Here is a 57,671-nt window from a genome sequence, read left to right as displayed (position 1 = left end):
TCCACGGTCGGGCTGATCGTGCACCAGATCGACGACCCCTACTTCTCCGAGATCGCCAGCGGCGTCATCGAGATCGCCGCCGAACAGGGCCTGCTCGTCCAGATCGCGCACTCCGGCCGCGACCCGGAGAACGAGCTGCGCCAGTTGCGGCACCTCATCGCCCAGCGGGTCGGCATCATCCTCATCGCCGGCTCCGGCTACGACGACCCGGCCGTCGAGGCCCAGGCCCGCGACGAGCTGGCCGGGTTCCAACGCGCCGGCGGCCGGGTGGCCGTGGTCGGGCGGCACGCGCTCGGCGTGGACGCCGTGGTCCCGGACAACGAGGCCGGCGGCCGGGCCCTCGGCGCGCACCTGCTCGCCCTCGGGCACCGGCGGATCGCGGTCGCCGCCGGCACGCCCGGCCTGACCACGGTGGCCGACCGGCTCGCCGGCGTGGTCGCCGCGCTGGCCGCCGCCGGGCACTCCCCCGACGCGCTCTCGGTGGTGCACTCCGACTTCACCCGCGACGGCGGGCGGGTGGCGGCCGAGCGGATCCTCGGCGCGTACCCGGACAGCACCGCCATCGTCGCGCTCAACGACGCGATGGCGATCGGCGTGCTCTCCGTGCTGCGGTCCCGGCGCATCCCGGTGCCGGAGCGGATCTCCGTGGTCGGCTTCGACGACGTGTCGGTCGCCGCCGACCTGGCGCCGAGCCTGACCACGGTGCGGCTGCCGATGACCGAGATGGGACGGATGGCGCTACGGCTCGCGCTGAAGCCCCGCGCGGCCCGGCCGCGCCGCCGCTCCACCGGTCACACGCTCGTCGTCCGCGACTCGACCGGCCCGGCCCCAACGCCCTGATCCCACCGGCCGGTCCGGCACGGCCGGGCGGCCCGTCGGGACGACCGCGCCGATCGGCACGGCGGCCCAGGGGGCGGGTCAGGTCGTCGGCAGCCAGGCCAGGGTGGTCAGGCCGGCCAGGGCGGTGGCCTTCAGACCGGCGTCGGAGACCGTCCAGAGCACCCCGTCGACCACCAGCGACCGGCGGATCCGCATGCCCCACTCCGCGCCGTTGGCCACCGACGGCGGATGCGCGACCGTGCCGACCTCGGTGAACCCGTCGGCGCCCACGCGCAACGCCAGCACCTCGCCGCCGGGCGCAGCCCGACCGACCTCGCCGCCGGCCCGGTCGGCGACCACGCCCGGCCGCATCACCGGGAGCACCACCAGGCGCTCCGGCGCCCACCAGAGGAACGCGTGCGGGTCGAACTCCGCGTCCGACCAGCCCTGCGCGACGTGGTGCCGGGCGATCCGGTTCGGCCGGGCCGGGTCGGCGACGTCGAACAACGACACCTGCAGGCCCTGGATCCGCCCCTGGTCGGTCGCCTCCTGCCCGACGCCGAGCAGCCGGCCGTCGCCGGCCGGGTGCAGGTACGACGAGTAGCCGTTGACCTTCAGCTCGCCGGTCACCCGGGGCCGGGTCGGGTCCCGCAGGTCCACCGGATAGAGCGGGTCGGTCTGCCGGAACGTCACCACGTAGCCGGTCGGGCCGAGGAAGCGCACCGCGTAGATCCGCTCCCCCCGGCCCAGGTCGGTGACCGCGCCGACCTCGGTGAGCCGCGCGCCGTCGGTGCGCAGCACGTGGACGCCGGAGACGGAGTCGCCCCGGCGATCCCACCTGTCGCCCGTCGTGGTGGCCACCCGCAGGTGACCGTCCCACTCGGACAGCGCGTACTGGTTGATCAGCCGACCCGGCACGGTGCCGGCGGCGACATAACGTGGCGTGCCCGCCGACACGTCGAACTGGTAGATCTCGGTGATGTCGTCAGGCCGGCCCGACGGCCGGGCCGGGAACCGCCAGCGGTTGTCGTTGGTGAGGTAGAGACGCGGGCCGCTGCTGTAGACGGTGTCCCCGTCCGCCGCCACGGTCACCGGGTCGCCGGCGCCGAGCGCGGTCGAGCCGAGATCGAAGCTGAGCACGGTCACCAGCGACGCGCCGGAGAACCCGGCCGGCCGGCTGAGCCGGTCGCAGCCGACCCGCCCGGAGACGGTACGCCCGTCCGCGGTGACCTGGTAGCGGGGCAGCCAGTCGTCGACCGTCGCCTTGTCGACGACGGCGCGGTTGGCGGCGATCCGCTGCGCGTCCGTGCCCTTCGCCGGCTGCGGGAACGCCAGCCGGGGCGCGGACCGGACCACCACCCGGGTCGTCGCGCCGACCTGCCGGGCGTCGACCAGACGGCCGTCGATCCGGTAGTCGCCGACAACCCTCGGCGCGCCGGCCAGGTCGACCAGGACCAGCCGGGCCTGCGGAGCGCCCGGGGCCGCCCGCCGCTTCGCCGCGGCCGGTCCGGCGACCCACCCGTCGGGCAGCAGCACCAGCGCCCGGTCGCCGTGCAGCAGCAGGTTGGCCTCGCCCCCGGCGTACCCCCGTGGTCCGGTCGACGGGTCGAGCGCCAGCCGACCGGTCAGCCGGCGGCTCGCCGGGTCCACCACGGACAGCACACCCCGGGAGACCGTGACGATCCGCCGGCCGTCGGTCTTCACCAGGTCGGGCTCGTCGACCCCGGCCTCGTGCACGGTGGTGCCGGAGAAGCTCGTCGCCGGCCCGCCCGCAGCGCCCTTCGCGGCCCCGCCGACCGCGGCGGCCCGCTCGGCCGCCGCGTACGGCGTGACGTCGCCGTCGACGCCGAGGCCCCACGGGCCCACCGCCGCCTTCGCGGCGGTGCGGAGCTGCCGCAACGCCTCGTCGCAGGAGTCGAACGCGACAAGCCGCAGTCCGGCGGCCGGCCCGCCCCGGTCCCGGGGCCCAGGCGGGGCGGGCGGTTGCGCGGTGCAGCCGGCCAGGGTCAACGCGGCGACCGTCGCCCAGCCGACGGTCCGGTATCTGCCACCAGTCATGCACCGTCAGACGTCGCCGCGCCGGGCGCGGTTCCCCCGACGGCGACTCAGCCGCCGGCCATCGCGCCGAGCACGATGAACGGCTCCTTGCCGGCGACCACCTCCTCGGGCAGCGGCGCGTCCGGCGGCTCGTTCGACAGGTCCAGCTCGCAGGCGTAGAAGCGGACGAACGCCCGGCGCTCGCCGCTGTGCCGGTCACGGATCGTGCCCAGCAGCATCGGGTACGCGGTCTCCAGCGCGTCGAGCACCTCACGCTGGGTGGGCGGCCCGGCCACCTCCACTCGGACCTCGCCGGTGACGTGCGCCAGGTTCTTCAGGTGGGCCGGCAGCACGACCCGGATCACGGCAGCACCTGGACCTCGACGGAGAGCACCGCGGGCAGGTCGCGCACGATCGGCGCCCAGTTGTCGCCGCCGTCGGCCGAGTGGTAGACCTGCCCGCCGGTGGTGCCGAAGTAGATTCCGCACTCCTCGTGCGTGTCGACCGCCATCGCGTCGCGCAGCACGTTGACGTAGCAGTGCGACTGCGGCAGCCCGTTGGTCAGCGGCTCCCACTGCTCGCCGCCGGTGCGGCTGCAATAGACGCGCAGCTTGCCCTCCGGCGGGTAGTGCAGCGAGTCGCTGGTGATCGGCACCACGTAGATCGTCTCGGGCTCGTGCGCGTGCACCGCGATCGGGAAGCCGAAGTCGGTCGGCAGGTTGCCGCTGACCTCCCGCCAGTTCGCCCCGGCGTCGTCGGTGCGCATCACGTCCCAGTGCTTCTGCATGAACAGCGTGTCCGGCCGGGACGGGTGCTGGGCCAGGCGGTGCACGCAGTGCCCGACCTCGGAATCCTGGTCGGGGATCTCCCCCGAGCGCAGCCCCTTGTTGATCGGCAGCCAGCTCGCGCCGCCGTCGTCGCTGCGGAACGCGCCCGCCGCCGAGATCGCCACGTAGATCCGGTCACGGTCGGCCGGGTCGAGGATGATCGTGTGCAGGCACATCCCACCGGCGCCGGGCTGCCAGCTCGGACCGGTCGGGTGCTGGCGCAACGCGGTCAGCTCGGACCACTTCTGGCCACCGTCGGTGGAGCGGTAGAGGGCGGCGTCCTCACCGCCCGCGTAGAGGGTGTCCACGTCGTGCCGGGACGGCTCCAGGTGCCAGATCCGCTTGAACTCCCACGGCCGGGGGGTGCCGTCGTACCAGAGGTGCTCGCCGACCTCGCCGGTGTAGGCGAAGTCGTTGCCCACCGTCGACCAGTTCCGGCCGCCGTCGTCCGAGCGCTGGATGAGCTGCCCGAACCAGCCACCGGACTGGGACGCGTAGAGCCGGTCCGGCTCGACCGGGGAGCCGGTCAGGTGGTAGACCTCCCAGCCGCCGAAGTGCGGCCCGTCGACCGTCCAGTCGGCGCGCCGGGCGTCCGACGTCAGGATGAACGCGCCCTTGCGCGTGCCGACAAGTACTCGTGTTGATGTCACGTCTCGTCCTCCGTTCGACAGTTCACCTGGTCCGACCGTGCGCCGCGCCGAAACTCATCGCTGTCGTACTCCCCGGGTACGACAATCGGCGTCCGCGCCTCCGGCGGCAAGGTCGCCGCGCCGGCCGACCGGGTTGTCGGTGGGGACCGCTAGCCTGCGCGCATGACCGGGCCCGGAGACGTCCCACAGGCCTACCTCGACCGGCTGCGGCCGGTCTGCCTCGGCCTGCCCGAGACCTACGAGGAGCCGGCCTGGGTGGGCACCCGCTGGCGGATCCGCAGGCGCACGTTCGCGCACGTGTGCACCGTCGACCCCGACCACCAGGCGGCACACGCGCGCGCCGCGGGCGCCGACGAGCCGATCTGCGTGCTGACGTTCCGCTCCCCCGGCGACGAGATCGCCGGTCTGATCGCCGCCGGCCCGCCGTTCTTCAAGCCGGGCTGGGGGGCGGACGTGGTGGGCATGGCGCTCGACGACGCGACCGACTGGGCCGAGGTGGCCGAGTTGCTGACCGAGAGCTACTGCGTGCTGGCCCCGAAGAAGCTGGCCGCCCGCGTGGACCGGCCCGGGTGAGCCGCCGGCCCGGTCAGCCGAGCTTCTTGACGAGCGTCTCGAACGCCAGGTCCGGGCGGCGCGGCAGGCCGAAGCGCTCGTCGCCGTAGGGGAACGGGCTGCGCTCGCCGGTGCGGGCGTAGCCGCGCCGCTCGTACCAGGCGATCAGGTCGTCCCGCTGGACGATCACGGTCATCCGCATCTCGCCGGCGTGCCAGGTCTCCCGGGCGTACCGCTCGGCCTCGGCGAGCAGCTCCCGGCCCAGGCCGCCGCCCTGGTGCCGGGGGTCGACCGCGAACATGCCGAAGTAGGCGTGGTCGTCGCGGCGCTCCACCTGGCAGCAGGCGACAGGCGTGCCGTCACGCTCCGCCACCAGCACCACACCCGCCGGCGCGGTCACCGCGGCGGTCACCATCTCCGGGTCGGTGCGCTGCCCGTCGAGCAGGTCCGCCTCGTGGGTCCAGCCGGACCGGGCACGCTCCCCCCGGTAGGCCGACTCGATCAGGTCGACCAGGGCGGGCACGTCGGCGGGCCGGGCGGTACGGAAGGCGGGGCTGCTCATGGCGCTCTCCACGGTCGGGGCGGCGTACCGGGTCAGCGTACGCAGGGCGGTCGCGGCGGCGGCACGGGACGGCCGGGACCGGCGGGACGTGGTTGACTGCCCGGCATGGAGGCCACCGTCGGAGCGCTCGACCTGCCGGCGACGCTCGACCTGCCGGCCGGGCCGGTGCGGGGCGGTCTGGTGGTGCTGCACGGCTCGCACGCCGACCAGCGGTCCTTCTACCTCTACCAGCACCTGGCCCGGCTGCTGCCCCCGGCCGGCGTGGCGGTGCTGCGCTACGACCGCCGTCCCCGCGTCGACGGCCACGACGTGCCGCTGGCCGACCAGGCCGAGGACGCCGCCGCCGCAGTGGCCGCGCTGCGCCGGCACGTCAGCTCGGCGCCGGTCGGGCTGTGGGGGTTCAGCCAGGGCGCCTGGGCGGCGGCGGTGACCGCCGCCGCGCACCCGGTCGACTTCCTGGTCCTGGTCGGGTGCAGCGGCGTCAGCCCGGCCGCGCAGATGCGCCACGGCACCGCCGAGCAGTTGCGCCGGCACGGCCACGGGCCGGCCGACGTGGCCGAGCTGGCCCGGCTGCGCCAGGTCGCCGAGGGTTTCCTGCGCGGCGGCGTGCCCCGCCCGGTGGCGCAGGCGGAGCTGGACGCCGCGCGGCGGCGACCGTGGTTCCCGCTGGCGTTCCTGCCCGACGAGCTGCCGGCGACGCCCGGCACGTGGGCGGACATGGACTTCGACCCGGCGCCGGTGTTCGCCCGGCTGACCGGCCCGGTGCTGCTCTGCTACGGCGAGACCGACGGGTGGGTCCCGATCGAGGAGAGCCTGGCGGTGTGGCGGCGCGCGGCACGCGGCGTCGAGCTGACCGTGGCCCGGCTGGCCGGCTGCGACCACGCGCCGACGCTCGACGGGCGCGAGGACCTGGCCGGCATCAGCCCGCACTACGAAACGGTCCTGCTCGACTGGCTCGACCGGCGGCTGCCGCCGGCCCGGTAAACGCGTCGCCGCCGGTCGACGCCGCCGCTACGCTCCCGGCCATGACCGCCGCCGAGCTGCCCACGTTCGAGTTCGCCTTCCCCGGCCCGCTGCGCGACCAACTGGTCGCCGCCGTGCTCGACGGCACCAAGACCAGCACCACCGGGCTGCTCCAGGACTACGAGATCGACGGCGAGCCGCTGCCGGCGGTCGGCACCCGGTTCGCGGTGATCGACTCCGCCGGTCGGGCGGTGGCCGTGATCGAGCTGGTCGAGGTCCGCGTCGCCCGGATCGGCGACGTCGACCTGGACCACGCCCGGGACGAGGGCGAGGGCTACGCGTCGGTCGCCGCCTGGCGCGCCGGTCACGAGGACTACTGGCACGGCGACGACTACCGGGGGTGGCTCGACGATCCGACGTTCACGATCGACGACGACACGCCGGCCGTGCTGGAGCGCTTCCGGCTCGTCGAGCGGAATTGAGGGGCAAGTCAGGGGTTGTTCGCCGGACCCCCTGAGCAATAGCGCATTCCTTGCCGGGCCGACAATTCCGCGGCTACTTTTCTCGACGTTGCGCTCACGCACCGCCGCGAAGGAGAGCACCCGTGGACCTCACCCTGACCTTTGACAACGCGTACGCGGCGCACGCCGCGGTCGTCATGTCGACAGTCGCCGAGTCGAACCCGGGCGAGAAGCTCCGGTACTGGCTGGTCGCCGCCGACGACGTGCCGGCGAGCGCCCGCACCACGCTCACCCGCATCGCCGGGCCGAATGCCACGGTGGAGTTCCTCCGGGTGGACGCCGCGCAGGTGAACCTGTCCAAGGGCAGCGACCCGCTGATGGCGTACCTGTCGCCGGCGATGTACCTGCGGCTGCTGGTCCCGGCGGCGCTGCCGGCGGACGTGCACCGGCTGCTCTACCTGGACTGCGACACGATGTGCCTGAACAGCCTGAAGCCGCTGTTCGAGGTGGACATGGGCGGGGTGCCGCTGGGCGGGGTGCGGGACCCGTTCAACCGCCGGCTGCTGGACATGGGCGGCATCCCGGGCCTGGCCGGCTACGACCACCTCGACCCGTACGCGAACTACTTCAACTCCGGCGTGCTGCTGATCGACGTGCCGCGCTGGAAGGAGTGCGAGGTGACCGAGGTGTCGCTGGACTACCTGCGCCGGCACGCGCACGAGTCCCGCTACCCGGACCAGGACGCGCTCAACTTCGCGGTGCACGGCAACTGGCTGCGGCTGCCGTACCGGTGGAACGACCTGATGGCCTGGCGGCGGGAGCCGGTGTTCGGTGGCAAGCTCACCGACTCATCGATCATCCACACCGCCGGCCCGGTGAAGCCCTGGCAGCCCGGCTTCCCGCAGGGCGCCCGGCGCGACCTCTACTGGCAGCACCGGCGGCGCAGCGGCGGCGGCCTCGGGTCGACGCTGCGCCGCTGAGCCTCGCGGGCACGACGAACGGCCCCGCCACCGGGATCGGTGGCGGGGCCGTTTCAACTCCTCGTCGGGCGACTACTGGCCGGGCACCGCCCAGCGCAGGCCGGCCGGGTCCCGGAACACCACCCCGACCGGCGGGCCGCCGTTCGGGGGTTCGAGCGTCGCGCCGGCCGCCAGCGCCCGCTGCACGAGCAGGTGCGGGTCGGCCGGGGCGAGCGGCAGCGGACCACCCGGACCGCCCGGGTCACCCGGGCCGTCGGACCACTCGCTGACCGTCAGCCGGTGGCCGTCGACCACCAGTTCGGCGTGCAGGACGCGGCCGTCCAGCAGGCACTCCCGCTGCACCGGCACCGCCTCGAAGACCGCCGCGTAGAACGCGGTCACCGTGGCCACGTCGGTCACCGTCAGGTGCGCACCGTTGCGCGGATCCCCGACGCCCATCGCGTTACCGCCTCTCGTTCACTCCGCGATACGGGTACGGCCGGTCCAGCGGAACACCGCCGGCGCGCCGTCGACGACGCCGGCCGGATCCCGCTCGAAGTGCTCGTAGCCCCCGTAGTGCCGTACCTTGATCTTGGATTCCACCGGGGACACCCGGTGGTTGCGCAGCTCGACCGGCAACGTCGCCGGCCCGCCCTCCAGCACCGCCTCGACGATGCCGGTGGCGTCCGCGCCTATCTGGTGGGCCGTCAGCGGCCAGGCGGTCCGGTCGTCATCGTTGACGAAGGACGTCGCCGTCCGGACGGCCGGGGCGGGATCGGAAGAAGCTGTCATGGCACGACCTCCGTCGTTCGTCGTTCCGCCTCGCCGTGCGCGCGCCGCGGGCGCCGCGCGCGAGCGCGGGCGGATCGCCGCCGGTTCCGCCGGGACGGAACCCGAGGCGACCTCCCGTGCGACTCGAACGTAATCCGGATCACACCGCCGAAGTACCCTTAGCCGCCCCCTACCGGGGCCTACTCCCAGCGGAACAGACGGGTGGCGAGCAGGCAGCCCAGGACGGCGGTGCCGGCCAGCACGAGCAGTTGCGACACGGCCGGGTTCTGCCCCGCCCACGCCGCGGAGAGGGTGTCCACGGTGGCGCCGAGCGGCGAGTATTCGCCGACGCGGGCCAGCACGGTGGGCATCTGGTCGCGCGGCAGCCACGCCCCGGCCAGGAACAGCAGCGGGAAGAACAGCGTCGGACCGATGGACTGCGCCGAGCGCGCCGACGGGGCGAGCGCGGCGATGAGCAGGCCGATCGCGAACAGGCAGGCCACCCCGAGCAGGAACGCCAGCACGAAGCCGGGCACGTTGGCCGGCGCCGGCTGGTCCAGCAGGAACCGTACGCCGACGGCGGTGACCACCGCGCCGGCCACGCCCATCGCCAGGTTGACCACCACCTGCGCGATGAGCAGCAACGCCGGGCTGACCGGCGTGGTGGCCAGCCGGCGCAGCACCTTGCGTTCCCGGTAGATGCCCAGCGCCATGGGCAGCGTGAACAGCGCCAGCATCCCGATCGTCAGGGAGAGCGCGATGGACGGCAGGAACGTCTGCTCGCCGTGCTGCCCGGGGGTCGCCTCCTGGGTGGCCCCGCGCTGCGGCAGGCCGAACACCAGCATCAGACCGAGTGGCAGCGCGAAGACGAAGAACAGCGAGACCGGCTCGCGCAGGAACAGCTTGGCCTCGACGGCGACGAGCTTGGACAGGGCGTTCACGATGACCTTCCGTCGAGCGCCGGCGGGGTGGCCGGGTGGCCGGTGAGGGAGACGAACGCGTCGTCCAGGGTGGGTTGGTCGACCCGGAGGCCGGAGTAGCGGATCTTGCGCTCGGTCAGCGCGGACAGCACCGCCTGGAGCACCTCCTCGGGCCCGGTGACGGTGACCTCGTCGCCGTTCCGGCGGACCGAGCTGACCTCGGGCAGCGCGGCGAGCAGGTCGTCGTCGAGGTGGTCGAGCGGGCGGAAGTGCACCCGGTGCTCGGCGTCCACCCGGGACATCAGCCCGGCCGGCGTGTCGATGGCCACCACCCGGCCGGCGTCGATGAGCGCGAGCCGGTCGCAGAGCCGCTCGGCCTCGGCCATGAAGTGGGTGACCAGCACGACCGTCACGCCCCGGTCGCGGATCCGCTCGACCAGGTCCCAGGTGTCGCGGCGGCCCTTCGGGTCCAGCCCGGTGGTCAGCTCGTCGAGGATCGCGATCTCGGGGCGACCGACGAGCGCCAGCGCCACGGACAGGCGCTGCTTCTGGCCGCCGGAGAGCTTGTGGAACGCGGTGTCGCGCTGCTCGGCCAGCCCGAGGTCGGCCAGAAGCTCGTCGATGTCGGCACGGTTGCGGTAGAAGGACCGGTAGAGGTCCAGCGCCTCGCGCACCCGCAGCTTGTCGGGGAGCTGGCTCTCCTGGAGCTGCGCGCCGACGCGCTGGCGCACCTCGGTGCGGTCGCGGATCGGGTCGAGCCCGAGCACCCGGACCGTGCCACCGTCGGCGCGGCGCAGGCCCTGCACGCACTCCACGGTGGTGGTCTTGCCGGCGCCGTTGCGACCGAGCACGCCGAAGATCTCGCCCTGCTCCACGGTGAACGAGACGTCGTCGACCGCCACCTTGTCGCCGTACCTCTTGTGCAGGTGCTCGACTTCGATGACCGGCATCTGGCGGGATCCTCCGTCGCGTGCGGGTGCCGCTCGGCGTGTCGCGGCGTCGGGTGCGGGCAGGGACGACCCACGCGGCGGGCCGACGCCGCCCATCATCCGGGCAACCGAGGCGCGGTTCAACCCATCGGCCGATGAATCGGGGGTGTACGGCCGATCGCCAGGGGTGTCGGTCGGTCACCCGGCGTGTCGCCGGGCGGCGGCGGCCGCAGGGGTGGTCCGCGCCGGGGCGGCCCGGTTACGGTCGGTGCGCCGCCGCCGGCGGCGCATCGCGAGAGGGGCGCCCGTGCCGCTGCTGAGCTGGCTCGACCGGTCCACCGACGAACGGCCGGACGCGGTCCGGGTAGACGACCGGTCGCTGTCCTGGGTGGAGCTGCGCCGCGCGGCCGCCGCGGTCGCCGACGAGCTGCAGGGGGTACGCCGGGTCGCGGTGCCCGCCACGTCGAGCCTGGAGACCGTGGTCGGCGTGGTCGGCGGGCTGCTGGCCGGCGCGGCGGTGGTGCCGGTGCCGCCGGACGCCGGGCCGGTGGAACGCGACCACGTGCTGCGCGACTCCGCCGCCGAGGTGCTGCTGGTGACGCCCGGCACCGCCGCCATCGACGGTCCCGCCGCGCCGCCGGCCCTGCCGGTCGACCTGACCCGCCGCTCGGACACCTGCCATCGGGAGCCGGACCCGGCGAGCGCCGCGCTGATCCTCTACACCAGCGGCACCACCGGCGCGCCGAAGGGCGCGGTGCTGTCCCGCCGCGCGGTCGCCGCCTGCCTGGACGGGCTCGCCGACGCCTGGGCCTGGACACCGGACGACGTGCTGGCGCACGGGCTGCCGCTGTTCCACGTGCACGGGCTGGTGCTCGGCGTGCTCGGCCCGCTGCGGGTCGGCAGCCGGCTGCGCCACGTCGGCCGACCCCGCCCCGACCGCTACGCGGCCGCCGCCGGATCGCTCTACTTCGGCGTACCCACGATCTGGTCGCGGATCGCGGCGGAGCCGGCGGCGGCGCGGGCGCTGCGCGGCGCCCGGCTGCTGGTGTCCGGCAGCGCCGCGCTCCCCGAGCCGGTCTTCACCGCGCTCGCCGACCTGACCGGCCACCGCCCGGTCGAGCGGTACGGAATGACCGAGACCCTGATCACCGTGAGCGCGCGGGCGGACCGGCCCCGGCGGGCGGGCACGGTCGGCGTGCCGCTGCCCGGCGTGCGCACCCGGGTGGTCGACGAGCGGGGCACGCCGCTGCCCGCCGACGCGGAGGCCATGGGCGAGCTCCAGGTCCGCGGGGACACGCTCTTCGACGGCTACCTGAACCGGCCGGACGCCGACGCGGCCGCCCGGAGCGCGGACGGCTGGTTCCGCACCGGTGACGTGGCGACCGTCGACCCGGACGGCGTCCACCGGATCGCCGGCCGGGCCGCCACCGACCTGATCAAGAGCGGCGGGTACCGGATCGGCGCGGGCGAGGTGGAGGACGCGCTGCTGGCGCACCCCGGGGTCCGGGAGGCGGCGGTGGTCGGCACCCCGCACCCGGATCTGGGCCAGCAGGTCACCGCGTACGTGGTCGGGGACGGGCTGGCCGAGGCCGAGCTGATCGACTTCGTGGCCCGGCAGCTCTCCGTGCACAAGCGACCGAGGCAGGTGCGGCTCGTCGACGCGCTGCCCCGCAACGCCATGGGCAAGGTGCAGAAGAGCCGGCTGTCCTAGCGGCCCGACGCGGCCGGGACGGTGACGGCGGTGAGCACCAGACCCCGCTCCACCAGGAACCGGCCGTCGAACGCGGTCAGCTCCACGCCGTCGAGCCGCGGCCCCGCCACGAGCAGCCGGGCGGTGAACGTGCCGGCCGGGTCGACGACGATGTCCGCCTCGGCGAAGTCCAGCCAGCGACCGGTCAACGGGAACCACGCCTTGTAGACCGCCTCCTTCGCGCTGAACAGCAGCCGGTCCCAGCAGACCCCGGGGTGGGCGGCACGCAACGCCGCGGTCCGGGCGCGCTCGGCGGGCAGCGCGACGGCGTCCAGCACCCCGTCGGGCAACGGGGCGTGCGGCTCGGCGTCGACGCCGACGCTGCCGAGGGTCCCGGCGCGGGCGAGGGCGGCGCCCCGGTAGCCGTCGCAGTGCGTCATGCTGCCGACGACGCCGGCCGGCCAGCCGGGCGCGCCCCGGACGCCGGGCAGGATCGGCGCGGGCGGCAGGCCCAGCCGGGTCAGCGCCCGACGGGCGCAGTGCCGGACGGTGGTGAACTCCCGCCGGCGTTTCGGCACCGAGTTCGCGACGACGTGCTCCTCGTCCGGGTGCGGGCGCAGCCCGGCCGGGTCGGTGAAGCACTCCTCCACCACCACCGCCGGCGGCAGGATCCGTTCGATCACGCCCCGGATGCTAGGGCGTGCCCGCCGTCCTGTCCGGCCCGCGGCCGACGGTCAGGGGTCGGGTACGGGGGGACGCGCGCCGCGCCGGACCAGCAGCGACTTGCGCACCCGGCCCTGCGCGCTGCACGGCAACTCGTCGACGAAGTGCACCCGGCGGGGGCGGGCCGCCGCCGAGAGCAGCCGGCCGACGTGGTCGATGAGCACCTGGGCGGTGAGCCCGGCGGCCGCGACGACGTACGCGACGACCTGCTCGCCGAGCGTGCGGTGCGGCGCGCCGACCACCGCCGCCTCGTGGACCCCGGGATAGCTGAGCAACACCTCCTCGACCTGCCGGGTCGGCACCTGCCGCCCCCCGCAGCGCACCACGCCGGTGGCGACCGGGCCGAGGATCCGGTGGCGTCCGGCCGGGTCCACGGTGGCCAGGTCGCCGGTGGAGTACCAGCCGTCGGCGGGCGGCGCCGACCCGGGCCGGTCGGTGTAGCCGCTGAACATCGTCGGGCTCCGGACGCTCAGCTCGCCGACCGCGTCGCCGTCGGCGGCCACCGGCCGGCCGGCGTGGTCCAGCACCCGGGTCTGCACGCCGGGCAGCGTGGCGCCGGGCGCGCCGGCCGGGCCGGTGAGCACGACGAGCGTCTCCGTGGTGCCGTACCCCTCCACCGGGTGGTGCGAGGTCAGCAACCGCAGCCGCTCCCCCACGGCGGGCGCCAGCGGGGCGTCGCCGGAGACCAGCATGCGCGCCCGGGACAGCCTCCGGGCCCGGGGCGCGTCACCGGCGATGCGCGCCCACTGGCGCGGCAGCGCCAGGTAGATGGTGCCGGGCGGGCCGTCGGCGGCGTGCCGGTCGAGGTGGACGAAACGGCTGCCCACCCGCAGCGCGCCGAGCAGGCCGACCACCAGCCCGTACGCCCGGAACAGCGGCGCGCCCTGGACGAGCACGTCCTCGGCGCTCCACCGCCAGGCGGCGGCGAGCAGGTCCAGATCGGCCGCGATGGCCCGGTGCGAGATGCGGACGCCGCGGGAGGGGCCCCCGACGCCGCCGGTGTAGAGGATCACCGCGTCGCTGGCCGGCAGCGGGTCCGGGTGCGTGGCCGAGGACCGGTTCCGCAGGTCGACCGGGACGAGCGGCAGGGCGGCGTCGCCTGCGGTGGGGCCGAGCAGCACGTCGACGCGGGACTCGCGCAGGATGCGGTGCCGCTCGCCCGCGTCGGCGCCGGGCGGCAGCGGCACCACCGGCACACCGGCCTGGACGGCGCCGACGATCCCGACCATGGTCTCCAGGCTCGGGGCGGCCTCGACCGCGACCGCCCGGGCGCCACGGATCCGGTCGGCGACCGCGTTCGCGCAGCCCAGCAGCGCCTCGGCGGAGAGCGTCCGGCCGGCGACGCGGAGCGCGTCGGAACGGTCCGCCCCGGACCCCCGCAGCCCGGGCAGGAGCGTCATCGAGCCGGGGCCCGGTGTCTCGGCGGTGGTTGGCAGATCACGCGCGAACCCTTCACGTCACGGGCGCGCGGCCCGTGGCCGATCCCCCGTCGTGCGGCGGATTGTCGTCCGCCGACCGTGGCGGACGGTCCAAAATTAGGCGGTTGATCGACGGCAGACAACCCCTACCCCACGTGCGCGAGGGCGGCCCCGGACGCCGTGTCACCGACCCGGAGCGGCAGGTGAGGGGCGGCGGGCGGGCCGGGGACGAAAGCGGCTCTCGTTGGTCGACCGGCGGCGCGGAGGACCCTCGGGTGGCGACGGAATCGGGTCGCCGAATCGCCGACGGACCACGCTTGCGCCATCTCGAGGAAGCGGAGAATGACGATTCCGATTTCATTCTTCCGCAGTTACCGCCGGATCTGCTTTCTGTCCCCGCACCGTTCTGCGGAACGCCGGTGACACGAATTTCTTCTTTAACAACAAGTTGCGGCAAAGGGCTTCCAGACGGACTGAAACGGGCAAGTTGGGCGAGGGGTGAAAGCGTGCCGGCGGCGAGCGGAATCGGTCGACGTCCGCCGGGTGACATTCGAGCAGAAGTGCCGGTCCCCGCGCCGGGCGCGGCGGCCGGCGACGGCGGGGCGCGGACCGGCTCCACGCCACCCGCCGACCGCCGGGGACGCCGCGCCGGGGCACGCACCGCGCGGTGACGAATGAACAGCGAGAACGCTCTCACGTGGCGGGACGCGAGCGCGGGCGACGCCCGCCGCCGGGTCCCGGCCGACCGCGGGGCACAGCGCCCGCCGGCCGGGCGGCCCTGCCGCCCACCCATTGGCGGCAAGGGTCGGAAAACGTTACCAACCGACCGATCGGACCACCTGCGTCACGTTCCGGAAGAGAAAGATGACTTTCCGCTGTCGCGGCGGCCCGAGCACCCTCAGCGCCGCCGGTGCGGAGTTGCCATGTTTGCTCATCCTTTACATCCTCAGACTTGCCGCCCAATTGCCTGGCTGACATACTCCACCCCATGAATCGGGATCGATAGAGGCGGACCGCGTCAAACCGCCCCTTGAATTGCGGGACCGCAGGTGGCGGCGTATTTTCGACGCACGAGACCAGGCGCGACGTTCCGATGAAACGCTCACGTCGTACCATCGTTGCCGGTATTCGCTAATTGGAATGGGTCAAGGATTTGTGGGTCTCTGACTGCAAGGGGTGTCACCGGAGACCACGGCGCGCGGCCCACCGACGGGCCGCGGCGGGGCGGAGGCCCACCCGATGACGATGGCCGAACGGGACCGGCATCTCGACGTCCTGACCGATCGGCTCGCCGATCTGCTCCACCCGGGCGAACCCGCCACCGGCCCCGGCCCCGGCCCGATCACGCTCATCACCGGGCCGGTCGGCGCCGGCAAGACCACGCTCCTGCAGTCCTTCGCCCGGCGGTGCGCCGAGGCCGGGGTCGCGTTCCTCGGCGCCAGCGCGTCGCGCAGCGAGCGCACGGTGCCACTGGAGGTCATCCGGCAGCTCGTCCGACGGGCCACTCTGGACGACGCCGGCCGCGACCGGGTCGGCCGGTTGCTGGACCGCGCCGTGCTGCGCTGGGGCGAGACGGCCGACGAGGAGGCGCTCGCCCTGCTGACCGCCGCGATCGGCGGCGAACTGCTGGAACTCGCCGCCCGGGCGCCCGCAGTGGTGGCGGTCGACGACCTCCAGCACGCCGACGCGCCGTCACTGCGCTGCCTCGACCACCTGGTCCGTCGGGTCGTCGGGCTGCCGGTGCTGATCGTGCTGACCGAGGCGCCGCGCACCCGGCCGTGGCATCCCACCGCGTACGCCGAACTGCTCCAGCCGGCCCGGTTGCACCGCGTCCGGCTGCCGCTGCTCTCCCCGGACGGGACGTACCGGGTCCTGGCCGACCGGTTGGGCGCGCCGGTGGCCCGGCGGATCGCCGACGAGGCGTTCCGGATCAGCGGCGGCAATCCGTTGCTGGTGCACGCGCTGGCCGACGACCACCCGGCCGGCGCCGGGACGCCGGCGCCCGGCGAGGCGTTCCGGGAGGCGGTGCTGAGCTGCCTCTACCGCTGCGAGCACCTGGTGCTCAAGACCGCCCGCGCGCTGGCGGTGACCGAGGAGCCGCTGCACGGCCCGCTCCTGCCCCACCTGGTCGACCTCCCCTCCGAGCTGAACCTGCACGCCGTCGACGCGGCCACCAGCGCCGGTCTCGTCGACGCCGACGGCCTCCGGCACCCGGCGGTACGCCGGGCGGTGCTCGACGGGATGACCGTGGAGGAACGCACCCGGCTGCACCGCGCCGCCGCCCAGGTGCTGCACGACGACGGCGCCCCGCCACCGCGGATCGCGCCGCACCTGGTCACCTCGGACGAGCTGACCGAGCCGTGGATGGTCCCGACCCTGCTCGACGCCGGCGAGCACGCGCTCGCCGAGGGCGACGTGGACACCGGCCTGCGCTACCTGCGCCGCGCCAACCGGGACTGCGCCGACGAGTGCCTGCGGGCCCGGATCCGCTCCGCCCTGGCCCGCGCCGAGTGGCGGCTGGACCCGCAGGGCGCGGTCCCCCACCTGCTCGGCGTCGCCACCGCCGTGCGCGCCGGGCACCTGAGCACCCGGCAGGCCGCCGGACCGATCCAGTATCTGCTCTGGCACGGCCAGATCGACCGGGCCGTGGACCTCATCCACCATCTCGGCGAGCGGGTCGACGGCGTCGACACGCGATCGACCGCCGACCTGACGATCATCAGGGGGTGGATGGCCACGCTCTACCCCGGAGTCGCGCTCGACGGCGCCGCCCCGGCCGGCACCCCCCGGGACCCGCTCGCCCTGGCCCGCGTCAAGCACCGGCTGCACGGCGTCCTCCTGCTCGACGCCGTGCTGGGTCGGGGCGACCTCGGCGCGCTGGAGAACGCCGAACGCACGCTCGGCACGCTCGCGCTGGACGACGAGCCGAGCATGTGGAACGCGGTCTGCGCGGTGATCGCGATGATCTACGCGGACCGGCTCGACCTGGCCGGCGAATGGTGCGAGCGGCTGGACCGGATCGCCTCCGCGCGCCGGCACCGGACGCCACGCGCCCTGCTCACCGCGGTCGCCGCCACCGTGGCGGGCCGCCGCGGCGACCTGCGCCGGGCCCGCGAACTCGCCGACTCCGCGCTCAACCGGCTGTCGCCGAAGGGGTGGGGCGTCGTCATCGGCGCGCCGCTGGCCGTCCGCCTGTGGACGCTCACCTGCCTCGAGGAGTGGGACGAGGCGGCGGCCTGCCTCCGGACGCCGGTGCCGCCGGCGCTGTTCGAGACCCCGTTCGGCCTGCACTACCTGCACGCCCGCGGCGTGCACGCCCTCGCGGCGGGCAGCCCCGAGGCGGCCCTGGCCGACTTCCAACTGTGCGGGCAGCTGATGACCTCGTGGCGGCTCGACCAGGCGGCGCTGATCCCGTGGCGTACCGAGTCGGCGCGGACGCTGCTGCGGTTGGGCCGCCGGCAGCAGGCCGAGAAGGTGATCCTGGAGGAGCTGGACCGGCTCCGCCCGACCGACCTGCGCTACCGGGGCGCCGCGCTGCGGGTGCTCGGCGCCGTCCACGAGGGACCGGAGCGGATCCGGCACCTGCGGTGCGCGGTGCGGCTCCTACGCCAGTGCGGGGACCGGATCGAGCTGGCGCGTGCCCTGGGCGACCTCGGCCAGGCCCAGCAACAGGCCGGTGATCTGCGCGAGGCGCGGAGCACGGCCCGGGCCGCGCGGGACATCGCCGAGGAGTGCGGGATCCCGTCGCTGCGCCCGACCGCCGCCGGTCGGGTCGCCACGGCCGGCCGGACCGCCGCGCCCGATCCGGACTCCGACGCCGGGATCCTGCTCACCGGCCTCAGCGACGCCGAGTCCCGGGTCGCCGCGCTGGCCGCACAGGGACACACCAACCGGGAGATCGCCGAGCGGATGTTCCTCACCGTCAGCGCCATCGAGCAGCGCCTGACCCGGATCTACCGCAAGCTCGACGTCAACTCCCGCAGCGAACTGGCCGCCCGGTTGCGGCTCGACCCCTGAGCGGGCCGGCCGGTCATCCCGTACCCCCCTGACGGTTCGTCGTGCTCGGCCACTCGGCCCGCGCGGGCCTGGCCGAAGTGTGGTTTCATCTGCTGATCGGCCGTCACCTGCCGGCCATCGAGGCGAAACCCGACCGTCATCCGGTCTGGCGACCACCCCCCTTCCGGACTACCACGCAACCCCTAACGGCCGGTCGGCACCGCAGGTTTACCGCCGAAACCGTGGGGTCCCGGGACCGTTGTCGCACGCCAGAGCCGGTGCCAGACTCGCTTGCAGCCGGAACGTCTGTCTGACGACACGCTCCGGTGGGGAGGATTCCGAGTCCACCCGGCCGGCGGCCCGGCGCGCACCACCCCTGTCCCGCGACCGGGACGGGTGCGGTGGAGGGGCCGCCCACGGCACCGGGCGGAGCGGCCTGCCGGCGACGGTGACCCCGTCGCGGCGCCGTCGACGAGAAGGGCTGACAGGACACGTGCTGGTACAGCGAGAGGAACAGCTCACCCTGCTGCGCGAGACCTTCCAGAACTGCGAACGGCAGCGGAAGGGACACGTCTCGCTCGTCACCGGTGCGGTGGGCAGCGGCAAGACGAGCGTGCTGGAGTCGTTCGGCGACTGGGCGGCCACGGCCGGCGGCCGGGTGCTCAGCGCGACCGCGTCGCGCACCGAACGCGGACTGCACCTGGGGGTGCTGGGTCAGCTCCTGCAGGGGGCACGGCTCGACCCGGAGAGCGGGGTGCGGGTGGAGAACCTGCTGCGCCACTCCCCGACCGCCCCGCCGGAGGTCGGGCGCGACGGCGGCGAGGACCCCGCCGACCAGGTGTGGGCGCCGGTGCTGCACGGCCTGTTCAGCACGCTGCTCGACCTCGCCGAGTCGGACCCGCTCGTGCTGACCGTGGACGACGTGCACCACGCCGACCCGGCGTCGCTGCACTGCCTGCTCTACGTCGCCCGCCGGCTGCGGCACACCCCGATCATGGTGGTGCTGGCCGAGGCCCGCACGTTGCGCCCGTCGCACCCGCACTTCCGGGCCGAACTGTTCAGCCAGCCCCACTTCACCCGGATCACCCTGCCGCCGCTCACCGTCGACGCGATCGCCCGGCTGGTCGACGACGACGTCGAGCCGGCGGCCCGCGAGGCCGCCGAACGCTGCCTGCGGATGACCGGCGGCAACCCGCTGCTCACCCGGGCGCTCATCGAGGAACGGCCCGGGTCGGCGACCGACGAGGAACCGACCGCGGACGCCTCCCTCGGCGACGCGTTCGACCAGGCGGTGCTCGGCTGCCTGTACCGGCACGAGCCGGGCGTGCGCCGGGTGGCGCAGGCGATGGCGGTGCTGGACCGCCCCGGCGGCCCGGCGGACCTGCTCGGCCACCTGCTCGACGTGGTGCCGGAGTCGGTCACCCCGATGGTCAGCATGCTGCGCACCACCGGCCTGCTGGACCAGGACCGGCTGCGGCACCCCCGGATCCGGCGGTCCATCCTGGCCGACATGTCCGTCGACGAACGACGCGGCCTGCACCAGCGCGCCGCCGAGGTGCTGCACGAGCACGGCGTCGAGCCGGGCGGCGTCGCCGAGCACCTGGTCGCCGCCGGCTGGGCGGAGGCCGGATGGACGGTGCCCGTGCTGCACGACGCCGCCGCCCAGGCGCTCGCCGCCGGCCGACCCGACGTGGCCGCCGGCTGCCTGCGCCTCGTCGGACGCGCCGAGGTGGACGACAACCAGCGGGTCGCCATCACCGCCATGCAGGTCCGCGCCCGCTGGCAGATCAACCCGCTGGCCGTCGCCGGTCAGCTCGACCAGCTCGTCGACACCGCCCGGACGGGCGGCTGGCCGGCGGACGCCGCCCTGTCCGCCGTGCCCTACCTGCTGTGGCAGGGACGTGCCGAGGAGGCCGACGAGGCGATCGCCGGCTGCGCCGGCGACGACGAGCAGCCCCACGCCGCCGGCCGCCGGCGGACCATGCACCTGCTGCTGGGGCTCTCCCACCCGGAGCACCTGGCCGCCGCACGGGAGGCGGCCGGCGTGCCACGGACCGCGCTGCTGGCCGGCGGTTCCTCACCCGCGCAGGCGCTGGGCCTGGTCGGCGCGGCGCTGACGCCGACCGGCGACCACGACACGGTGGCCGCCGCCGAGCACCTGTTGCACCGCCACCACTCCGACGACGGCATGCTCCCGCTGCTGACCGCGCCGCTGCTGGCGCTGCTCTGGTCCGGCCGCGCCGACCGGGTGGCCGCCTGGACCGCGGCGCTGCTGGAGCGCCCCGCCGTGCGGCACGCCCCGATCTGGCGGGCCGTGCTGCGGGCGCTGCGCGCCGAGGCGGCGCTGCGGCTGGGCGACCTGACCGTGGCCGACCAGCAGGCCCGGGCCGCGCTCGACGACCTGCCGGTGGCCGCCTGGGGAGTCGCCGCGGCGGGTCCGCTGGCCACGCTCATCGCCTGCGCCACCGAGTCCGGGCGGCACGCCGAGGCGGATCGCTGGCTGGCGCAGAGCGTGCCGGCCGGCGCCCTCCGTACGCCGCTCGGCCTGCACTACCTGGCCGCCCGGGCCCGCCACCACCTGGCGCTCGGGCGGGCCCACGCGGCCACCACCGACCTGCGCCGGTGCGGCGAACTCATGCGCGCCTGGGGCGTGGACGTGGCCGGGCTGGTGCCCTGGCGGTTGGAGCTGGCCCGGGTGCAGTTCGCGGTGGGCAACAAGGCGCACGCCACCCAACTGCTGCAGGAGCAGTTGCGGGTGCCGCACGGGGTGGACGACCGCACCCGGGGCCGGGCGCTGCGGCTGCTCGCCGGCACCACCGCGCCGGACCACCGACGCAAGCTGCTCTCCGAGGCGGTCAACCTGTTGCAGGGCTGCGGGGACCGGCTCGAACTGGTCCGGGCGCTCGGCGACACCGGGCAGACGTTGCAGCGGGCGGGCGACTCGGCGCAGGCGCGGCTGCTGGTCCGCCGCGCGTACCAACTGGCCCAGGACTGCGGCGCCTCGGTGCTGGCGCAGCGGCTGGTCCGGCGCGAGCCGGGCGGCGTGCCGACGGGCCCGCCGGCCGAGGCGCCGGAGCCGGAGGACGGGCTCAGCGAGGCCGAACGCCGGGTGGCGGCGCTCGCCGCGCAGGGCCACACCAACCGGCAGATCTCCAGCAAGCTGTTCATCACGGTGAGCACCGTGGAGCAGCACCTGACCCGGGTCTACCGCAAGCTCGACGTCAAGCGCCGCTCGGACCTGCCGGCTCGCCTGGTGGCGTTCGCCGAGCCGCTGGGCGAGGAGATCCAGACCGCCGCCTCCTGACCCGCCGTCGATGTAAGGCGGGGCCCCTTGTTAACGCCGGGTGTTAACAAGGGGCCCCGCCTTTACCGAATGCGTTAAGAAGGGGCCCTTCCTTCTAGCTCAGCAAGAGGTCGGCGGCGGCGGTCACCCCGCCGGCGCGGCGCAGGCAGTCGCGCCAGCGGGCGGCACGGTCGCGGAACGACGGCTCGCCCAGCAACCGGCGCAGCTTGCCGACGACGTCGTCGACGTCGAGCGGATCCTCGTGCTCGACCGCCAGCGCCACGCCGGCGTCGACCACCCGCACCGCGCCGTCGTAGCAGTCGAACCAGAACGGCATCACCAGCTGCGGCACCCCGAACCAGGCCGCCTCGTGGATCGCGTTCGCGGCGGCGTGGTTGAAGAAGACCCGCACGTGCGGGTGGGCCAGCACCTCCACCTGCGACGGCAACCACGACTCGATGCGCAGGTTGGCCGGCAGCTCGTCGGGCGGCGGCAGCAACCCGTGCCGGGCGGCGGGCAGCTTCCACAACACCTGGTGCTCCGGCCCGAGCCGGGCGGCCACCTCGACAAGCGCGGCCACCTGCGCGGCGGTCGGGCGCATGATGGTGCCGAAGCCGACGTAGACCACCGACTCGTGGGCGTCGAGCCAGGCACGCAGGTCGGCGCCGTCCGGGCTCGGCACGATCTCCCGGGGCACCATCGAGCCGACCATGCGCAGCTTCGCCGGCGCGGTGTCGAACGGGTACTCCAGCCCGAACACGGTGTAGGCGAGCAACGCCTCCGCCGCCTCCGCGTACTGCGAGGGGCGCAGCTCGACGTTGCTGATGCCGGCGTCCGCGCGCCGCGCGGCCGCGGCGGTGCTGCGCGCCAGCCGCTCCGGCTCGGTGAGCGTGGCCACCAGCGCGGCGCGGTAGCGGTCGTTCGCCGCCCGCTGGCTGGGGTTCATCGCCAGCGGCAGCCCGGACAACGACATCGGGTACGCGGGCGGCAGGCTGTCCTGGAGGAAGTTCGACGGTGGCACCGTGACGCTGATGACGAACGGCACCCCGCGGGTGGTGGCCGCGTCCAGGCCGAACGAGGCGAACGAGTCCACCACCGCCCGCGTCGGCCGCACCTCGTCGATGACCGCCAGGCAGCGCTCGTACAGCTCGTGCAGATGGTCGAAGTCGGTGGAGGCGTCGACGTAGCTGGCGAAGTTCACCACCCGGGAACCGGTGGACATCCGGCGGTGCGTCTCGTCGTCCCAGTGCTCCGGGCGGACCTCCACCCGGGGTGGGCCGAGCGAGACGAAGCGCACGTCACCGTCGCCGGGCAGCGCCTCGATCTCGGCCCGCCGCTCGTCGGTGCAGGCGAACCGGACCGGTCGGGCGGCCCGGCGCTTCAGCTCACCGGCCAGCGTCAGCAGCGGGTTGAACAGCCCGGCGCTGCCGGAGCTGACCAGCAGCAGCGGTCCGTCGTCGGGGTTCATCGCGGCCGACCCCTAGTCCATCGCCCGGCGCATGAAGCCGCGGATGCCGACGGCGGTGAAGACCACGAACACCCCGGCGAGCACCACCAGGTCCAGCCAGAGCGGCACCGACTGGACGCCGGGCGGCGCGACGAGCGACCGGGTGGCCTCGCTGACGTAGGTGAGCGGGTTGATCGCGCAGACGACCTGGAACCAGGGCAGCGCGTCCAGCGCCCGCAGCGGGAACTGGGTGGCGCCGGTGAACATCAGCGGGGTCAGCGTGACCGTGAACATGATCTGGATCCGGTGCGGCGGGACAAGCGTGCCGAACGTCAGGCCCAGGGCGGCGCCGACCATCGCGCCGGCGGCCAGCACGCCGATCACCGGCAGCAGCGTGGACAGCGGCCAGGTGACGCCGAGGATCAGCATGCCGACCGGGATGAGCACCAGCCCGGCGACCAGGCCCCGGATCGCCCCGAAGACGATCTTCTCGAACGCGACGAGCGGGATAGCCATCGGCGACAGCAGCCGGTCCTCGATCTCCCGGGTGAAGGAGAAGTCCATCACCATCGGCAGCGCGGTGTTCTCCAGGCCGATCAGGAACGCGTTGAGCGCGATGACGCCGGGCAGCAGCACGTTGGCGAAGTCGTCGCTGGCGTAGCCGAGGTCCTTGAGCACCTTGCCGAAGATCAACAGCATGAACAGCGGCTGGAGGAAGACCTGGGCGAGGAACCCGCCCAGCTCCCGGCTGGTGACGAACACGTCGCGCCACAGCACCGCGCGGAACGTGGTGAGCTGGTCGCGCAGGCGTACCGGCGGGGGTGCGGTGACGGCCGGCGACGCCGGCGCGACGGGGGCGGTGACGGTCACCGAAGGTCCCTTCCGGTCAGGTGGATGAAGACGTCCTCCAGGCTGGGCTGGCCGACGCTGAGGTCGCGGACCTCGCAGCCGAGGTCGGTGAGGACCTTCAACGCCATCGGCACGGCGTTGGCCGGCGCGCCGGCGGTGTAGACCCGGAACGACAGCGGGGCGTCCGGATCCTCCGGCGTCGGCATCGGGGGCATGCCGGGGAACATCGGCAGCTCCGCCGCGCCGCCCGCGCGCAGCCGTTCGACGCGTTCCACGTCCGGCACGTCGGCGAGCGTGGCCTGCACCGCCTCGACCGGCGCGCCGGGCGCGACCACGAGCGTCAGCGTGCTGCTGCCGGGCAGCGTCCGGGTCAGCGCGGTCGGCGTGTCCAGGGTGAGCAGCTTGCCGTGGTCGACGATGCCGACCCGGTCGCAGAGCTTCTCCGCCTCCTCCATGTCGTGCGTGGTCACCACGACGGTGACCCCGGACGACTTCAGGTCGGCGATCCGCTCGTGCACGAACAGCCGGGACTGCGGGTCGAGACCGGCGGACGGCTCGTCGAGGAAGAGCACCCGGGGGGCGTGCATCAACGCCCGGGCGATCATGGTGCGCTGCGCCAGGCCGCCGGAGAGGAAGTCGGTGCGGGCCTTGGCGAAGTCCTTCAGGCCCATCTGTTCCAGCAGCTCGTCGGCGCGCCGGGCACGACGGGCCCGGGACACCCGGTGGTACGCGGAGTGGAACAGCAGGTTCTGCCGGACGGTCAGCGACCGGTCCAGGTTGACCCGCTGCGGCACCACCGCGAGCAGTTGCCGGGCCACGGCCGGCGCGCGGGACACGTCCGCGCCGCAGACCAGGGCGCGACCGGAGGTGGCCCGCACCCGGGTCGTCAGCACCCCGATCGTCGTGGTCTTGCCCGCGCCGTTCGGCCCGAGCAGACCGAAGACCTCGCCCGCGGCGACCGAGAAACTCAGTCCGTCCACCGCCGGCGGCATGTCGGGCCGGTATCTCTTGACCAGCCCGTCGACCACCACTGCCTCGTCCACGTCGTCATGCTCCCGTCCTGGTTCCTGGTAAGACAGTTGTCCGCCACCGCGATAGGGGGCGTTAGGGGCAGCCAAGGGGCGGCCTCACAGCCCGCGCTCCGCGAGCCACGCGTCGACCGTGGCCGCGAGTTCCGGGCCGCGTTCGCCGACCATGGTGAAGTGGTCACCGGCCGCGTCCCGCGTCTCGTGCGGGTACGGCCACACCGACTTCCACCCGTCGGGTTCCCCGGTCCACTCCCCCAGCGGCTCGCCGGCGCGTACGAGCAGCGTCGGCGCCGCCATCGACGTGGGCGTCCAGTCGAGGAACAGCGGCAGGTAGCCGGCCCACGCGGTGGCCCGGTGGTCGTCCATCGGGGTGTACGCGCTGTCCCGCTCGACCATCCCGTCGAGCAACTGCGACGTCCAACCGCCGAGCACCTCGCTGCCGGGCGGGTAGGTGTCCATCAGCACCACCGCGGCCGGCCCCCGGCCCTGCCGCTCCAGCTCGGCGGCGAGCAGGTTGGCCACCATCGCGCCGCCGGAGTGCCCGGCCAGCACGAAGTCGCCGGACCCGACCGCGCGCAGCACGGTGTCGGCGTGCACCCGCAGCAGCGCGTCGAGGTCGGCGGGCAGTTCCTCGCCGACGCCGAAGCCGGGGTTGGGCAGCGCCCAAACGTCGCGCCGGCCGCGCAGCCCGGCGGCGACCCGGGCGTACTCGTGCGCGCCGGAGAGCAGCGACATGGTGCAGCAGCAGACCACCGGCGTGACCGGCCCGTCGGCCAGCCGCATGATGCCGGCCGGCCGGGTCAGCTCCTCCGGGCCGGTGAAGCTGGGCCGGAACTGGGCCAGCTTCACCAGCAGCTCGGCGTAGCCGGCCGCGTCGGCGCGCGCCTTGGGCTGCCGGAACAACCCGCCGAGCAGGCCGCCCGCGCCGTCCGGGGAGCCCGCGTCGGCGGGCACGTCGGTGGCCCGCCCGCCGAGGACGGCGGCGAGCAGGTGCCCGGCCAGCGCGACCGGGGTGGGGTGGTCGAAGAGCAGGGTGGCGGACAGCTCGGCGCCGGTCTCCTGACGCAGCGCGTCGCGCAGCTCCAGCGCGGTGAGCGAGTCGAAGCCCAGCTCCAGGAAGTCCCGGTCCGGCTCGACCGCGCCCGGCCCGGCGTGCCCGAGGACGGTGGCCGCGTGCGCCCGGACCAGGTCCAGCAGGATCCGCTGCCGGTCACCGGTGGGCACGGCGGCCAGCCGGTCGCGCAGCGCGGTCGCCGGGTCGGAGCCGGACCCGCCGGCCGGGCCGGCCGGTTCGGTCGCGGCGGCGTCCGGCACGCCCCGCAGCAGCGGGGCCGGGCGGACCGCGGTGAACGCGGGCACGAACGCCGGCCAGTCGACGTCCGCGACGGCGACCTCGTCGTCGCCGGCGGCGACGGCCCGGTCGAGCGCGTCGAGAGCCACGTCCGGGTCCAGCGGGCGGATGCCCCGGCGGCGCAACTGCTCCGGGTCGGTGGCCTCGCCGTGCCACGGCGCCCAGGCCAGCACCGTGGCCGGCCGGCCGGTGGCGCGGCGGCCGGCGGCGAGGGCGGCCAGGCCGGCGCCGGTCGCGGCGGTGACCGCGACGCCGCCGCTGCCCCAGGTGGCGGCCGTGGAGACGAAGACCAGGAACTCGTCGACCGGGTGGTCGGCGCAGGCGGCGTCGAGCCGGGCCACCGCGGCCAGGTGCGCGTCGACGTCGGCGGCCAGGCGGTCCGGGTCGGCCGCCGCGACCGGCTCGCCGGCCCCGCCCGCGTCGACGACGTGCAGCACGGTACGCACCGGCGTGCCGGCCGCGGCCAGCCGCGCCAGCGCGGCGGGGAGCGCCTCCGTCCCCGGCACGGTGGTCACCTCGACGCCGTCCACGGTGGTCCGCTCGACGCCGTCCGCGAGGGCCGGCTCCGCGCCGGCCACCCTGGTCCGCTCGACGTCGTCCGCGAGGGCCGGCTCCGCGCCGTCCACGGTGGTCCGCTCGACGCCGCCCGCGGTGGTCGCCGCCGGAGCGTCTACGGTGTGCGCGACGTCGGGCCGGTCGACGGCGGTGGACGCCGACGGGCCGGCCAGCAGCAGGTGGGTCGCGCCCGACTCGGCGAGCCGGCGCAGCAGGTGCGGGCGGCGCACCGGGGCGTCGCCGTGCACCAGCACCGCGCCCGCCGGCCGCCACGGCTCCACGACGCCGGCGGGCGCGCGTTCCAGCCGGCGGGCGCGCAGCCCACCGGCGCGGAGCGCGAGCTGGTCCTCGACGCCGTCCCCGGCCACCACGCGGGCGAGCCGGACGGTGTCCGGGCCGGTCGGCGCGGCGGGCAGGTCCAGCAGGCCGCCCCAGAGCCGGGGGTGTTCCAGCGCCAGCACCCGGCCGAGTCCCCAGACGGTCGCGACCGCCGGATCGGGCGCCGGGTCGCCGACGTCGACCGCTACCGCGCCGCGGGTGACGCACCACAGCGGCGCGGTCACCCCGGCGTCGGTGAGCGCCCGCACCAGCGCGACGGTCCCGGCGAGGACGTGCGCGCCTGCGGTCGCGGCGGCCAGCAGCGAGACCACCCGGACCGGGGTGACCGTGTCGAGGCGGTCGCGCAGCGCGGCGCCCGGGTCGACGCCGGACGGCACGGGCACCGGCACCGGGTCCAGGCCCTCGGCGCGTACCGCGTCGGTGACGGTGACGAGCAGGTCGCCGGGTGGACCCACGATCAGGCACGGCCCGGCCGGCGCGACGCCGGCCGGCGGCTCGACCGGGGTCCAGCCGGTCCGGTAGCGCAACCCGTCCAGGGTGGTGGTCCGGCGGCGGCGGTCGCGGTAGCCGGTGAGCGCCGGCAGCAGGTCGCCGAGCGGGCCGGCGGCGTCGTCGCCGAGGCCGAGCAGGTCGGCCAGCGCGGCCGGGTCGCCGCGCTCGGCGGTGGACCAGAACTCGCCGTCCGCCGGGTCGGCGGGACGCGGAGACAGGTCGAGGCGGATCGGGTCGGGCCAGAACCGCTCGTGCTGGAACGCGTACGTGGGCAGGTCGACCCGGGTGGCGTCGGTGCCGGCGAACAGCGCGGGCCAGCGTACGGCGGCCCCGCGCAGGTCCACGGCGGCGAGCGCGGCGAGCAGGCCGGCCGGTTCGGACAGCTCGCGCCGGGCGGCCGCCACGAACGCGGCCGGCTCGGCGTCGGGCAGGCACTCGCGGGCCAGCGCGGTCAGCGCGGCGTCCGGGCCGAGGTCCAGGAAGGTGCCGGTCCCGGCGGCGGCGAGCGTGGCCACCGCCGACGAGAAGCGCACCGTGTCGCGCACGTGCTCGACCCAGTAGCCCGGGTCGGTGGCCTGCGCGTCGGTGAGCGGCTCGCCGGTGCGGTCGGAGACCAGCGGCACGCTCGGCGGCTGCCAGGTGAGTTTCTCCGCGACCACCCGGAACTCGGCGAGCATGTCGTCCATCCGCGCCGAGTGGAACGCGTGGCCGACCCGCAACCGGCGGGTCCGGCGGCCCTGCGCGGCGAGCCGTTCGCCGGCGGCGAGCACCGCGTCCTCGTCGCCGGAGAGCACCACCGACTCGGGGCCGTTCACCGCGGCCAGCGCGACCCGCGCGTCGAGCAGCGGCGCCACCTCGGCGGCGGAGGCACGGACCGCGAGCATCGCGCCGCCGGCCGGCAGCGCCTGCATGAGCCGGGCCCGCGCGGCCACCAGCGTGGCCGCGTCCGGCAGCGACAGCACGCCGGCGACGTGCGCGGCGGCCAGCTCGCCGACGGAGTGGCCGAGCAGGTGCGCCGGGCGCAGGCCGAGCGCGGTGACCAGCCGGTACGCGGCCACCTGGTAGGCGAAGAGCGCCGGCTGGGTCCACTCGGTGCGGTCCAGCAGCGCCGCCTCGCCGGTGTCCGGCGCGGCGAACGCCACCTCGCGCAGCGGGCGGCTCAGGTGCCTGTCGAGTTCGGCGGCCACCTCGTCGAACGCGGCGGCGAAGACCGGGAACCGGCGGTGCAGCTCGGCGCCCGCCCCGGGTCGCTGGGCGCCCTGCCCGGGGAAGAGGACGGCGAGCCTGCCGGCGGCGCGGGCCACGCCGCGGACCACGCCGGGGGCGGGCCGGTCCTCCGCGACCGCCCGCAGTCCGGCGACGAGCGCGGCCGGGTCGTCGCCGGTGACCGCGGCCCGGTGCGGCAGCGCGGCCCGCGTGGTGAGCAGCGCGTACGCCACGTCGGCCGGGCGCAGGTCGGGACGGGCGGTGACGTGGTCCAGCAGCCGGCGGGCCTGCCCGGCGAGCGCCGCTCCGGAACGGGCGGACACCACCCACGGCGCCGGCGGGGCGGGCGGTCCGGCCGGCGGGGTCGGCGGGTCCTCGACCTGTTCGACGACGGCGTGGGCGTTGGTGCCGCTGACGCCGAACGCGGAGACGCCGGCCCGGCGGGGGCGGCCGGTCGCCGGCCACTGCCGGGCCTCGGTCAGCAGCTCCACCGCGCCGGCCGACCAGTCGACGTGCGGGGTGGGCCGGTCGACGTGCAGCGTGGCCGGGAGCCGGCCGTGCCGCATGGCGAGCACCATCTTGATGATCCCGGCGACGCCGGCGGCGGCCTGGGTGTGGCCGATGTTCGACTTGACGGAGCCGAGCAGCAGCGGCGTGGACCGGTCCTGCCCGTACGTGGCCAGCAGCGCCTGCGCCTCGATCGGGTCGCCCAGCGTGGTGCCGGTGCCGTGCGCCTCCACCGCGTCCACGTCGGCGGCGGTGAGCCCGGCGTTGGCCAGCGCGGCCCGGATCACCTTTCGCTGGGCGGGGCCGTTGGGCGCGGTGAGGCCGCTGCTGGCGCCGTCCTGGTTGACCGCGGTGCCCCGAACCACGGCGAGCACCGGGTGGCCGTTGCGGCGGGCGTCGGAGAGCCGCTCGACGAGCAGCATGCCGACGCCCTCGGACCAGCCGGTGCCGTCGGCGGCGGCGGCGAACGACTTGCACCGGCCGTCGGTGGACAGGCCGCGCTGCCGGGAGAACTCCACGAAGACGGTGGGGGTGGCCATCACGGACACGCCGCCGGCCAGCGCCAGCGTGCACTCCCCCAGCCGCAGCGCCTGACACGCCAGGTGCAGCGCGACGAGCGACGACGAGCAGGCGGTGTCCACGGTGACCGCCGGACCCTCCAGGCCCAGCGCGTACGCGATCCGGCCGCTGGCCACCGCCGCCGCGCTGCCGGTGCCGAGGTAGCCCTCGACGCCGCCGCCGACGCCGGTGAGCAGCGCCGCGTAGTCGCCCTGGCTGCTGGTGGCCGCGTAGACGCCGGTGGGCGCGCCGCGCAGCGCGGTGGGGTCGACGCCGGCGGACTCGAACGCCTCCCACGCGGTCTCCAGCAGCAGCCGCTGCTGCGGGTCCATGGCGAGGGCCTCACGCGGGCTGATGCCGAAGAACGCCGGGTCGAAGTCGCCGGCCTCGGGCAGGAAGCCGCCGTCGCGGACGTAGGAGGTGCCCCGGCTGGCCGGGTCGGTGTCGTAGAGCGCGTCGAGGTCCCAGCCCCGGTCGGCGGGGAACGGCGCCATCGCGTCGCGGCCGGCGTCGACCAGCTCCCAGAGCTGCTCGGGCGAGCGCACCCCGCCGGGGAGGCGGCAGCTCATCCCGATGATCGCCACCGGTTCGGTGAGCCGGTCGGCGAGCTGCTGGTTCTGCTGCTTGAGTTTCTGGTTGTCCAGCAGCGACGCGCGCAGCGCGCCGACCACCTCGTCCAGCGAGACGCTCATCGGGCCCTCCCTGCGGCCGGCCGGGTCACGAGTCGGATCCTTCGAGCGCCATCCGGACCAGCCCGGCGACATCGAGGTCGTGGATCTCGGCCGCCGGCACGTCCGGGGCCGGGCCGGTGGCCGGCGCGGCGGTGTCGTGGCCGAGCCGCAGCAGCTCGTCGAGCAGGCCGGCCTGGCGCAGCCGGTCCAGCGGGATGGCCGCGAGCACCCGCCGGACCGTCTCCTCGTCGGCGCCGCCGGCCGGTTCGCCGCCGCCGGGGAACAGCTCGTCGTCGAGGTACGCGGCCAGCCCGGCCGGGGTCGGGTAGTCGAACACCACAGTGGTGGGCAGTTCCCGCCCGGTCGCGGCGGTGAGCAGGTTGCGCAGCTCCACCGCGGTCAGCGAGTCGAACCCGAGGTCGAGGAAGCCGCGTTCCGGCTCGACCGCGTCGACCGAGGGGTGGCCGAGCACCTTCGCCGCGTCGGTGCGGACCAGGTCCAGCAGCGCGTCGCGGCGGTCGTCGGCGGGCAACGCGCGCAGCTCGGCGAGCCGGTCCCGGCCCTCCGTCCCGGTGGCCGCCGGTTCGGCGGCGGCGGTGGCGAGCGCCCGTACCGCAGGCAGGTCGGCCAGCAGCGGGCTGGGCCGCAGCGAGGTGAACAGCGGATGGAACGTGGCCCAGTCGACGTCGGCGACGGTGACGCAGGTGTCGCCGGCGGCGAGCGCGTGCCGCAGCCCGGCCATCGCCGGCTCGGGCGGCAGCACCCGCAGCCCGCGCCGGCGCAGTTGCTCCGGCGCGTCGTCGTCGAACATGCCGGACTCGGTCCACGGCCCCCAGGCCACCGACGTGGCGGGCAGCCCGCGGGCCCGCCGCCGCTCGGCGAACGCGTCGAGCGCGGCGTTGCCGGCCGCGTACCCGCCCTGCCCACCGCTGCCCCAGGTGGCGGCGATCGAGGAGAAGAGCACGAACGCGTCCAGGTCGACGCCGTCGAGCAGCTCGTCGAGCAGTTCCGCGCCGGCCAGTTTCGGGCCGACGACGTACGCCAGGTCCTCCAGCGTGGTCTCGGCGAGCGGCACCACCTCGCTGACCCCTGCGGCGTGCACCACCGCGCGCAGCGGCGGCCCGTCGGACCGCAGCTCGGTGACCAGCGCGGCCATGGCCGTCCGGTCGGCGGCGTCGGCGCGGGCCACCCGGCAGTCGACGCCCGAGGCGGCCAGCTCGGCCAGCAACGCGTCCGCGCCCGGCGTGTCGGCGCCGCGCCGGCTGGTCAGCACGATCCGTTCCGCGCCGGCCCCGGCTACCCAGCGGGCCACGTGCCCGCCGAGCGCCCCGGTGCCGCCGGTGATCAGGACGGTGCCGCGCGGCTGCCACGGCGTCGGGTCACCGTCGGTGGGCGCGGTGGCCAGCCGCCGGGCGTACGTCCCGTCGGCGCGCACCGCGAGCTGGTCCTCGGCGGTGGTGGTCAGCAGCGCGGCGAGCCGGCGGGCGGTGTCGTCGCCGACGGTGGCGGGCAGGTCGACCAGGCCGGCCCAGCGGGCGGGCTGTTCCAGCGCGGCGACCCGGCCGAGGCCCCACAGCGCCGCCCGGCGCGGGCTGGGCGGGGCGTCGCCGACACCGACCGCGCCCCGGGTGGCGCACCACAGCCGGGCCGGCGCGTCCAGGTCGGTGAGCGCCTGGAGCAGCCCGACGGTGGCGGCCAGGCCGCGCGGCAGCGTCGGGTGCTCGGCGTGCGGCGCCTCGTCCAGGCCGAGCAGGGACAGGATGCTCACCGGCCCGTCGGCGGTGGCGGCGGCGACCAGGTCGGCCAGCCGGGCGGCAAGCGTGTCGGCGTCGGCGGCGGTGTCCACCGCCTCGGTGGTGACCGCCGCGCCGAACGCGCCGGCCAGCGTGGCCAGGTCCGGCTCGGCGGCCCGGTCGGCGGGCAGCAGCACCAGCCAGCGGCCCGGCCCGTCCGGCGCGGACGCGCCGGTGGCGTCGACGGGCTCCCAGCGCACCCGGTAGCGGCTTCCGTCCACGATCGACCGTTCCCGGCCGCGTCGCCGCCACGCGGACAGCGCCGGCAGCACCGCGTCGAACGGCTGGTCCGGGGCCACGTCCAGCTCGGTGAGCAGGCCGTCCAGGTCCTCGGCGTCGACGGCCGCCCAGAACCGGCGTTCCACGGCGGTGTCCTCGGCCGGCGGCGCGGTCAGCCAGGCCGGCGGCTGCGGCCAGTAACGCTGCCTGTCGAACACGTGGGTGGGCAGGTCGGCCGGCTGCGGGTCGGCGTCGGCGTGGAGCGCGGGCCAGTCCACGGCCACGCCGTGCACGTGCAGCGCGGCCACCGCGCGCAGCAGGGTGAGCGGTTCCGGCCGGTCCCGGCGCAGCGTGGGCAGCACCGGTGGGACCGGACCGTGGGCGGCCAGCACGCCCTGGGCCGCCGCGGTGAGCACCGCGTCCGGGCCGACCTCGAGGTACGCGGTGCAGCCGTGCTCGCGCAGCGCGGCGACCGCGTCGGCGAAGCGTACGGTGTCGCGGGCGTGCCGAGCCCAGTAGCCGGGCGCGCCGATGCCCGCCGCGTCGACGGGCGCGCCGGTGACCGTGGAGATCAGCGGCACGGTCGGCGGGTGGTGCGGCAGCCGGGCGGCGAGCGCGGCCAGCTCGTCGAGCACCGGGTCCATCAGCGGGCTGTGGAACGCGTGGCTGACGGTGAGCCGTCGGGTGCGTACCCCCCGGGCGGTCCAGTCGGCGGCGGCGGCGTCCACGGCGTCGGTGGAACCGGCGACCACGACGGCGGCCGGGCCGTTGACGGCCGCGACGGCGAGCCCGTCACCGAGCGTGGCGCGGACGTCGTCCTCGCTCGCGGCGACCGCGAGCATCGCGCCGCCGTCGGGCAGCGCCTGCATGAGCCGGCCACGGGTGGCGACCAGCTCGGCGGCGTCGGCCAGGGTGAGCACGCCGGCGGCGTGGGCGGCGGCGAACTCGCCGATGGAGTGCCCGGCCACCGCGTCGGGGCGCAGGCCCCACGCGGTGAGCAGCCGGAACAGCGCCACCTCGACGGCGAACAGCGCCGGCTGGGTGAACTCGGTGCGGTCCAGCAGCGCCGCGGTGTCGCTGCCGGGGTCGGCGTCGAGCAACGGGCGCAGCGGCCGGGACAGGTGCCTGTCGAGCGCCGCGCACGCCTCGGTGAGCGCGTCGGCGAACACCGGGTACGCGGCGGCCAGCTCGCGGCCCATGCCGGGCCGTTGCGCGCCCTGCCCGGAGAACAGGTAGGCCACCCGGGGCCGGCCGGTCACCGCGCCGGTGACAAGCGCGGGCGAGTCGTCGCCGGTGGCGAGCGCGCGGAGTCCGGCGCGCAGCGCCCGCCGGTCGGTGGCGAGCACGACAGCGCGGTGGTCCAGCGCGGCGCGGGCCACCGCCGAGGACCAGCCGACGTCGACGAGCGGCGGCGCGGTCGGCCCGGCGAGCCGGTCGGCCCACGGCGTGGCCTGGGCGGTCAGCGAGTCGGCGGTACGGGCGGACAGCAGCACCGGCACCACGGGCGGCTCGGCCGGCTGACCGGCCGGCACCGGCGGCTCGGGGGCCTGCTCCAGGATGGTGTGGGCGTTGGTGCCGCTGATCCCGAACGAGGAGACGGCGGCGCGGCGCGGCCGGCCGGTCAGCGGCCACGGCCGCCCCTCGGTGAGCAGGTCCACCGAGCCTGTCGTCCAGTCCACCTGGTCGCTGGGCGCGTCGACGTGCAGGGTCGGCGGCAGGTAGCCGTGGCGCAGCGCGAGGATCATCTTGATCACCCCGGCGACGCCGGCGGCGGCCTGGGTGTGGCCGATGTTCGACTTGACCGAGCCGAGCAGCAGTGGGCGGTCGTCCGGCCGGCCCTGCCCGTACGTGGCGAGCAGCGCCTGCGCCTCGATCGGGTCACCGAGCCGGGTGCCGGTGCCGTGCGCCTCGACCGCGTCCACGTCGCCCGGGTCGAGCCGGGCGTTGGCCAGCGCCGCGCGGATGACCCGCTGCTGGGCCGGCCCGTTGGGCGCGGTGAGCCCGTTGGACGCGCCGTCCTGGTTGACCGCGCTGCCCCGCACCACGGCGAGCACCGGGTGGCCGTTGCGGCGGGCGTCGGAGAGCCGCTCGACCAGCAGCACGCCGACGCCCTCGCCCCAACTGGTGCCGTCGGCGCCGGCCGCGAACGCCTTGACCCGACTGTCCGGGGACAGGCCGCGTTGCCGGCTGAAGCCGACGAACACGCCGGGGGTGGCCATCACGGTGACGCCGGCGACAAGCGCCAGGGAGCATTCGGCGGCGCGCAGCGCCTGGCCGGCCCAGTGCAGCGCGACGAGCGACGACGAGCAGGCGGTGTCGACGGAGACGGCCGGCCCTTCCAGCCCGAGCGTGTAGGACACCCGCCCGGACAGCACGCTGCCGGCGTTGCCGGTCATCAGGTGCCCCTCGGCGCCCTCGGCGGTGAGCATGAGGTTGCGGTAGTCCTGGTAGTTGGTGCCGACGAAGACGCCGGTGGGGGTGCCGCGCAGCGTCCGGGGGTCGATGCCGGCGCGTTCGATCGCCTCCCAGGACGTCTCCAGCAGCAGCCGCTGCTGCGGGTCCATGGCGAGCGCCTCGCGGGGGCTGATGCCGAAGAAGCCGGGGTCGAAGTCGGCGACGTCGGGCAGGAAGCCGCCCTGGCGGGCGTAGCTGGTGCCCTCGACGGCGGGGTCGGTGTCGAAGAGCCGGTCGAGGTCCCAGCCCCGGTCGGTGGGGAAGTCACCGATGGCGTCGCCGCCGGCGGCGAGCAGTTGCCACAGCCGTTCCGGGTCGTCCGCGCCGCCGGGGAAGCGGCAGCTCATCGCCACCACGGCCAGCGGCTCGTCGGGGGTGGCCACGGCGGCCGGCGAGTCGACCGGCGCGCCGGCGCCGGTGAGCAGCTCGTCGAGGTGCCCGGCCAGCACCGCCGGGTTCGGGTAGTCGAACGCGAGCGTGGCGGGCAGCCGCAGCTCGGTGGCGGTGGCGAGCAGGTTGCGCAGGTCCACCGCGGTCAGCGAGTCGAGGCCGAGGTCGCGGAAGGGGCGGGTGACCGGCACGTCGTCGGCGGCGCCGTAGCCGAGCGCGGTGGCCGCGCACTGGCGGACCAGGTCGCGCAGCGTCTCGGTGCGTTCGGCGGCGGTCCGGCCGGCGAGCTGCCGGGCCAGCGCCGAGCCGGGCTGGTCGGCCAGGCCGGGCGCGGCAGGCGTCTCCGCCTCCGGGGGCCGCAGCGCGTCCCGGACCTCGGGCAGGTCGCCGAGCAGCGGGCTGGGCCGGACCAGCGCGAACGCGGGCGCGAAGCGGCTCCAGTCGACGTCGGCGACGACGGCTGTGGGTTCGTCGCGGCCCAGCGCCCGGGCCATCGCGGCGACTGCCGACTCCGGGTCCATGGCGACCATGCCGCCGCGCCGCAGCCGCTGCTGGGCGCGTTCGTTGTCGGCGGGCAGGCCGGCGCCGGCCCAGGCGCCCCAGGCCACGGAGAGCGCCGGCAACCCGGCGGCGCGGCGCCGGTGCGCGAGCGCGTCGAGGTGGGCGTTGGCCGCGCCGTACGCGCCCTGGCCGGCGTTGCCTGTGGTGCCGGCGACGGAGGAGAAGAGCACGAACGCGTCCAGCTCGTGGTCGCGGGTGAGCGCGTCGAGGTGGTCGGCGGCGGCGCTCTTGGGCGCGGCGACGGTGTGCAGGCGGGCCGGGGTGACGGTGTCCACGATACCGTCGTCGAGCACGGCGGCGGTGTGCAGCACGGCCCGCAGCGGCGCGTCGTCGGGCAGGTCGGCGAGCAGTGTGGCGAGTTGGTCCCGGTCGGTGACGTCGCAGCGGGCCACGGTGACGCGTACCCCGAGGTCGGTCAGCTCGGCGGCGAGGTCGCCAGCGCCGGGGGCGTCGGGGCCGCGACGGCTGGCCAGCAGGACGTGCCCGGCGCCGGCACGGGCGGCCCAGCGGGCCAGGTGCCCGCCGAGGCCGCCGGTGCCGCCGGTGATCAGCACGGTGTCGCGGAGCCGGACGGTGTCGTCGGCGAGGTCGGTGGTCCGGGTGAGCCGGCGGGCGTGGGCGCCGGTGTCGCGGACGGCGATCTGGTCCTCGGGCCCGTCGGCGCCGAGCACCGCGCCGAGCAGCGCGGCGCTGGTGGCGTCGAGCTGGTCGGGCAGGTCGACCAGGCCGCGCCAGCGGGCCGGGTGTTCCAGCGCGACGGCCCGGCCGAGGCCCCAGACGGCGGCGGCGGCCGGGTCGGGGGCGGGATCGGTGTCGCCGGTGGTGACGGCGCGGCGGGTGGCGCACCAGAGCGGCGCCTCGACGCCGAGCGCGCCGAGCGCCTGGACCAGGTGGGCGGTGCCGGTGACGCCGCGCGTGGTGGCCGGGTGTTCGGGGTGGGCCCGTCCGTCGAGGCCGAGCAGGGAGAGCACGGCGGCGGGTCCGCCGGCGGGCAGCGCGGCGCGCAGCCGGTCGGCGAGCGCGGCCGGGTCGCCGGTCGGGTCCACGGGCACGGGTACGGCGTCGGCGCCGACGTTGCCGAGCGCGCCGAGCACGCCGGCGACGAGCGGGTCGTCGGCCAGTTCGGCGGGTACGGGGACCAGCCAGGCGCCGGTGAGCCGGGTCAGCGGCAGGTCGGGCAGCGGCGTCCAGGTGACCCGGTAGTGCCAGCGGTCGGGGTCGGGCTCGCCGTCGCGCTCGGTGACGAAGCGCGGCGGGGCGGGCCAGTACCGCTGGTGGTCGAAGGCGTAGGTGGGCAGTGCGACGGTGTCCGTGCCGGTGAGCACGGTGCTCAGGTCGACGGGCAGGCCGATGGTGTGGGCGGTGGCCAGGTTGGTCAGCAGCCGGGTCGGGTCGTCCTCACCGCGGCGCAGCGTGGACAGCGTGTGCCCGGCGGTGCCGAGGTCGTCCAGGATCGCCGTCACCGGCATAGCCAGCACCGGATGCGGCGAGATCTCCACGAACGTCGTGTGTCCGGCCTCGACCGCGGCGCGCACGGCCGTGTCGAAGCGGACCGTCTGCCGCAGGTTGTCGTACCAGTAGTCCGCGGTCATCGTCACCGGGTCCACCCAGTCCCCGGTCAACGTCGACACCAGACGCGTGTGGCCCGGCTGTGGGGTGACACCGGCCAGGTCGGTGCGCAGTTGCTGCGCGACCTCCTCCACGGCGGCGGAGTGCGACGCGTAGTCCACCGGGATCAACCGGGCCCGGACGCCGTCGGCCTGACACGCCTCGACCAGATCGGCGACGGCCTGCGGCGGACCCGACACGACCACGGTCGCCGGACCGTTGACCGCCGCGACCCCCACACCGTCGAAGCCGCCCAGCCGGGCGGTCACCTCGTCGGCCGACAGGTCGACCGACGCCATCGTGCCGGTGCCGCGCAGCACCGACAGGGCACGCGACCGCAGGGCCACGGTCTTCGCGGCGTCGTCCAGGGACAGGATTCCGGCCACGCACGCGGCGCCGATCTCGCCCTGCGAGTGCCCGATCACCGCCTGCGGCGTGACGCCGACATGCCGCCACACCGCGGCCAGGGCGACACCCACGGCCCACAGGACCGGCTGCACCACCTCCACCCGCTCCAACCACGACTCGTCACCGCCGGTCAACACCGACACCAGATCCACATCGAGGAAAGGAGCCAACGCCACCTGGCACTCGGCCAACGCCGCGTCGAACGGCGCGCACCGACCCACCAGACCGGCAGCCATCCCCGCCGACTGCGCACCCTGACCCGGGAACACAAACACCGGGCCGGCGGGCCGCTCCGCCGTGCCGGTCACCACCGCCGGCGACGGCGTACCGGACGCGAGCGCGTCCAGGCCGGACAGCAACTCCTGCACCGACGACCCGAGCACGACGGCACGCCTGTCGAACGCCGACCGGGTGGTGGCCAGCGACCAGGCCACCGCCGCCGGGTCGGCCGGGTGCGCGCGCAGGTGCGCGGCCAGCCGGCCGGCCTGCCCGGCGAGCCCGCCCCGGGTCCGGGCGGAGACCGGCCAGGCGGTGACGTCGGCGGCGAGCAGCCCCGGGGCGGAGACGGCGGCGGTCGGCGCCTCCGGCGCCTGCTCCACGATGACGTGCGCGTTGGTGCCGGAGATGCCGAACGAGGACACCGCCGCCCGGCGGGGCCGGTCGCGCTCCGGCCACTGCCGCGCCGACGTCACCAGTTCCAGCGCGCCCGACGACCAGTCGATGTGCGGGGACGGCTCGTCCACGTGCAGCGTCGCCGGCACCAGCCCGTGCCGGAGGGCCAGCACCACCTTGATCACCCCGGCCACCCCGGCGGCGGCCTGGGCGTGGCCGATGTTCGACTTCACCGAGCCGAGCAGCGCCGGCCCGGCGTCACCCCGGTCCTGCCCGTACGTGGCCAGCAGCGCCTGCGCCTCGATCGGGTCGCCGAGGTTGGTGCCGGTGCCGTGCGCCTCGATCACGTCCACGTCGGCGGTGGCCAGCCGGGCCGCGGTGAGCGCCTGACTGATCACGCGCTGCTGGGCGGGACCGTTGGGGGCGGTCAGCCCGTTCGACGCGCCGTCCTGGTTGACCGCGCTGCCGCGCAGCACGGCGAGCACCGGATGCCCGTTGCGGCGGGCGTCGGAGAGGCGCTCCACCAGCAGCCACCCGACGCCCTCGGAGAACCCGGCGCCGTCGGCCGCGGCGGCGAAGGAGCGGCACCGCCCGTCCGGGGACAGCGCGCGTTGCCGGCTCGATCCGATGTAGAGGCCGGGGGTGGCCATCACGGTGACGCCGCCGGCGAGCGCCAGCTCGCACTCCCCCGCCCGCAGCGCCTGCGCGGCAAGGTGCAGCGCGACGAGCGAGGAGGAGCAGGCGGTGTCGATGGAGACGGCCGGGCCCTCCAGGCCGAGTGTGTACGACACCCGGCCGGAGGCGACCGCCGCCGCCCCGCCGGTCATCGAGTGGCCCTCGTCGCCGTCGGGCGACATCATCAGCAGCGTGCCGTAGTCCTGCCCGTTGGTGCCGACGAACACCCCGGTGCGGCTGCCGCGCAGCGAGGCGGGGTCGATGCCGGCGGACTCGACCGCCTCCCACGCGGTCTCCAGCAGCAGCCGCTGCTGCGGGTCCATGGTGAGCGCCTCGCGGGGGCTGATGCCGAAGAACGCGGCGTCGAAGTCCCCGGCCCCGTCCAGGAAGCCGCCCTCGCGGGCGTACGAGGTGCCGGGGTGGTCGGGGTCGGGGTGGTAGAGCCGGTCGAGGTCCCAGCCCCGGTCGTCGGGGAACGGGGCGACCGCGTCCCGGCCCTCGGTCAGCAACTCCCACAGGCCCTGCGGGTCGCGGACGCCGCCGGGCAGCCGGCAGCTCATCGCGACGATCGCCACCGGCTCCAGTTCCTGGGACTGGGCCTCGCTGAGCCGGCGGCGGGTGTCGTGCAGGTCCGCCATGACCCGCTTGAGGTAGTCGCGGAGCTTGTCTTCATTGGCCATCGGGAGCCGCTTCCTCGCAGGGGACGGGAGTGAGCCGGTGCGGGTCAGGACAGACCGAGGTCGCGGTCCACCATGGCGAACAGCTCGTCGTCGCTGGCGTCGCCGAGGTGACGGCCGAGGTCGTCGTCGCCGCCGCTGCCCTGGGCGAGCCGGGTGAGCATGGCCTGGAGTCGGACCGTGGCCCGGACCCGGGCGGCCTCGTCGCGGGCCACCACGTCGAGGCCGTCGGCGATCCGGTCGAGGTCGTCCAGCAGCGCGGTCGGGGTGACCACGTCGTCCTGGGCCACCTCGGCGTAGAGGTACTCGGCAAGCGTGGTCGGCGTCGGGTAGTCGAAGACCAGGGTGACCGGCAGCCCCACCCCGGTCGCCAGGCCGAGACGGTTGCGCAGCTCGACCGCGGTGACCGAGTCGAAGCCCAGCTCGCGGAACGCCCGGTGCTCGTCCACGGACTCCCCGGACGGGTAGTTGAGCACGGCCGCGACCTGGCCGCGGACCAGCGCGAGCAGCACCGCCATCCGGTCGCCGGCGGGCAGTCCGGCGAGCCGGTCGCGCAGCGACTCCGGGCCGTCGGGCACCTCGCCGACGGTGGTCCGCTCCGTCGTGCGCAGCCGGCGCACGTCGGGCAGGTCGCTGATCAGCGGCCCGGGGCGGGTGGCGGTGAACGCGACGGAGAACCGTTCCCAGGCGATGTCGGCGACGGTGAGGAACGCCTCGCCGTGGTCGACGGCCTGGTGCAGCGCGGCGATCGCGGCCTCCGGCGGCATCTCGGGTACGCCGTGCCGGTGCAGCAGTTCCCCGAACGGCCCGTCGGCCATGCCGCCCCCGGCCCAGGCACCCCAGGCGATGGACGTGCCGGGCAGGCCGAGCCCGCGCCGGTGCTGGGCGAGCGCGTCGAGGAACGCGTTGCTCGGCGCGTAGTTGCCGACGCCGGAGCTGCCCACCGAGCCGGCGAACGAGGAGAACAGCACGAACGCGCCGAGGTCCAGGTCGAGCGTCAGCTCGTGCAGGTGGTACGCGACGTCCACCTTGGCCGCGAGGACCCGTTCGATCTGGTCGATGCGCAGGTCGTTGATGAGGGCGTCGTCGAGCACCGCGCTGGCGTGCACCACGGCCCGCAGCGGCCGGTCGGCGGGGATACCGTCGATCAGCGCGGCCAGCGCGTCCCGGTCGGCGGCGTCGCAGGCGACCACGCTGGCGGTGACGCCGAGCGCGGTGAGGTCGGCGACGAGGTCGGCGGCGCCGGGGGCGCCCATGCCGCGCCGGCTGGCCACCACGATGTTCTCCACGCCGCTGCGGGCGAGCCAGCGGGCGGCGTGCCCGCCGAGCGCGCCGGTGCCGCCGGTGACGAGCGCGGTGCCGGAGGGCTGCCACGGGTGGGCGGGCCGGCTGTCGCCGAGCGGGACGCGGGTGAGCCGGCGGCCGAGCAGTCCGCCGGGGCGTACCGCGATCTGGTCCTCGTCGCCGGCGGCGGTGAGCGCCGCGACCAGCAGGCCGGCGCTGCGCTCGTCGACCGCCTCCGGCAGGTCGACGAGTCCGCCCCAGCGTTGCGGGTGTTCCAGCGCGGCGACGCGGCCGAAGCCCCAGACCATCGCCTGGCCCGGTGAGCGGAGCAGTTCGCCGCGGCCGACCGAGACGGCGCCGGAGGTGACCGCCCACATCGGGGCGGCCAGGCCGATGTCGCCGAGCGCCTGGACCAGCGCGACGGTGGCGGCGAACCCGCCGGGGACGGACGGGTGCACCGGGTGGACCAACTCGTCGAACGCGAGCAGGGACACCACGCCCGTCACCTCGGTGAGCGTGCCGTCCGCGTCGGTGGTGAGCGCCTCGCGCAGCAGCTTGCCGAGCAGGTCCCGGTCGACGTCGGTGGTGCTGACGGGCACCGGCACGACGGTGGCCCCGGCGGCGGTGACCGCGTCCACGCAGGCATCCTGCCAGGGCTCGACGATGTCGCCGGTGGGCAGCACGACGAGCCAGGTTCCGGCCATGCCCCGGTTGGTGATGCCGGTGAGCGGCTTCCAGGTGTCCTGGTAGCGCCAGCTGTCGATGTCGGACTGGCGGCGCTGCTGACGGCGCCAGCGGCGCAGCACCGGCAGCGCGGGGGTGAGCGCGTCGAGCGCGTGTTCGGCGGGGGTGTCGTCGTCGGCGAGCACGTCGGCGAGGCCGGGCAGGTCGCCACGTTCGACGGCCGTCCAGAAGCCGCTGTCGTCCGGGCCGTTCGGGTCGGCCGTCTGGTCGTCGCGCTCGGGGCCGCCGCTGCCGTCGAGCCAGAGCCGCTGGTGGTCGAAGGCGTAGGTGGGCAGTGCGACGGTGTCCGTGCCGGTGAGCACGGTGCTCAGGTCGACGGGCAGGCCGATGGTGTGGGCGGTGGCCAGGTTGGTCAGCAGCCGGGTCGGGTCGTCCTCACCGCGGCGCAGGGTCGACAGCGTGTGCCCGGCGGTGCCGAGGTCGTCCAGGATCGCCGTCACCGGCATAGCCAGCACCGGATGCGGCGAGATCTCCACGAACGTCGTGTGTCCGGCCTCGATCGCCGTGCGCACGGCGGTGTCGAAGCGCACCGTGCGGCGCAGGTTGTCGTACCAGTAGTCCGCCGTCATCGTCGCCGGGTCCACCCAGTCCCCGGTCAACGTCGACACCAGACGGGTATGACCGGGCTGTGGGGTGACGTCGGCCAGGTCGGTGCGCAACTGCTGCGCGACCTCCTCCACCGCCGCCGAGTGCGACGCGTAGTCGACCGGGATCAACCGGGCCCGGACGCCGTCGGCCTGACACGCGTCCACCAAGTTGGCGACGGCCTGTGGCGGACCCGAGACGACCACGGTCGCCGGGCCGTTGACCGCCGCGATCCCCACACCGTCGAAGCCGCCCAGCCGGGCGGTCACCTCGTCGGCCGACAGGTCGACCGACGCCATCGTGCCGGTACCACGCAGCACCGACAGGGCCCGCGACCGCAACGCCACCGTCTTCGCCGCGTCGTCCAGGGACAGGATCCCCGCCACGCACGCCGCGCCGATCTCGCCCTGCGAGTGACCGATCACCGCGTCGGGCGTCACGCCTGCCGCGCGCCAGAGGGCGGCGAGCGCGACGCCGACCGCCCACAGGACCGGCTGCACCACCTCGACGCGGTCCAGCCACGACTCGTCGTCGCCGGTCAGCACCGACACCAGGTCAACGTCCAGGTGGGGGGCCAGCGCCGCCTGGCAGTCGGCCAGCGCGGTGTCGAAGACCGGGCACCTGCCCACCAGGCCGGCGGCCATCCGAGCGGACTGGGCGCCCTGGCCGGGGAAGACGAAGACCGGGCCGGCGCCGGCCGCGGCCGCCGTACCGGTGACCAGGTTGCCGGCCGGCAGGCCGGCGGCGAGCGCGTCCAGGCCGGTCAGCAGCTCGGCGGGGTCCGCGCCGACGACGACGGCGCGCTGGTCGAGGGTGGACCGGGTGGTCGCCAGGGACCACGCCACCGCGGCCGGCTCGGCCGGGTGCGCGCGCAGGTGCGCGGCCAGCCGGGCGGCCTGCCCGGCGAGCGCCGCCCGGGTGCGGGCGGAGACCGCCCACGCGGTGGGGGCGGCGGCGAGCAGCCCGGCGCGGCGCGGCGCGGGGGCGTCGTCGGCGGGCGCCTCGGCCGGCTCGGCGGCGGACGGGCGGTACTCCTCGACGATCACGTGGGCGTTGGTGCCGCTCACCCCGAACGAGGAGACGCCGCCGCGACGGGGGCGGCCCAGCTCCGGCCACTGCCGGTTCTCGGTGATCAGCTCGACCGCGCCGGCGTCCCAGTCGACGTGCGGGGACGGCGCGTCCACGTGCAGGGTCGCCGGCAGCGTGCCGTGCCGCAGCGCCATCACCATCTTGACCAGCCCGGCCACGCCGGCGGCGCTCTGCGTGTGGCCGATGTTCGACTTCACCGAGCCCAGCCAGAGCGGACGGTCCGCGGGACGGTCCTGCCCGTACGTGGCCAGCAGCGCCTGCGCCTCGATCGGGTCGCCGAGCGTGGTGCCGGTGCCGTGCGCCTCCACCAGGTCGACGTCGGCCGCGCCGAGCCGGGCGTCGGCCAGGGCGGCCCGGATCACCCGCTGCTGGGACGGGCCGTTCGGGGCGGTGAGGCCGTTGGACGCGCCGTCCTGGTTGAGCGCGCTGCCCCGGATCACGGCGAGGATCGGGTGGCCGTTGCGTTCGGCGTCGGCGAGCCGCTCCACCACGACCACGCCGCCGCCCTCGCCCCAGCCGGTGCCGTCGGCGCCGGCCGCGAACGCGCGGCACCGCCCGTCGACGGACATGCCGCGCTGGCGGGAGAAGACGATGAACACGCCCGGGGTGGCCATCACCGTGACGCCACCGGCGACGGCCAGGTCGCACTCGCCGCGACGCAGCGCCTGCCCGGCCAGGTGCAGGGCGACGAGCGACGACGAGCAGGCGGTGTCGACGGTGACGGCGGGGCCGTTGAGGCCGAGCGTGAACGAGATCCGGCCGGAGGCGACGCTCGTGGTGTTGCCGGTGCCGAGGTACATGTCGACGCCGTCCGGCACGTACGGCAGGCCCATCCCGTAGTTGGAGGTGCTCAGCCCGACGAAGACGCCCGTGGAGCTGCCCCGCAGCGACAGCGGGTCGATGCCGGCCCGCTCGATCGCCTCCCAGGACGTCTCCAGCAGCAGCCGCTGCTGGGGGTCCATGGCGAGCGCCTCGCGGGGCGAGATGCCGAACAGGGCGGGGTCGAAGTCGCCGGCCCGGTCGAGGAACCCGCCGACCCGGGTGTAGCTCTTGCCGGGCTTGTCCGGGTCGGGGTCGTACAGCCCGTCGAGGTCCCAGCCCCGGTCGGCGGGGAACTCGGTGAGCGCGTCGCGCCCGTCGGCGACCAGCTCCCACAGCTCCTCCGGGGACCGGACGCCGCCGGGGAACCGGCAGCTCATCGACACGATGGCGAGCGGTTCGGTGTCCCGCGCCTCGACGGTCTGCAGCTTGCGCTTCGTGTCGTGCAGGTCGGCGGTCACCCGCTTGAGGAAGTACCGCAGCTTGTCGTCGTCGCTCATCGCGTCCCTGCCTTGATCCGCGGTGGTCATGTCAGGAGATTCCAAACTCTTTGCTGATGAAGTCGAAGATCTCGTCGTCGCTGGCCGCGTCGAGGTCGGGCCGCTCCGGTTCGTCGGCCGGGCCGGCCAGGTCGGTGGCCTTGGCGAGCAGGTCACGCATCCGGGTGGCGAACCGGTCCCGGGTCGCCGGGTCGAGCGCCAGCGTGGTGAGCAGCGACTCGACCGCGTCGATGCCCTGGAACAGCGGTTGGGTGGAGGGCGCCGCGTCGGCGGCGATCTCGCCGGCCAGCTTCTCGGCGAGCGCGTGCGGCGTCGGGTAGTCGAAGACAAGCGTGGCCGGCAGCCGCAGCCCGGACAGCGTGTTGAGCCGGTTGCGCAGGTCGACCGCGGTCAGCGAGTCGAAGCCCAGGTCGGTGAAGAGGCGGCCGGGGTCGACGGCCTCCGGACCGGCGTGGCCGAGCACGGCGGCCACGTTCGCCCGGACCACGTCCAGCAGCACCTTGCGCCGCTCCGGGTCGGCCAGGCCGGCGAGTCGCTGGCCGAGCGACACGCCGCCGGCGCCGGCGCCGCCCGCGTCGACCGAGCGTCGCAGCGGCACCCGGACCAGGCCGCGCAGCAGCGGGGCGAGCACGCCGGCCTCGGCCTGGCCGCGCAGCGCCGCCACGTCCAACCGCATCGGTACGACGGCGGCGGTGTCCAGCCGCCAGGCGGCGTCGAACAGGTGCAGCGCCTGCTCGGTGGAGAGCCCGGCGGCGCCCTGCTCGGCCATCCGGCGCACGTCGGCGTCGGCGAGGTGGCCGGTCATGCCGCTGGCCTGCTCCCAGAGCCCCCAGGCGAGCGAGATGCCGGGCAGCCCCTGGGCCCGCCGGTGTGCGGCGAGCGCGTCGAGGAACGCGTTGGCCGCGCCGTAGTTGGCCTGGCCGGCGCTGCCGAGCGTGGCGGCGGCGGACGAGAACAGCACGAACGCGCCGAGGTCGCGGCCGGCGGCGAGCCGGTGCAGGTGCCACGCGGCGTCGATCTTGGGTACCGCGACCGTGTCGATCCGGTCCGGGGTGAGGGAGTCCAGCACGCCGTCGTCGAGCACGCCGGCGGCGTGCACCACGGCGGTGAGCGGGTGCGCGGCGGGGATGCCGTCGAGCAGCGCGGCGAGCGCGTCCGGGTCGGCGGCGTCGCAGGCGGCGACGGTGACCTCGGTGCCGGCCTCGGCCAGCTCGGTGACCAGGTCGTGGATGCCGTCGGCGGTCGCGCCGCGCCGCCCGGCGAGCAGCAGGTGCCGCATGCCGTGGGTGGTGGCGAGGTGGCGGGCCAGGAGTCGGCCGAGCACGCCGGTGCCGCCGGTGATCAGCACGGTGCCGTCCGGGTCGACGCCGCCGGGTCGCGGCTCCAGCCCGGCCGGTACGCGAGCCAGGCGTGGTGCACGTACCTGACCGTCGTGCACGGCGAGCTGCGGTTCGCCGGTGCCGATCGCGGCGGCGAGCAGCGCGGCGCCGGCCGGGTCGGCGTCCAGGTCGACGAGCTGGATCCGGTCGGGGTGTTCGAGCTGGGCGGTGCGCACGAGTCCCCAGGCGGGCGCCGTCCGCAGGTCGACCCGGGCCGGGTCGCCGGTGGCCACCGCGCCGCGGGTGACCAGCACCAGCCGGGTGTCGGCGAACCGGTCGTCGGCGAGCCACGCCTGGAGGGTGCCGAGGACGCGGTGGGTGGTGGCGCGGGCCTGCGCGGCCAGTTCGGGGCCGGCGCCGTCCCCGGTGCCGCCGATCGGCACGATCAGCGCCTCGGGGGCGGGTTCGCCGCCGGCCAGCAGGTCGGCGAAGGCTTCCGGGGCGAGGTCGGGGCGGACGCGGGCGCCGGCGGCCTCGGCGGCGGCGTTGAGCGCGAGGTCGTCGCCGAGCACCACCCATCGGGTGGCGGCCGGTGCCGGTCCGGCGGTCACCGGCAGCACCGGCCAGTCCACCTGGAACAGCGACTCGTGCCGGCCGGAGCGGGCGGCGCCGAGCGCGTCGCCGGTGACCCGGCGCATGATCAGCGAGTCGGCGTGCAGGACCGGGACGCCTGTGGCGTCGGCGACCTGGAACGTGACGCCCACGTCGCCGGCGGCGGCGACGCGGACCCGCAGCGCGGTGGCCCCGGCGGCCAGCAGCGTGACGCCGGTCCAGGCGAACGGCAGCCGGGGCGCGTCGGCGTCGGCGCCGTCGCCCATCCGGCCGAGGAACCCGCCGATGGACATGGCCTGGAGCGCGCCGTCGAGCAGCGCCGGGTGGAGCCCGAACCGGCCGGCCTCGGCGTGGTGCTCGGCGGGGAGCGCGACCTCGGCGAAGACCTCGTCGCCCCGGGTCCAGGCGGCGCGCAGCCCCCGGAAGACCGGGCCGTAGCCGAAGACGGTGGATTCCAGACCGGCGTAGAAGGAGTCGGAGGCGACAGGCGTGGCGCCGGGTGGCGGCCACACGCCGAGGTCGAACGCGGGCGCGACGGCGCCGCGCGGGGCGAGCAGGCCGGTGGCGTGGCAGGTCCAGGCCACGTCGGCGAGGATCTCGTCGGACCCGTCGCGGTACGGGCGGGAGTGCAGCTGCACCGGTCGGCGGCCGGTGTCGTCGCGCTCGCCGACGGTGAGCTGGATCTGGAGCGACCCGAGTTCGGGCAGGACGAGCGGGGCGAGCAGGGTGAGTTCCTCGACCACCGGGGCGCCGGCCTGCTCGCCCGCGTGCGCGGCCAGTTCCACGAACGCGGTGCCGGGCAGCAGGATCGCGTTCATCACCCGGTGCTCGCCGAGCCACGGGTGGGTCCGCACGGAGAGCCGGCCGGTGAACACCAACCGTTCGCTGTCGGGGAACGTGACGGCGGCGCTGAGCAGCGGGTGTCCGGCGTCCTGGAGGCCGGCGGAGGCGACGTCCTGGGCGCGGTGGGCGGGCGGGTCGAGCCAGAACCGCTGCTGCTCGAAGGCGTAGGTGGGCAGTGCGACGGTGTCCGTGCCGGTGAGCACGGTGCTCAGGTCGACGGGCAGGCCGATGGTGTGGGCGGTGGCCAGGTTGGTCAACAGCCGGGTCGGGTCGTCCTCACCGCGGCGCAGCGTCGACAGCGTGTGTCCGGCGGTGCCGGTGTCGTCCAGGATCGCCGTCACCGGCATCGCCAGCACCGGATGCGGCGAGATCTCCACGAACGTGCTGTGTCCGGCCTCGACCGCCGTGCGCACGGCCGTGTCGAACCGCACCGTCTGCCGCAGGTTGTCGTACCAGTAGTCCGCCGTCATCGTCGCCGGATCCACCCAGTCCCCGGTCAGGGTGGACACCAGACGCGTGTGACCGGGCTGTGGGGTGACACCGGCCAGGTCGGTGCGCAACTGCTGCGCGACCTCCTCGACCGCCGCCGAGTGCGACGCGTAGTCCACCGGGATCAACCGAGCCCGGACGCCGTCGGCCTGACACGCGTCCACCAGGTCGGCGACCGCCTGCGGCGGACCCGACACGACCACGGTCGCCGGGCCGTTGACCGCCGCGATCCCCACACCGTCGAAACGAGCCCCGGCCGTGACACCGTCGCCCGCCGGGCCGGCGTCAGCCGCCGTCAGCCGCGCGGTCACCTCCTCAGCCGACAGGTCGACCGAGGCCATCGTGCCGGTACCCCGCAGCGCGGACAACGCCCGCGACCGCAACGCCACCGTCTTCGCGGCGTCGTCCAGGGACAGGATCCCCGCCACGCACGCCGCGCCGATCTCACCCTGCGAGTGCCCGATCACCGCCTGCGGCGTGACGCCGACATGCCGCCACACCGCGGCCAGGGCGACACCCACGGCCCACAGCACCGGCTGCACCACCTCCACCCGCTCCAACCACGACTCGTCACCGCCGGTCAACACCGACACCAGATCCACATCGAGGAAAGGAGCCAGCGCCACCTGGCACTCGGCAAGCGCCGCGTCGAACACCGGCGCCCGACCCACCAGACCGGCCGCCATCCCCGCCGACTGCGCACCCTGACCCGGGAACACGAACACCGGCCCCGAGCCGTGCCCCGTGACCGCGCCGGCCACCACATTGCCGGCCGGCGCGCCGGACGCGAGCGCGTCCAGACCGGACAGCAACTCCTGCACCGACGACCCGAGCACGGCGGCCCGATTGTCGAACGCCGACCGGGTGGCGGCCAGCGACCAGGCGAGCGCGGCGGCGTCCCCGGCACCACCCGAGCGGACGTGCCCGGCCAGGCGGGCGGCCTGCCCGGCCAGCGCCGCGCGGGACCGCGCGGACACCGCCCACACCGTCGCGGTGGTGTCCAGCAGGCCGGCGACGGTCGCGGCCGGGGCCGCCGGCTCGTCGCCCTGTTCCACGATGACGTGCGCGTTGGTGCCGGAGATGCCGAACGACGAGACCGCCGCCCGGCGCGGGCGGTCGCCCGCCGGCCAGGGCCGCGCCTCGGTGGCCAGTTCCACCGCGCCGGCGTCCCAGTCGATGTGCGGGGACGGCTCGTCCACGTGCAGCGTGCGGGGCACGGTGCCGTGCCGCATCGCCTGCACCATCTTGATCACACCGGCGACGCCTGCGGCGGCCTGGGCGTGGCCGATGTTGGACTTGATCGAGCCGAGCAGCAGCGGCCGGTCCGCGGGCCGGTCCTGCCCGTACGTGGCCAGCAGCGCTTGCGCCTCGATCGGGTCGCCGAGCGTGGTGCCGGTGCCGTGCGCCTCCACCACGTCCACGTCGGCCGGGCCGAGCCGCGCGGCGGCCAGCGCCGCCCGGATCACCCGCTGCTGCGACGGGCCGTTCGGCGCGGTGAGCCCGTTCGACGCGCCGTCGGAGTTGACCGCGCTGCCGCGCACGATCGCGAGCACGTGCCGGCCCTGCCGGCGGGCGTCGGAGAGGCGCTGCACCAGCAGCAGGCCGACACCCTCGGACCAGCCGGTGCCGTCGGCGGCGGCGGCGAACGACTTGCACCGGCCGTCGGCGGCCAGGCCGCGCTGGCGGGAGAACTCCACGAACGCGGTCGGGGTGGCCATCACGAGCACGCCGCCGGCCAGCGCCATGTCGCACTCGCCGCGGCGCAGCGCCTGACCGGCCCAGTGCAGCGCGACGAGCGACGACGAGCAGGCCGTGTCCAGCGAGACCGCCGGCCCCTCCAGCCCGTAGGTGTAGGCGACCCGACCGGAGATGACGCTGCTGGTCATGCCGGTGAGCGCGTACCCGGAGGTCTCCTCGGGGGCGAACGCGAGCAACGAGCCGTAGTCCTGGCCGCTGGTGCCGACGAACACGCCGGTGCTGCTGCCGCGTACCCCGGTCGGGTCGATGCCGGCGGACTCGAACGTCTCCCAGGTGGTCTCCAGCAGCAGCCGCTGCTGCGGGTCCATCGCGAGCGCCTCGCGCGGGCTGATGCCGAAGAAGCCGGGGTCGAAGCGGTCGACGTCGGCGAGGAAGCCGCCGCCGCGGGCGTAGAACGTGCCGGGGGCGTCCGGGTCGGGGCTGTAGAGGGTGTCCAGGTCCCAGCCCCGGTCGCCGGGTAGGTCGGTGATCGCGTCCACGCCGTCGGCGACGAGCCGCCACAGATCGTCCGGGGTGGCCACGCCGCCGGGCAGCCGGCAGGCCATGCCGATGATGGCCAGCGGCTCGTCGTCGCCGACGGTGACCGGGGCGGCCGCCGGTCGGGCCGGGACCGGCACGCCGGCGATCTCGGTGTCCAGGTGGGCGGCGAGTTCCTGCGGGCTCGGGTAGTCGAAGACAAGCGTGGCGGGCAGCCGCAGGCCGAACGCGTTGCCGAGCCGGTTGCGCATCTCGACGGCGGTGAGCGAGTCGAAACCCAGGTCGCTGAACGCGCGGCGCGGGTCGACGGCGGCCGGGTCGGGGTAGCCGAGCACGGCGGCGGCCTGCCCCCGGACGATCTCCAGCAGCGCGGTCCGCCGGTCGGTGTCGGCGAGCGCGGCGAGCTGCTGCACCAGCGACGCCCCGGTGGCCGGCGCGGCGGCGGCGCCCCGGCCGGCGCGGATCAGCGCCCGGTACAGCGGCGGGACGGCGCCGGCGAACTGGGCTCGCATGGCGGCCAGGTCGAGGTGGGCCGGCACCAGCGCGGCGGCCGGGACGCGGCAGGCGGCGTCGAAGAGCGCCAGCCCCTCCTCCGCCTCCATCGCGGCCACGCCGGAGCGGGAGATGCGGTTGAGGTGGACGTCGTCCAGTTCGGTGGTCATGCCGCTGCGGTCGGCCCAGAGTCCCCAGGCGAGGGTGAGCGCGGCCAGGCCGCGGGCGCGACGGTGGTGGGCCAGCCCGTCGAGGAACGCGTTGGCGGCGGCGTAGTTGCCCTGGCCGGGGCCGCCGGCGGTGGCCGCGAGCGAGGAGTACGAGACGAACGCGGTGAGGTCGAGGTCGGCGGTCAGCTCGTGCAGGTGCCAGGCGGCGTCGACCTTGGGACGCAGCACGCCGTCGACCCGGTCGGGGGTGAGCGAGGAGATGACGCCGTCGTCGCGTACCCCGGCGGCGTGGACCACGGCGGTGAGCGGCTGGTCGGCGGGGAGGTCGGCGAGCAGCGCGGCGACCGCGTCGCGGTCGGCGACGTCGCAGGCGGCGACCGTGACGGTGGCGCCGAGCGCGGTCAGCTCGTCGCAGAGTTCCGGAATGCCGGCGGCGTCCCGGCCGCGCCGGCTGGTGAGCACCAGGTGGCGCACGCCGTGCCGGGTCACCAGGTGCCGGCTCATGAGCTGGCCGAGCGTGCCGGTGGCGCCGGTGATCAGCACGGTCCCGTCGGCGTCGAACGCCGGGTCGGCCGGTTCGGCGGGCGCGGGCACCCGGGTGAGCCGGGCGCCGGCCGCGACGCCGGCGCGGATCGCGACCTGCGGTTCGTCGGTGTCCAGCGCCGACACCAGCGCGGCCGCGCCGCCCGCGGGGTCGTCGGTGTCGACGAGCACGAACCGGCCCGGGTTCTCCGACTGGGCGGAGCGCACCAGGCCGATGACGGCGGCGCCGGCAAGGTCGGTGAGGTCGGCGTCCGGGCCGGTGGCGACCGCGCCGCGGGTGAGCACGACCAAGCGGGTGGCCTCGTACCGGTCGTCGGCGAGGAACCGCTGGAGCACGTCGAGCGCCCGGTGGGTCACCTCGGCGACCCAGCGCGGCACGTCACGGTCGCCGCGCGGGTCGAGGAACGGCGCGACGAGCACCGCCGGCGCGTCGGCGCCGTCGTCCAGCGCGGCGGTCAGGGCCCCGAGACCGGGGTACGCGGTGACGTCCGTCCCGGTGGCGGCCACCGCGTCGGTGAGCCCGGTGTCGGTGTCGAGTACCGCCCAGGCGCCCTCGGCGGCTCCGGTGGGCAGCGGCAGCGGGGTCCAGTCGATCCGGTACAGCGACTCGGGTCCGCCGCCGCCGGCGGTGCGGAGCTGGTCGGCGGTGACCGGCCTCAGCACGAGCGAGCCGACCGAGGCGATCGGGGCGCCGTCGACGCCGGCGAGGAGCAGCGAGACGCTGTCCGGGCCGGTGTGCCGGACCCGGACCCGGGCGGCGGCGGCGCCGGCGGCGTGCAGCGCGATGTCGTTCCAGGAGAACGGCAGCCGGCCGTGGCCGGGGGGCAGGCCGGGGCCGGCCGACCCGCCGGTGGCGCTGGTGAGGCCGAGCGTGTGCAGCGCGGCGTCGAGCAGCGCCGGGTGCACGCCGTAGCCGCCGGCCTCGGCGGCCGGGGTCTCGGGCAGCGTCAGGTCGGCGAACAGGTCGTCGCCGCGCCGCCAGGCGGCACGCAGCGCGATGAACGACGGGCCGTAGTCGTAGCCCTGGGCGGCGAGGTGTGGATAGAGCTGGTCGGTGGGCACCTCGGTGGCGTCCGGCGGCGGCCAGGCGGCGAGGTCGGACCAGCCGGGCACACCGGGTTGCGCCGGCCGGTCGGCGAGGACGCCGCTGGCGTTGCGGGTCCAGGCGCGCCGGTCCCCGTCGGTGGCCTCGGCGGCGGTCCGCTCGTCGCCGGGCCGGTCGTCGTCGGGCGCGGAGTGCAGCGACACGGAGTGGCAGCCGGTCTCGTCGGCCGGGCCGATCCAGAGCTGGATGTCGACGCCGCCGGTCTCGGGCAGGATCAGCGGCGCTTCGAGGGTCAGTTCGCGGACGTGGTCGGCGCCGACGTGCGCGCCGGCCTGGAGGGCCAGCTCGACGAAGCCGGTGCCGGGCAGCAGCACGGTGTCGAAGACGACGTGGTCGGCGATCCACGGGTGGGTACGCCGGGACAGCCGGCCGGTGAACAGGAAGCCCTCGGCGTGGGCCACGCCGACGGCGGCGCCGAGCAGCGGGTGCCGGGCGGGGCGCAGGCCGACCGCGGTGACGTCGCCGGTCCACCCGCCGCCGGCCTCCGGCCAGTAGCGCTGGTGCTGGAACGCGTAGGTGGGCAGGTCGACGCGGGTGGCGCCGGTGCCGGCGAACCAGGGCGTCCAGTCGACGCGGGCGCCGTGGGCGTGCAGCTCGGCCAGCCCGGCGAGCAGCGCGTCGGTCTCGTCCCGGTCCCGGCGCTGCGCGGCGACCGCGACCACGGTCTCGTCGTCCGGCAGGATCTCCGCCGTCAGCGCGGTCAGCACGCTCTGCGGGCCGATCTCCAGGAACGTGTCGACGCCGGCGTTGCGCAGGGCGGTGATCCCGTCGGCGAACCGCACCGCCTCGCGGACGTGCCGCACCCAGTAGTCGGCGGTGGTGACCTCGTCCCCGGCCAGCGCGCCGGTCACGTTGGACACCATCGGCAGGGTCGGCGCGGCGAAGCCCAACCCGTCGAGAACCGCGCGGAACTCCGCGAGCATCGGCTCCATCAACGGACTGTGGAACGCGTGCGACACCGCCAACCGGCGCACCCGGACGCCGCGCTCCCGCCAGGCGCGCTCCAGCTCGTCCAGCGCGTCGACCGGCCCGGACACCACCACCGACGACGGACCGTTGACCGCCGCGATCCCCACGTCCGCGTGGTCCGCGACCGACGCGGTCACCTCGGCCTCGGGCGCGGCGACCGCGAGCATTCCGCCACCGGCCGGCAGCGCCTGCATCAACCGGCCCCGCGCCGCCACCAGCGCGCACGCGTCAGCCAGGGACAGCACCCCCGCCACGTGCGCGGCCGTGATCTCCCCGATCGAGTGCCCGCCCACGAAGTCCGGGCTCACGCCGAACGACTCCACCAGACGGAACAACGCCACCTCGACCGCGAACAACCCCGCCTGCGTGAACTCGGTCTCGTTCAGCAGGTCACCGTCGCCGAACAGCACCGGCTTCAACGGCCGCGACAGCAACGGATCGAGCTGCGCGCACACCTCGTCCAACGCGGCGCCGAACGCCGGGAACGCCTCGGACAGCTCCCGACCCATCCCGGCACGCTGCGCGCCCTGACCGGAGAACAGCACCGCCACGGCCTGCCGGTCGGTGGAGGCACCGGTCGTCGTACCGGCCGGCGGCGTCCCGGCGGCGAGGGCCCGCAGCCCGGCGAGCAGGTCGTCGCGACCGGTGACGGCGAGCACGGCCCGCCGGTCCAGCGCCGCCCGCCCGGTGGCCGACGAGAACGCCACGTCGAGCGCGGTCACCGCCGGGTCGGCGGCCAGCCGCGCGGCCCAGCGTCCGGCCTGGTCGGCGAGCGCGGCGTCGTCACGGGCGGACACCAGCACCGGTACGACCGGGCGGGCGCGTGCCGGCACGTCGGCGGCGGGGGCGGGCTCCGCCGGCGGGGCCTGTTCGAGGATGGTGTGCGCGTTGGTGCCGGACACGCCGAACGAGGAGATCGCCGAGCGGCGGGGCCGGTCCACCGCCGGCCACGGGGTGGCCTCGGTGACCAGCTCGACCGCGCCGGCCTCCCAGTCGACCTGCGGCGTCGGCTCGTCCACGTGCAGGGTGGGCGGGACGAGCCCGTGCCGCATCGCCTGCACCATTTTGATCACCCCGGCGACGCCGGCCGCGGCCTGCGTGTGCCCCAGGTTCGACTTCACCGAGCCGAGCAGCAGTGGCGCGGCGTCGCCGCGGTCCTGCCCGTACGTGGCCAGCAGCGCCTGCGCCTCGATCGGGTCGCCGAGCCGGGTGCCGGTGCCGTGCGCCTCCACCACGTCCACGCCGCCGGCGGCGAGGCCGGCGTTGGACAGGGCCTGCTGGATCACCCGCTGCTGGGACGGGCCGTTCGGGGCGCTCAGCCCGTTCGACGCGCCGTCCTGGTTGACCGCGCTGCCGCGCAGCACGGCGAGGATCGGGTGGCCGTTGCGGCGGGCGTCGGAGACGCGCTCCAGCAGCAGCACGCCGACGCCCTCGGACCAGCCGGTGCCGTCGGCGGCGGCGGCGAACGCCTTGCACCGGCCGTCCGCGGCCAGGCCGCGCTGGCGGGAGAACTCCACGAACGCGCCCGGCGTACACATGGCGGTGACGCCGGCGACGACGGCGAGCGTGCACTCCCGCTGCCGCAGCGCCTGCCCGGCCAGGTGCATCGCCACCAGCGACGACGAGCAGGCGGTGTCGACGGTGACCGCCGGGCCCTCCAGGCCGAACGTGTAGGCGATCCGGCCGGACACCACGCTGCCGGCGTTGCCGGTCATCAGGTGCCCCTCCAGGCCCTGCGCGGCGGCGGTCATCAGCACGGTGCCGTAGTCCTGGCCGGTGCTGCCGGCGAACACGCCGGTGCGGGTGCCGCGCAGCGTGTGCGGGTCGATCCCGGCGGACTCGAAGACCTCCCAGGTGGTCTCCAGCAGCCACCGCTGCTGCGGGTCCATGGCGAGCGCCTCGCGCGGCGAGATGGCGAAGAAGCCGCTGTCGAAGTCGGCGAGGTCGGTGACGAAGCCGCCGTGGCGCGCGTACGAGGTGCCGTTCTGCTCGGGGTCGCCGTCGTGCAGCGCGTCGAGGTCCCAGCCCCGGTCCGTGGGGAACTCGGTGATCACGTCCCGGCCGGACGCCACCACCTCCCAGAGCTGCTCCGGGGTGCGGATGCCGCCGGGGAAACGGCAGCTCATGCCGACGATCGCGACCGGCTCCTGCTCGCCGGCCTCCACCTCGCGCAACCGTTGCCGCACCTGGTGCAGGTCGGCGGTGACCCGCTTCAGGTAGTCGAGAAGCTTCGCCTCGTCAGCCATGGTCCGCCCATTCCCTGTGTTGCCCCGAGCCGGCAGCGGTCACGTCAGGACACCCCCAGCTCGCGGTCGATGAAGTCGAAGACCTCGTCCGGGGTGGCGTCCTGGAGCTTGTCGGCGACACCGTCGCCGTCCGCCGGGGCGTCCACCTCGTTGAGCGAGGCCAGCAGCGTCCGGAGCCGTTCGGTGATCCGCAGTCGCGCGCCACGGTCGGGGGCGGCGCCGGACAGCGCCGCCTCCAGCCGTTCCAGTTCGCCGAAGACCGGCGCGGCGCCTGCCGCTCCCCCGTCCACGACGGCGGCGCGGACGTGGTCGGCGAGCAGCGCGGCGGTCGGGTAGTCGAACACCACCGTGGCGGGTAGCCGGACGCCGGTGGCGGCGGTGAGCCGGTTGCGCAGCTCCACCGCGGTCAGCGAGTCGAAGCCGAGGTCCCGGAACGCCCGGTCGGGTTCGACGGCGGTGTCCGAGGCATGCCCGAGCACCGCCGCCGCCTGGCCCCGGACGAGGTCGAGCAGCGTCTTGCGGCGTTCCGCCTCGCTCTGCCCGGCGAGCAGGGCGGCCAGCGACTCGGCGGTGGGGCCGGCGTCGTCGGCGCGCTCGGCGGTGGCGCGGAGCGCCTCCGGGACGCCGGTGAGCAGCGGGCTGGGCCGGACCGCGGTGAAGCCGGGCACGTACCGGGCCCAGTCGATGCCGGCGACCACGGTGACCGGTTCACGGCGGGCGAGGCAGCCGGCGAGCGCGGTGAGCGCGAGATCGCCGTCGAGCCGGGCGACGCCGCTGCGGCGGCGGCGTTCCGCGACGGCGGGGTCGGCGTCGGCCATGCCGCCGGTGGCCCAGGGACCCCAGGCGACGGAGGTGGCCGGCAGGCCCTGCCGGTGCCGCTGCTCGGCCAGCGCGTCGAGGTAGGCGTTCGCGGCGGCGTAGCTGCCCTGCCCGGCGGCGCCGAGCTGTCCGGGCAGGGCGGAGAAGAGCACGAACGTGCGCAGGTCCCGCTCGGCGGTCAGCTCGTGCAGGTGCAGCGCGCCGAGCACCTTGGGCCGCAGCACGTCGGCGATCCGGTCGGTGGTGAGGCCGTCGAGCACCCCGTCGTCGAGGATGCCTGCGGTGTGCACGACGCCGGTCAGCGGCGCGTCGGCGGGTACCTCGTCGAGGAGTTTGGCGAGCGCGGCCCGGTCGGCGACGTCGCAGGCGGCGACCGTGACCCGGGTGCCCCGCTCGGTGAGGTCGCGGACCAGGTCGGCGGCGCCGGGCGCGTCGGCGCCGCGCCGGCTGACCAGCAGCAGGTGCGCCGCGCCCCGGTCGGCGAGCCAGCGGGCCACCTGCCCGCCGAGCGCGCCGGTGCCGCCGGTGACGAGCGTGGTGCCGGGGTGGTCGGGGTCCGGGTCGACGCCGCCACCGGGCGCCCGGACGAGCCGGCGGACCAGCAGCGTGACGCCGTCGACGGCGAGCTGGTCCTCCCCGTCCGGTCCGGTGAGCGCGGCGCAGAGCAGGTCCCAGCCGTGGTCGTCGAGCGTGGCCGGCACGCCGACCAGGCCGCCCCAGCGTTCCGGGTGTTCCAGCGCGACGACCCGGCCGAGGCCCCAGAGCAGGGCCTGCTCGGGCCGCCCGGCGCCACCGTCGCGGGTGGTGCCGGCGGCGCCCCGGGTGAGACACCACAGCGGCGCGGCCAC

General features: G+C 75.9%; 26 protein-coding genes (2 of these 26 running past the window's edge). 8 read left to right on the top strand and 18 right to left on the bottom strand.

The genetic code is table 11. The features are described 5' to 3' along the window. A protein-coding gene (locus ACIA5A_RS07990; protein ID WP_396757838.1) for a LacI family DNA-binding transcriptional regulator crosses the window boundary here: on the top strand, window positions 1-840 show its 3' portion. 195 nt of this gene lie to the left of the window's left edge; 840 of the gene's 1,035 nt are visible here — the last part of the coding sequence; its start codon lies beyond the left edge, outside the window; its stop codon occupies window positions 838-840. Window positions 841-918: 78 nt separating this feature from the next. Here the strand turns inward: ACIA5A_RS07990 and ACIA5A_RS07985 are convergent, their stop codons facing one another. Genes ACIA5A_RS07985 through ACIA5A_RS07975 form a run of 3 tightly spaced genes read right to left on the bottom strand, consistent with a single transcriptional unit; the run spans window position 919 to window position 4,333 of the window. Continuing rightward, window positions 919-2,877 carry a beta-propeller domain-containing protein gene (locus ACIA5A_RS07985; protein ID WP_396757835.1) on the bottom strand — a complete coding sequence of 653 codons (1,959 nt, stop codon included), beginning with the start codon at window positions 2,875-2,877 and terminating at the stop codon, window positions 919-921. A 47-nt stretch (window positions 2,878-2,924) separates the two neighbouring features. After that, window positions 2,925-3,221 carry a MoaD/ThiS family protein gene (locus ACIA5A_RS07980; protein WP_396757833.1) on the bottom strand — a complete coding sequence of 99 codons (297 nt, stop codon included), beginning with the start codon at window positions 3,219-3,221 and terminating at the stop codon, window positions 2,925-2,927. Continuing rightward, entirely contained in the window at window positions 3,218-4,333 is a 1,116-nt protein-coding gene (locus ACIA5A_RS07975) for a WD40/YVTN/BNR-like repeat-containing protein (protein ID WP_396757830.1), read from the bottom strand. The genes ACIA5A_RS07980 and ACIA5A_RS07975 overlap by 4 nt, the downstream gene beginning before the upstream one ends. Window positions 4,334-4,495: 162 nt before the next feature. On the opposite strand from ACIA5A_RS07975, the gene ACIA5A_RS07970 reads away from it, so the two are divergent. Beyond that, window positions 4,496-4,906: an MmcQ/YjbR family DNA-binding protein gene (locus tag ACIA5A_RS07970; RefSeq protein ID WP_396757827.1), complete on the top strand. Its 411-nt coding sequence runs from the start codon at window positions 4,496-4,498 to the stop codon at window positions 4,904-4,906. A gap of 13 nt (window positions 4,907-4,919) precedes the next feature. Here the strand turns inward: ACIA5A_RS07970 and ACIA5A_RS07965 are convergent, their stop codons facing one another. Then, window positions 4,920-5,447 carry a GNAT family N-acetyltransferase gene (locus ACIA5A_RS07965; protein ID WP_396757825.1) on the bottom strand — a complete coding sequence of 176 codons (528 nt, stop codon included), beginning with the start codon at window positions 5,445-5,447 and terminating at the stop codon, window positions 4,920-4,922. Window positions 5,448-5,552: 105 nt separating this feature from the next. Between ACIA5A_RS07965 and ACIA5A_RS07960 the strand changes: the two genes are divergently transcribed. From ACIA5A_RS07960 to ACIA5A_RS07950, 3 genes are all read left to right on the top strand, one after another. Beyond that, window positions 5,553-6,431 carry an alpha/beta hydrolase family protein gene (locus ACIA5A_RS07960; protein WP_396757822.1) on the top strand — a complete coding sequence of 293 codons (879 nt, stop codon included), beginning with the start codon at window positions 5,553-5,555 and terminating at the stop codon, window positions 6,429-6,431. Window positions 6,432-6,472: 41 nt separating this feature from the next. After that, a complete protein-coding gene (locus ACIA5A_RS07955; protein WP_396757819.1) occupies window positions 6,473-6,892 on the top strand; it encodes an ASCH domain-containing protein in 420 nt (139 codons plus the stop codon). 122 nt (window positions 6,893-7,014) lie between these two features. Continuing rightward, complete coding sequence (locus tag ACIA5A_RS07950; protein WP_396757816.1) at window positions 7,015-7,851, top strand: glycosyltransferase family 8 protein; 837 nt, start codon at window positions 7,015-7,017, stop codon at window positions 7,849-7,851. A gap of 72 nt (window positions 7,852-7,923) precedes the next feature. On the opposite strand, the gene ACIA5A_RS07945 is transcribed toward ACIA5A_RS07950, so the two are convergent. From ACIA5A_RS07945 to ACIA5A_RS07930, 4 genes are all read right to left on the bottom strand, one after another. Continuing rightward, the gene (locus ACIA5A_RS07945) at window positions 7,924-8,289 is read right to left on the bottom strand and encodes a VOC family protein (protein WP_396757813.1); all 366 of its coding nucleotides are present in this window, start codon (window positions 8,287-8,289) and stop codon (window positions 7,924-7,926) included. A gap of 18 nt (window positions 8,290-8,307) precedes the next feature. After that, a complete protein-coding gene (locus tag ACIA5A_RS07940; RefSeq protein ID WP_396757811.1) occupies window positions 8,308-8,622 on the bottom strand; it encodes a DUF5988 family protein in 315 nt (104 codons plus the stop codon). A gap of 179 nt (window positions 8,623-8,801) precedes the next feature. After that, window positions 8,802-9,542 carry an ABC transporter permease gene (locus ACIA5A_RS07935; RefSeq protein WP_396757809.1) on the bottom strand — a complete coding sequence of 247 codons (741 nt, stop codon included), beginning with the start codon at window positions 9,540-9,542 and terminating at the stop codon, window positions 8,802-8,804. Continuing rightward, a complete protein-coding gene (locus ACIA5A_RS07930; RefSeq protein WP_396757806.1) occupies window positions 9,539-10,471 on the bottom strand; it encodes an ABC transporter ATP-binding protein in 933 nt (310 codons plus the stop codon). Before ACIA5A_RS07930 ends, ACIA5A_RS07935 begins: the two co-directional genes overlap by 4 nt. Window positions 10,472-10,757: 286 nt before the next feature. On the opposite strand from ACIA5A_RS07930, the gene ACIA5A_RS07925 reads away from it, so the two are divergent. Beyond that, a complete protein-coding gene (locus tag ACIA5A_RS07925) occupies window positions 10,758-12,161 on the top strand; it encodes an acyl-CoA synthetase (protein ID WP_396757803.1) in 1,404 nt (467 codons plus the stop codon). On the opposite strand, the gene ACIA5A_RS07920 is transcribed toward ACIA5A_RS07925, so the two are convergent. Both ACIA5A_RS07920 and ACIA5A_RS07915 read right to left on the bottom strand, forming a co-directional pair. Then, a complete protein-coding gene (locus ACIA5A_RS07920; protein ID WP_396757800.1) occupies window positions 12,158-12,823 on the bottom strand; it encodes a 4'-phosphopantetheinyl transferase in 666 nt (221 codons plus the stop codon). The two genes, ACIA5A_RS07925 and ACIA5A_RS07920, sit on opposite strands and share 4 nt — an antisense overlap. 51 nt (window positions 12,824-12,874) lie before the next feature. Next, complete coding sequence (locus tag ACIA5A_RS07915; protein ID WP_396757797.1) at window positions 12,875-14,263, bottom strand: AMP-binding protein; 1,389 nt, start codon at window positions 14,261-14,263, stop codon at window positions 12,875-12,877. A gap of 1,257 nt (window positions 14,264-15,520) precedes the next feature. Between ACIA5A_RS07915 and ACIA5A_RS07910 the strand changes: the two genes are divergently transcribed. Next, window positions 15,521-18,298, top strand: coding sequence for an AAA family ATPase (locus ACIA5A_RS07910; RefSeq protein WP_396757795.1), 2,778 nt, complete (start codon window positions 15,521-15,523; stop codon window positions 18,296-18,298). Window positions 18,299-18,770: 472 nt separating this feature from the next. Next, a complete protein-coding gene (locus ACIA5A_RS07905; protein WP_396757792.1) occupies window positions 18,771-21,581 on the top strand; it encodes an AAA family ATPase in 2,811 nt (936 codons plus the stop codon). 94 nt (window positions 21,582-21,675) lie between these two features. Here the strand turns inward: ACIA5A_RS07905 and ACIA5A_RS07900 are convergent, their stop codons facing one another. From ACIA5A_RS07900 to ACIA5A_RS07865, 8 genes are all read right to left on the bottom strand, one after another. After that, window positions 21,676-23,028, bottom strand: a complete 1,353-nt coding sequence (locus ACIA5A_RS07900; RefSeq protein WP_396757789.1) for a glycosyltransferase — start codon at window positions 23,026-23,028, stop codon at window positions 21,676-21,678. A 12-nt stretch (window positions 23,029-23,040) separates the two neighbouring features. After that, window positions 23,041-23,877: an ABC transporter permease gene (locus ACIA5A_RS07895; protein ID WP_396757786.1), complete on the bottom strand. Its 837-nt coding sequence runs from the start codon at window positions 23,875-23,877 to the stop codon at window positions 23,041-23,043. Continuing rightward, a complete protein-coding gene (locus tag ACIA5A_RS07890; RefSeq protein ID WP_396757783.1) occupies window positions 23,874-24,899 on the bottom strand; it encodes an ABC transporter ATP-binding protein in 1,026 nt (341 codons plus the stop codon). The genes ACIA5A_RS07895 and ACIA5A_RS07890 overlap by 4 nt, the downstream gene beginning before the upstream one ends. Before the next feature lie 84 nt (window positions 24,900-24,983). Further along, the gene (locus tag ACIA5A_RS07885) at window positions 24,984-30,584 is read right to left on the bottom strand and encodes a beta-ketoacyl synthase N-terminal-like domain-containing protein (protein ID WP_396757780.1); all 5,601 of its coding nucleotides are present in this window, start codon (window positions 30,582-30,584) and stop codon (window positions 24,984-24,986) included. A gap of 25 nt (window positions 30,585-30,609) precedes the next feature. Then, window positions 30,610-39,963, bottom strand: coding sequence for a type I polyketide synthase (locus ACIA5A_RS07880; RefSeq protein WP_396757777.1), 9,354 nt, complete (start codon window positions 39,961-39,963; stop codon window positions 30,610-30,612). 44 nt (window positions 39,964-40,007) lie between these two features. Continuing rightward, on the bottom strand, window positions 40,008-44,981 hold the full coding sequence (locus ACIA5A_RS07875; protein ID WP_396757774.1) for a type I polyketide synthase: 4,974 nt from the start codon (window positions 44,979-44,981) through the stop codon (window positions 40,008-40,010). A 31-nt stretch (window positions 44,982-45,012) separates the two neighbouring features. Continuing rightward, window positions 45,013-56,004, bottom strand: a complete 10,992-nt coding sequence (locus ACIA5A_RS07870) for a type I polyketide synthase (protein ID WP_396757771.1) — start codon at window positions 56,002-56,004, stop codon at window positions 45,013-45,015. Window positions 56,005-56,048: 44 nt separating this feature from the next. Beyond that, window positions 56,049-57,671, bottom strand: partial view of a type I polyketide synthase gene (locus ACIA5A_RS07865; protein WP_396757768.1) — the end only. The gene runs 12,489 nt beyond the window's last position; the window shows 1,623 of its 14,112 coding nt (coding positions 12,490-14,112); its start codon lies beyond the right edge, outside the window; the stop codon is at window positions 56,049-56,051.

This window comes from Micromonospora sp. NPDC051300 (assembly GCF_044455315.1).
GTDB classification, from domain to species: domain Bacteria; phylum Actinomycetota; class Actinomycetes; order Mycobacteriales; family Micromonosporaceae; genus Micromonospora; species Micromonospora robiginosa.
This window is presented reverse-complemented; position numbering and strand designations above follow the sequence as displayed.

Coding starts and splice junctions, on each gene's coding strand:
- ACIA5A_RS07870 (WP_396757771.1), bottom strand. CDS start 56,004: ATGGCTGACGAGGCGAAGCTTCTCGACTACCTGAAGCGGGTCACCGCC.
- ACIA5A_RS07930 (WP_396757806.1), bottom strand. CDS start 10,471: ATGCCGGTCATCGAAGTCGAGCACCTGCACAAGAGGTACGGCGACAAG.
- ACIA5A_RS07970 (WP_396757827.1), top strand. CDS start 4,496: ATGACCGGGCCCGGAGACGTCCCACAGGCCTACCTCGACCGGCTGCGG.
- ACIA5A_RS07985 (WP_396757835.1), bottom strand. CDS start 2,877: ATGACTGGTGGCAGATACCGGACCGTCGGCTGGGCGACGGTCGCCGCG.
- ACIA5A_RS07900 (WP_396757789.1), bottom strand. CDS start 23,028: ATGAACCCCGACGACGGACCGCTGCTGCTGGTCAGCTCCGGCAGCGCC.
- ACIA5A_RS07960 (WP_396757822.1), top strand. CDS start 5,553: ATGGAGGCCACCGTCGGAGCGCTCGACCTGCCGGCGACGCTCGACCTG.
- ACIA5A_RS07885 (WP_396757780.1), bottom strand. CDS start 30,584: ATGAGCGTCTCGCTGGACGAGGTGGTCGGCGCGCTGCGCGCGTCGCTG.
- ACIA5A_RS07940 (WP_396757811.1), bottom strand. CDS start 8,622: ATGACAGCTTCTTCCGATCCCGCCCCGGCCGTCCGGACGGCGACGTCC.
- ACIA5A_RS07955 (WP_396757819.1), top strand. CDS start 6,473: ATGACCGCCGCCGAGCTGCCCACGTTCGAGTTCGCCTTCCCCGGCCCG.
- ACIA5A_RS07965 (WP_396757825.1), bottom strand. CDS start 5,447: ATGAGCAGCCCCGCCTTCCGTACCGCCCGGCCCGCCGACGTGCCCGCC.
- ACIA5A_RS07945 (WP_396757813.1), bottom strand. CDS start 8,289: ATGGGCGTCGGGGATCCGCGCAACGGTGCGCACCTGACGGTGACCGAC.
- ACIA5A_RS07875 (WP_396757774.1), bottom strand. CDS start 44,981: ATGAGCGACGACGACAAGCTGCGGTACTTCCTCAAGCGGGTGACCGCC.
- ACIA5A_RS07880 (WP_396757777.1), bottom strand. CDS start 39,963: ATGGCCAATGAAGACAAGCTCCGCGACTACCTCAAGCGGGTCATGGCG.
- ACIA5A_RS07915 (WP_396757797.1), bottom strand. CDS start 14,263: ATGACGCTCCTGCCCGGGCTGCGGGGGTCCGGGGCGGACCGTTCCGAC.
- ACIA5A_RS07910 (WP_396757795.1), top strand. CDS start 15,521: ATGACGATGGCCGAACGGGACCGGCATCTCGACGTCCTGACCGATCGG.